We start from the raw sequence: 54229 nt of genomic DNA, 5'->3' as shown, positions 1-54229 counted from the left end.
AACCGCGAACTTATCGCCCTCGTTGATCAGGCCCATCGCGATTCCCGCGACAGGTGCCTTGATCGGGACACCGGCATCCATCAGCGCCAGGGTCGAGCCACAGGTCGAGGCCATCGACGTCGAGCCATTGGACTCCATGACATCGGAGGTCAGGAGCATGGTGTAGGGCCAGTCCTTCGCCTCGGGGAGGACGGGAACCAGGGCGCGCTCGGCGAGGGCGCCGTGGCCGATCTCACGCCGACCGGGGCCACGTAGGGAGCGGGCCTCACCCACGGAGTAGGGCGGGAAGTTGTAGAAGTGCATGTACTTCTTCTCGCCGTCTTCTTCGAGCGTATCCACCATCTGGGCATCGCCGGGCGAGCCAAGGGTCAGGGCGGTGAGCACCTGGGTCTGGCCGCGGGTGAAGAGGCCCGTTCCATGGACACGGGGCAGGAGACCCACTTCGCAGTCGATCTGGCGGATATCGGTGGTACCACGGCCATCGGGGCGCTTGCCCTCGGTGATGATCAGGTCGCGCAGCTGCTCCTTGACCACCTTATCGGCGAGCTCCTTCAGGTCGGCGATCTTGTCGGGGAACTCGGGGGTGAGCTTCTCGACCACGCCGTTGATCAGCAGGGTCAGACCCGCCTCACGGCTCGCCTTGTCGGGGTCCTGCAGGCCGGCACGCAGCTCGGCGGAGAAGCGCTCACGGATGACATCAAGGATCTCCTTGTTGTACTCGTGGAGCTTGATCTCGCGCTTGGGCTTGCCCGCAAGCTCGCGCAGCTTCTCAATGGCGGCACACTGGGTCTTGATGACCTCATGGGCCACATCGAAGGCCTCGAGCATCTTGGCCTCGGAGACCATGTTGGCACCGGCCTCGACCATCAGGATGGCCTGCGCGGTTCCGGCAACCACCAGGTCCAGATCACTGGTTGCAATGGCGTCCTGGCTCGGGTTGATCAGAAACCCACCGTCGGCGTCCATTCCCACGCGCACACAGCCAATCGGCCCGGCCCAGGGGATATCGGAGACATGGAGCGCTGCCGATGCGCCCAAAACGGCGTAGACATCGGGGAGGTTCTCCATCTCGACGGAGAGAGGCATGACGATCACCTGGGTCTCGTTGCGCATGTTCTTGTCGAACAGGGGGCGCAGGGGACGGTCGATCAGGCGGCAGGTGAGGATGGCTTTCTCGGAGGGGCGACCGCCGCGCTTGACAAAGCCACCGGGGATCTTACCGACTGCATACTTCCGTTCTTCGAAGTCGCAGGTGAGGGGGAAGAAGTCGATGCCACTCTTGGGATCGTTGCCCATGGTGGCGGTTGCGAGGACATAGGTATCGCCAATTTTGACGACGACGGAGCCATTGGCCTGCTTGGCCAGCTTTCCCGTCTCGATGGAGACCACGCGCCCGTCGGGGAGCGTGAACTCTACAGACTGCACTGACATAAATTTATTACTCTTTTCTTACAACGCAATAACGCTAGATTTGCCCGATGAGGGGCGGTAGGTGCCCAATAAGGGCAGGAATGCACAAAGGGCGCGCCGCATGTCTCTCGCGGTGCGCCCTCTATGCTCGGGTCGCTCTCGCGGCCCTTAAATTTTTGTGCGGATTCCGAGTCGCTGGCAGAGGCTGCGGTAGCGCTCGATATCGGTCTTGGCAAGATAGGCCAGCATTCGCTTGCGGCGGCCAATCAGCAGGAACATTCCACGGCGGGAGTGGTGGTCTTTCTTGTTGACCTTCAGGTGCTCGGTCAGCTGCGTGATACGCGCCGACATCAGGGCAATCTGAACCTCAGGAGAGCCGGTGTCGCTCTCGTGGACCTTGTACTCACCGATCACATCTGCTGTCTTGTTTAACGATAGGGGCATGGGGGTTACTGACTCCTCAACGGGTTTATTAAAATTTGCCTGCGCTTCCACCCCCCGGTGGAGAGCCGCACGCTTGCGTTCAGCGCGAAAGCTTCTGAACCTGAACAAGATACCACAGAGTTAAGACAGGTGCAAATTTTGCTACTCTCGCATTTAGCCTCCCCCCGTGCTTTTGCCTCCCCCCGCCGCTTAGACGGCGACCCCCTCCGGCTTCGCGAAGGGGGGGGAATATTTTTAAGAAAATCTCGACTTTTTATAAGAATCGGGGGTGCTCACCCGTTTTCAGGGTATGAATGAAAGCTACTTGGTGATGCGAAATCGTGCCCGCATCCTACGGTGTGAGATGACAGATGCAGAGAAGCGTGTTTGGGAGGCGCTACGGCGCGACCAGTGCGACGGCTTACGTTTTCGGCGGCAGGAGATACTGGATCAGTACATCGCGGATTTCTACTGTCCCACCCTGAAGTTAGTGGTGGAAATTGATGGCACGAGCCATGACTGCCCTGAGGCACAGCGCTACGACACAGAAAGAACGCAGTCGTTATTCGAGGCAAGGGGTCTACGGGTGATTCGCCTGCGCAACGAAGAGGTGCTCAAAGCCACGCCCCATCAGATACGGCAGGCAGTACGGCGCAAAATTGCCGAATTACCTCCCCTCGCCCCGTGATAGCCCGTACCCCGTTGCGAAGCGGGTTTATGGTGATAGGCTAGCGCAGTACTACACCCCCTTCGCGAAGCCGGAGGGGGTCGCCGTCTAAGCGGCGGGGGGAGGCAAAAGCACGGGGGGAGGCAAAAGCACGGGGGGAGGTTACCCCCGCACTGGCCCACGCAAGCAGCGCTCGTAGAGCTTGGCCCACTCGTCGGTGTGGTCTTCTTTCCAGACCGAGAGCCGTACACCGCGGGGCTCGATGGGCTGGTTGCCGAGCAGAAAGTCCTCCCAGCACTGCCGGTTGGTGTCTAAGTGATACGCATTGGCGGCGTGGGAGAAGGGAACGGCGGCGTGGTTGCCGAGGCGGTTCACGAGATAGGCGTAGTGCATCTGGCGCCCCGATGGCCAGGAGATGGTGACGATATGCCGGCGCTCGGGGAGGTGGTAGGGCGGCTCCATGGCGTATTTTTCGAGGACGCTCTCATCGAACTCCACCCCAAGGCCGGGTGTCATGGGCACTTGCACGAAGCCGTCTTTGATCTTTAGCGGCTCGACCAAGAGATCATCGGCGTAGTTGTTCATGCAGGTCACCGCGGGCCAGCGAGCGTGGGAGAGTACGGCCCCGAGGTGCGTCAGATACGCGGTCATCAGGCCCACCCCGACCCCCTGGAGCCAGTAGGGCTTCTCAAACGCCGCGCAGAGCGCATTGACCCGCTTGGCGTTGCTCAGGCCGCACTCGGATAAGACAAAACCGTCGCAGTTCTCCTCCCGGAGCGCGATGGGCAGCGGCGGGACATCGGCGTGGGTGGCGATGGGCTTGACAATCTTCTCGCGGAGCTTGCGGTAGCCCTCCAGATCGCGCTGGGGGATGGGCCCTTCGTAGAGCGCGACTTTCTCGTAGGTGTCCAGCTCCTGCAGGATCGGGGCGGCGATTCCGGCGTGGAGCAAGAGATCGTTGAAGTCCATGTCGAGGCGGAAGTGGCTTGGGGTGACCGCGGAGATGGCCTCGACCTGAGCGAAGGTGTCCAGAAATGGGCGGGCCTTGATCTTGTGGAAGGTGTAGCCCGCCGCCACGGCGTCTTGGGCCTCTTCGGCGAGCACCTCGGGGTTCATCTCGGTGTTCCACCAGGCGATCGGGGTCTCCTCGCGCAGGAGAGGCCCCCCTACCAGCGCCCAGACCGGGAGCCCCAGCGCCTTGCCCGCCACATCGAGGAGCGCGATCTGCAACCCCGCGCCTAGGCTGTCGTCGTGGATGAGGGAAAGCGCGTTCTGCCCGACGATGTTTTGCAGGGTCGCGTCGCTCGCCTTGGCCCAGGTGTAGTGCGGCAAGGACTCGCCCCAGCCCACCGTGCCGTCGGTGAGGGTGACCTTGATGATCTCGACAATGCGCCACTGGCGCACCATCAGGGCGTTCCACTCCTCGCAACGTGGGGTGTAGGGGACATTGAGCACAAAGCGCTCGGCGCGGGCAATCGTTAGCATGTGGTAAGATTCGCCACGCTACTCCTCACACTCCTCCCAGAGACGGGCCATGGCGAGCAGGGGATTGTGGCCCAGGTAGTCCGGCGAGGGCCGATTGAACGGTGTGTGCGGCTTGCGGGCGACCTCGCGCGGGTCGCCGCCCTCGCTGTCGTAGAACTCCCAGATGGTTCCCGTGCGCTCAAACCAGAGAGCCGAGTGATCCAGTGCGCCTTCGAGCAAGGGGCGCGCGGCCTCGGGGTGGCCCAGGCGGACACAGCCGCTTGCGGCCCAGAGGGTCATGGAGTTCCAGGCCGGCCCGCGCCACATCCGGCGCTCCCGTCCCGGCTGGCCCAGTGCGACCGTGCGGATCGGGTGGGCTCCGAAGAACCTCTCCGGATCACGGAGCGCGTTGAGCACACTCCAGGCTTGGTCGTCCGTGGCGGCCCCCGTCACGAGCGGCCACATTCCCTCAAACGAGAGCGGACGCCCCAGCCAGTCGTCGTGGAACCAGCCTGTCGTGGGATCGTAGAGGCGCGTCTGGATAAACGTTGCGAGCTGCTCGGCTTTTTGCTGGTAGAGCGCGTCCCCGGTCCAGCGCCACGCGGCATCGTAGCAGGCGTAGAGGTGGGAGCAGGCATCCACACAGGCGCGGCGCTCACGGGGCGCGTGGTCGTAGCGGATGCCCTCATCCACCCCGCTCTCCCACTTGCGCTCGGTCACATCTGCGTAGAAAAAGCCAATGCCGTCGTCGGCGCGGCGGTTGCGCTCAAACCAGGCAATCTGTGCCAGGAGCTTGGGTGCGAGCTCGGTCCTCAGTCCGGAGTCCCCAAGCATGTTGACCGCAAGTGGCCAGACCGGCGGATGCGTCCAGGTCTCTCCCCACCAGGGCTTGCCGTCTTTGAAGTAGATCGCGCCCGGGAGAAAGCCATCGTCTTGCTGGGCCGCGAGGAGGTTGCGGAGCTGGTTGGCGGCGTGCTCCGGGTGGGTGGTGAGCTGGTCGAGCACCTGGTGGACAATGTCCCAGTGTCCAAAGGCAGGGGCATAGCAGTAGCCCGGTCCGATCTCCTCCCAGGGGTGGGGCCAGTGGTGGGAGGCCGGGTGGACACTGCGGGCGTGGAGCGCTGTGACATAGGCAAGCATCCCGCGCCACTCCGGCTTTCCGGGGAGGTTCACTGCACTTCCTCGCGGAGCAGGTAGCAACGGCCCGCGTTGACGGGCTTGCCTGCCTCGATCAGGTCTAACAGGTTGCGGCGCAGGCGGGTGTCGCGGGGGGCGGTGGCGGGATCGACCTCGCGGTAGCCAAAGACAAAGTAGCAGGCGCTTCCGGGGCTATTGCCGCTGGGGAGTAAGTGAAAGAGCTGCTGGAACCGGTCCAGGCTCCCACCGACACCCGCTGCCTCGGGCACCCAGTCGCCGAGCATCCACGATGAGCAGACAATGGCCTTGGCGGGGGGAAAGTCCGGGAAGTAGGTGTCGAAGAAGGGAAACGCGGCGGCGATAGACTTCTTGCACTCGTCGATATCCAGCGGTGCCTCGGCGGGAATATGCATTCCCAGAACCGTATCGCCCTTTTCCAGGCCAGGCACATCGTCCCAGGTGTAGGTCTCGATCGCAAACTGGAGCCGACCCAGGCGGCAGAGCCTCCCCGATGCGTGGAGCTTGAACCAGCCCAGGTGCTGATCGGCGATTCCCTCGGTGCCGCGCGTGCGCTGGCAGTGCCGGCTCCAGATTCCCACGTCTTGAAGGGTTGCCTCGGTGATCTCGGGGGGGATTCCGCGGCGTGTCTGCTCGGCTCGCTCTAGGCGCGCGGCTTCCTCGACCACGCGCAGGGTCCAGGAGTCGTCCCAGGTCTCGGGGAGCTCTGGGCGCGGGTTCTCACTCGGAAGCCAGGCAAGGAGCGCCTGGAGGGTTTCGTCGTTGGTCATGGTTATCCTGGTTTCTTATATCGCCCGGACGGTGAACGTCGGGCTCACCCAGAGGGTACCCGGGCCTTCGGCCGCCTCCTCGTGCCTCGTCGGTAGAAATCCGCCGAAGGCGCGGCGGAGGAACGACGCCCCATAGCCCCATGATTTCCATGTGGGCGATATCATGGTTGTTTATCGTCGCGCATCAGGGGCTCCCAGCCGAGCATCGCCTTTGCCTTGCTCATGTTCATGCGCTTCTCTTGCCAGTCGCCGGAGATCATGAAGGCCTGGTAGCCCCCAAACGCGTACTCCAGCGCGGCGAGAATGGCGCGGGCGACATCGCTGGCCTCGGTGTGGATATCTTGACGGCCCTCTTGAGCCAGGCTCTGCCAGGTCTCCTCGGTCACGGGGAGGCAGAGACGAAGCGCATTGACACTAATTCCCCACTGGCGCCAGGCAGAGCGTGCCACTTCCTCCCCGAGGCGCTTGGTCAGGCCGTAGTGGTGGTGGGCGTCCGGCTCCGCGTCCTCGTCCCAGAAGAAGCGCTGGCCGAGCTGCTCATAGACCGACATCGAGCTGGTGAGGGCAGCGTGCGTGATCCCCGCGGCCTGGGCGGCCCGGAGCGCTAGGTAGAGCCCGGTGACATTGACATCGAACTGCGCGGTGGGGTGCGTGCTGCCATCGTGGTTGCCCATCGCCATGTAGAGCAGCTTCGCGCAGCCCTGCCCGGCGGCCTTGAGCGCGTCGAAGTCGCGCACATCGCCGGGAACCCAGTGGCCTAGGGTGGGCTCTTTGAGATCGAAGACCGTCAGCGTGTACTGCTCCGCGAGAAACGGCAGGATGAGCCCGCCGACATGGCCGGAGCCACCGATGACAAGAAGTTTGGGTTTCATAGGGTGCGCCAGCTCACTTTCGGTTGCCACCCGAGCAGCTCTTTTGCGACTCGGCAGTCGATCAGCCCGCAGTAGGGATTGTCTGCAAGCCACTCGCTCTGAGGGATGCGCCACGGGACATCGGGGAGCTGCCGGGCGACAATCTCCGCGGTCGGATGGACAGAGGTGGTGTCGTCGGCGGCGAGTAGGAAGGCATGGAAGCCGCTCAGAGTTTCCTTGGTGAGCGCCAGTCGGGTCGCCTCGGCCACATCGGTGACGTCCACGTAGCTGGAGAGATCGACCAGGTAGCCATCCCCGGTGTTCTCGCTCCACTTGGGGTAGTGCTCGGCGCTGCTCACAAAGACCGGGCGGGGGCAGAGGATGGTCATGCCATGGCGCTCGGCGAAGTAGTGGCAGGTCTCCTCATTGAGGTGCTTGGAGAGCTGGTAGATATTGAACGAGCCGTGCGGGTAGTCGTCGGCGCCGGGCAGGAAGGCAATGGCGCGGTCCATGCCAAAGGAGCCGAAGGCATTGACACTGGAGTAGGCCACCACCCGCTTGACCCCGTGCTTGACACAGGCGAGCAGGACATTGGTCGTGCCCTGCACATTGACCGACATCACGTCGTAGTCCTTGCCGGGAACCGCCCAGGGGATCGCTCCCAGGTGCGCGACTGCATCGACACCCTCAACTGCGGCATAGACCGCCTCGATATCGCGCAGGTCGCCCTGCTCCACGTCAAAGGGCCGGACGGCGTGCCCGTGCTCTTCCAGCAAGGCGCAGAGCACCTTTCCAATCCGTCCTGCGCTACCTGTCACCAGTATCTTCATCGGCGCTATTGTACCCGTCTGGTGAGCAGATCGGTCAGCCGCGCGGTCTGCTGGCAGGTGTCGTCGCTGAGGGGGCGGGGCTTATCGCCGACGCGGCAGGAGCGCAGGCGGCCTTGGTCGTAGTAGAGGCGGGTCTGGGTGGTGCGGTCGGTCGCGCCACGGGGACGAGGCGTACCGAGCGGGCTGGGGTAGCGGGTGGTGCGCTCGTAGGTGAAGAGTGGCTTGCGATCCGTCCAGTAGACCAAGAGCTCCCGCCGCCCGGTCTCGCCGTAGAGGTTGACATCGGCCTTGGTGGCTTGCTTGTCGCGCCAGACACGGGCCTCGCCCCCTTCGAGCGAGAGGCCATCGAGCGAGAGTTTCGTGCTGGGCAGGCGGCGCGCGCGGCGGTCGATCCCCTCCACTTGCCGCCGGATCGTGGTGAGCAAGCCCGGCCCCGCGAGCGCGGCGGCACTGGCCAGCACGGCGGCGAGTAAGGGAAGGATGGGTCTCATGCGGCGAGCACGGCCTCCAGCAGGCGCTCGCCGCCGAAGCGCACGACATCGCTGGTGGGCAGGCCGGTCTCCGCCTCGGTCTTCTCGCACGCCGCTTGGGCTTCGTCGGCGCTGAGGTGTCCGCAGTTGAGGGCGATCCCCACGACCCGTGCAGGCTGAATGGGAGCGCAGACCGCCTCGTAGAGCGCGGCGACCTCGCGCAGGGGGGGAACCCGGACCCAAGGCGCACGGAGCACCGACTCCTGGCCCGCGCGGTGGCAGAGGATCAGGTGGGTCGGGACAGAGCCGCGGATCAAGGGAAGCCAGGCGGTCGAGGCGGGATGGAGCACCGAGCCCTGGCCCTCGACCCAGATTAAGCCAGCCCCCCCCGCCCTTGCCGGGCGGGGGAGCTTGTGGGTGGCTTCCAGAACCGCCCACTCGACTCCGCCTGAGGCGAAGTCCACGCGCACGGCATCGAGGGCGATCCCCGCACCGCTGATACAGATGCCGATCTGGCCCGTGGCGACAAAGGCGCTGGGAAGGGCCTGGCGCTGCGCCGCTTTGTGCAGCTCCAGGCTCGCGGTCATCTTCCCGATCGCCATGTCGGTGCCGACCGTGAGAATGCGCTTTGCCGGAAGCTCGCGGGCGCGTCCCAGGCCATTGGGGAGGCCATCGGGCTCGACCCGGACATCCCAGATCCAGGCACTTGGGGTGAGGGCGGCGCGGAAGTCGGGGGCCTCGGCCATGCGCTCGTGCAGGCCATTGACCAGCGACATTCCGCCGCGCAGGCCCTCGCAGATCTCGCGCCGCCAGTCGTCGGGGAGGATGCCGCCGGCTGGGGCGATGGCGGGGACAAGCGTGTCGGCCCCCAGCGCAAGCGCCTCGGCGATGGTGGCGACAATGGGAACGGGGCGGGGAATGCCACAGAGGGCCACGAGGTCACGCCCTGCGGTCTCGCGGTCGATCACGCAGGCGATCTGGGAGTCGGAGTAGCGGAGCAGGCCAAAGCCCATCTTCCCCGCGTTTCCCAAGACCGCCTCGTGCATCAGAAGGGCCAGTCGTCGATCAGAGGAGAGCTGCATAGTGGGTAGCTTACCACAAGAGCCCCGTCGTTTAGAGGGTCTGTCCGGCGTAGTCCTGGGCGCGGAAGAGCTTGCCCGTCGTGCCGTCGTCGAGCAGGGCGGGGACGAGCGCACCGGGGAGGACCGACTCGACCGCGTTGGGGGCGTTGGGGCCACCCAGGTCGGTGCGGAGCCAGCCCGGATCGAGCAGGTTGAGAAGGACGCCGGCATCTTTGAGGTGCCCTGCGGTGTCGGTGACAAACTTATCCACGGCGGCCTTGGAGATCGAGTAGGCGATCAGCTCGGGTTGGTCCTGAATCCCCGAGGTCACGTTGATAATGCGTCCCCAGCCGCGCGCGACCATGCCGGGGATCAGCCCGTGGCAGATGCGCACCAGGGCCGTGACATTGACCTCAAAGCTGCGGCGGAAGTCATCGGCGGGGACTTGCTTCCAGTCGCTGCGGTAGGGGGTCATGACTGCGGCGTTGTTGTAGACAATATCGATCCCCGGTGTCGACGACAGCACGCTCGCCAGCATGGCATCGACTTGTGCTTGGTCGGAGAGCTCCGCGGCGACCTGTTGCACCTGGACGCCCTTGGCGGTCAGCTCCGCGGCGAGGGAGTCGGTGCCTGCGGTCTCACGGCTATGGAGCACGAGATTGCAGCCGTACTCTGCCAGCCCCAGGCTGACCTGTCGTCCAATCCCCCGGCTCGCACCGGTCACGAGGGCCCACTTGCCCCGAATGTCTGCTTTTTGCATAGAATCTCTATCCTTTACTTTCCAAACTTAGGAACCGTAGACACCCCCGTTGATGTCGAGTGTCGCGCCGGTGATAAAGCCATCGTACTCGCTGGCGAGGAAGGCGACCGCCCGTGCGACATCCTCGGGGGTGCCTGCACGGCCCAAGGGGAGTGTTGCGATTGTGGCGGCGGCGGACTCCGGGGTGGTGTGGGTGTTGTGGAACGCCGTGCCTAGGATCAGGCCCGGCGCGACCGCATTCACCCGAATCCCACGTCCTCCGAGCTCCTTGGCAAGCGAGCGTGTCCAGGTCAGGATCGCCCCCTTGGCCGCCGAGTAGGCCAGAGAGCCCGCGTGCCCGCCCATGCGCCCGGCCAGCGATGCCAGGTTGACGATACTGCTCTGCTCAGACTGGGCGAGGTGGGGGAGGGCGTGCTGGGTGACAAGCAGGGTGCTGGTGACATTGACATCCAGGGTCTGCTGCCAGAAGTCCGTGTCCAGCTCCTCCAGCCTGCGCCGCCCGAGCAGATCGCCGGCGTTGTTGACCAGGATATCCAGCCCTCCGAGAAACGCGACGGCATCCGCGACCAGCGCTTGTGCGTCTACCGTGCTCGTCAGATCGGCGGCAAAGCACTGGGCTCGGACACCGTGTGGGGCGGTCTGTGCGGCTTCCGCGGCACCGTCGGCGCTCTTGCGGTAGTGGATCGCGACGTCGCAGCCTTGGCGCAACAGCTCCTCGACAATCGCCCGGCCCAGGCCTTGCCCGCCGCCGGTGACCAGGGCGCGTTTTCCTTGAAGGCTTCCCATCTTTAGTTCTCTCCTTGGGTTTGGTTGTAGGGCGGCCCGCAGGAGCTGCGCACCACGAGCCGCGGCACGACAATCACGTGCTGGGGACTATCGGGCGCTGTCTTCTGAATCCGTCCGATCAAGAGGCGCACGAAGGCGTCGGCGAGCGGCCCGATATGCTCCCCAACTGTCGTGAGCGGAGGGAAGACATAGGTGGCTAGGTCCAGGTTGTCGTAGCCGACCACGGTCATCTGCTGGGGAAGGGCGAGCCCCGCCCGCGTGAGCTGCCCCATCACCAGCGCCGCGAGGGAGTCCTGGTAGGCAAAGATCGCGGTCGGGCGCTTGGGGAGTGCCAGGAGCTGCGCGACCCTATCCTCGACATCGGCGGCATCGGTGAGAGGCAGATGAAGCGCATCGGGGAGTGCCACTCCGGCTTCGTCGAGGGCTTGCTGGAAGCCGTGCAGGCGGTCGTAGCGGCCCCGGTGGGGAGGCTTGCCCAGCACCGCGATCCGCTGGTGCCCGAGTGCCAGCAGATGCCGCGCCAGCGCGTAGCCTCCAAGGGCATCGTCGCCGGTGACCAGATCAAAGCCGTCGGCCCCCTCGACCCAGCCCATCAGCACGACCGGGACCCCCGCCGCCCGGAGCGCGGTCACTTGCTCGCGGGCGACCAGGCCCTGCTCGGCGGTCACGAGGAGAATCCCATCGGCGCGCTGCTCCCGCAGCGATGCCACGCAAAGCGCCTCGTTCTCCTGCTGCGTGCCGCTGAGCTGGAGCTGGAGGTTGTAGCCCGCCTGCCGCGCGTGGTCGGCGACCAGCTGGACGAGGGTCGGGTAGTAGGGGTTGGAGACCTCGGGGACAATCAGACCAATCGTGCGGGTGGACTTCACCTTGAGGTTGCGCGCCACCTGGTTAACCTGGTAGCCCGCCGCGCTCGCCAGGAGCTGGATGCGCTTCTTGGTCTCGGGATTGACCAGCGGGCTGTCGGCCAGCGCCCGCGAGACCGTCGAGTGCGAGACCCCCGCTTGGCGTGCGATATCTTCAAGAGTGATCATTGTGGCTCCCCAAACAGTCTTTGCACACGATTGCAAAAGACTCTACCCGCTTAAATCCCCCTTGTCAATGCAACAAACTCCCCACCCTCAGAAGGGGCGAGGGGCGAGGGTGTTCTGTTTGCGATCTCTTTATCTCAAAGCCCGCTCGCACTAGCGCTTGCCCTCCTCTAAGCCTATAACCAATTGTTCCTGGAGTGTCACCGTGAGGAATCCCAGAGTCAGGCAGTTTTCCGTACATGCCAAATGTCTGTACGCGCGCCGACTGTATGTCCAGTGGGGCGACTGCTCCCAAGAAAATGTTCGTATGTAGCGCGTATAAAAGATTATGTTTGAGTGAGATCGACGACGGGCTTGTTCCTCATAGGGCAGCCAGGGGCGGGCGACCGCGACGATTGCCAGGACATTGAGGAGCCCGACCACTCCTAGAACCGCCAAGGTGCGTTGCCATTTCATAGGGGGGCCTCCGTTTACTCTGTGGGCTTCAGGTGGACATCGTCCACATAGTTGACAAGAAAACCATGGTACATCTCCATCTGCTTCTCTTCAAAGTGTGGGAGCAGCGCCTTGCGCACGTAGGCAGTGATGATTCAGACACCCCCGTGGTAGACATAGAGCTCCGCATCGGTTACTTGCCCCAGGTGCTCTTGGACAAACTTGTCACATAGCGCCAACCCAATCTGCGCGCCCTCGCCTTGGTAGACATTCCACTGGTCCAGATGGATCGTCTCCTGCTCATCCGGGGAGAGTGCGAGCCACTCGTCTAGTGTGTGCGGCTTCACCTACGGGGTCCCCGTCCTGGCACGGGAACGCTTTTCCTGGAGTGCTTTGATCTCCGCATCGTGTGCATTGTCTTCTATGTGTACCGCTTTATCAACCACGGCAAAGAAGCCAAGGAACTTGATCGAGGCGTCCGCACCGTGCTGGTGATCCGAGGTGGTGAAGAAGAAGGGAGCGGCTTCCGACTCCTCGACGCTGTAGTGTCGCTCCTTGCCAAACTTCCAGCGTGATAGGGGCAGAAGCTGGTAGTCCCGGCGGAAGGTCTTGTAGATGTAGGAGTCCGAGTCCTCCAGCTCTCTGACTTCGGGGGAGTGCGGCCACCCGACAAGGGCGACTACCGCAAGGTAGAGGGCAGCCAGAATCCCAAGACAGATCTTCAATAGCTTTTTCATCGGCAATTTGTCCTTTGTTTCCTCGGGACGCTTCGGGGATTGGAAATCCCCGACTCGCGGTAGGGAGCGCCCCGTGGGCGCAGAGAGCGCTGGTGTCTGCGCGTCCTCGGGACGCTCCTAAACCCGGAGGCGGGGGATTTCCAATCCCCGCCTTTAATCCCCGACCCTAAACCGGCGCTACACCGAGGCCAGGCGCGTCGGTGGGGACGACTTTCCCGCCCGTCCAGCTTGCCCCGATAAACGGGTCGTTCTTGAGGTTCAGGTGGCTATCGAGGTCCAGATGGTCGAAGGCCGCGCCGATCTGGGCACCGGCGGTGATGGCGAGGCTGGTCTCGCCCATGCAGCCGAGCATGGTCTTGAGGCCGTGTGCCTTGGCGACCGCGACAATCCGCAATGCCTCGCGCAGGCCGCCGCACTTCATGAGCTTGACATTGACCCCATCGACCACATGGGCAAAGCGCGGGACATCGCTCGCCACCCGGATGGTCTCGTCCACGAAGATCGGGATCGGGGCGGGGCGCAGGTGGGGGAGGCCGTCTTCGTTGTCTTGGGCGAGTGGCTGCTCGACATACTCCACCCCGCGCGCCGCCAGCCAGGGGATCATGGTCTGCGCCTCGGCGACACTCCAGCCGCCGTTGGCATCGACCCGGAAGATGGCATCGGGCCGGGCAGCAGCTTGGATCGCGGCAAACATCGCCTGGTCGGCGTCGATTCCCTCAGGGCTCCCCAGCTTGATCTTCAGGACCCGTGCCCCGGTGCGGGTGTGCCAGTCGCGGGTCTGGGTGGCGGCGTCCTCGGGCGACTGAATCCCCACGGTCACCGACGTCTCCACGGTCTTGCTCAGGTCCAGCCCGAGCAGCTTCCAGACCGGGACGCCTAGCTTCTTGCCGACCCAGTCGTGGCAGGCCATCTCGATCGCCGCCTTGATCGCCCCGCCGCTCCCGACTCCATCCAGGCCCACCGCCGCCGAGCGCAGCTCCGAGAGCACGCCCTCGACCCGCTCCAGCTCCCACGGGGCCAGCGCCGCGAGTGCAGGACGGAGCGCCTCGATATCGCGCTCACCCGTCTCTGCCTTGTCACCGCTGACCCCGTTGGGTGCCAGCTCCCCGAGGCCCGTGATGCCCTCGTGCTCAATCGTGACGATCAGGTTGACACTGTTGCCGCTCACCCCGCGGCTGATGCGCAGGGGCGTGATCTTCTCTAGCGTGATGTGGTTGGTGGTGATGGTCATGGTACGTTTACTCTCCCCCAGTCGTGGGGGTTGGGGGGCTCCAGGGCTCGGCGCCCAGGAGCTTCTTTCCTAGCTCGGTTAAGACAGCGGTCGTGCCGTGGAGCTGCTCCCAGCGGCGCGGGTCGCCGGGTGCCCAGAAGGCATCGGGGTTGAGACGCTCTTGCCAGCGCAGGACGCGGTCGGTGCGCTCGGCCTCGTTCTCGTAGCGCTCGGGCCACATCGTGATGTACTGCGCCAGGCGGGGCTGGTCGGAGAGATTGCGGCCGTTGCCGTGCAGGAGCCGCGTGTCCCAGATGACTAAATCGCCGGCCTCCGCGGGGATCGGGACAATCGTGATCTCGCTCTTATCCCGCGGCGTCCGCTTGCCTTCGTCGGGCGCACCGGGCACCGCCTCGCGGCTCTCGGCCCAGCGCGTGATGAGCTTGTGGTGGCCAGGGACACAGCAAAACCCGCCGCGCTCGACCGGGGTGTCTGAGAGGTAGAGCACGCCCTGGACCCGTAGGGGAGTGGTGTGCGCCTGCATGGGGTCGATATCCCAGTGGATCATGCCGGGGTGGTCGTACTCGGGGAACTGCGGATGAACCGGCGGGTTGAAGTTCACCCGGTCGATACTCACCCAGAGCCGCTCGGTGCCGTAGAGCTCGGTAAAGACTGCATGGACACTGGGGTGCTGGCGCGTGTCCCAGAGCGCCTGATGCTGGTAGAGCTCCAGCATCCCGCCGCGCTTGAGCGGCTCCTGGTACCAGCCGGCGGGGTTGGCGGGATCGAAGCCCAGAAAGTCGTACTCCGCCGCGATCACCGCAGCGCAGAGGGGCTTGGGGACGACACCCTTGGCGACAACATAGCCATGGGTGTCAAAAAACTCTCGGTCGATCCAGCTCATTGTCTCTTACTCCCAAAGCGTGTAGACGGCCTCAAAGAGCGCCAGGCTCTCCGTGCCCCCCTCCCAGCCGTAGCCTACCAAGAAATCATCCTGGCACTCGGGGGCACCGTTGCGGCGCAGGCTCCAGAGGGCGGTGGCGAGGTCAAAGCGCGGGTCGGCCCAGCCGCCGTCGCCCCAGTCCACGATCCCTGTGATAGTACCTCCGTCGGTGAGGAAATTGGGCAAGCAGGCATCGCCGTGACAAAAAGCAAGCGCGGGGGGAGTCTTGGCGCTCTCGGCCTCAACCCACGCCGCCAGTGCCCCATACTCGTGCCCGGAAAACGGCGAGAAGTTGTAGGCGATGCGCTCGCCCGCGTGGGCCAGTGCGGTCGCCCGCACCCGTGCCAGAGCCGCTTCCCGCCAGGAGGTCGTTTGCTTTTCGAGGGGCGGCTCCCAGGCGTGGATCTGTCGCAGTGCCTCGCCTAGCGCGTGGGCGAGCCGTGCGTGGTGCCGCGACGGCTGCGCGAACACCTCTGCCAGATTTTGGCCGGGCAGCTCCGAGAAGAGAAGGCCCTGGGCGCTCTCCCCAAAAAACGCCGGAACCAACGGCTGGTGGGCTGCCAGTGCCGCGACAACCTCGCCCTCGCGCACCGTGCCTCCCGCCTTGAGAATCCAAATCTCACCGCCTGCCGTAACCACACGGCTCACGCGTGCGTTCTCTCCTTGGAAGGCAAGCGGCCCCAATGATAGGATGCGATCTAGGTGCATGGCCCCAGGTTCGGTCTCGGGGGCAGTGCTTCCTGCCAAGAATAACGCTCAGGAGCAACGACGATGTGTTGTTTTGTGGGAGATGTCGAGGTTTTTGACACCAATCTCTTTGCCCGCCTCTCGGGGCACGGCACCCAGTTTCTGGTCTATCAGATGCGCTACCAGGCCGCCCAGCCGACCGCGATGATCCTGCCGCTACCCGTGGCCTTGCCCGCGCGGGAGGAGAGTATCCGCTGGCTGGACCTGAAGGGCTATCCCGAGTTCTTCACCCACCTGTCCGCACGGTTCCCCACCCCCCAAACCTTCTCGATTGGCTGTAGCAAGGTACAAGAGGCAGAAGTCAAGAGTGCCTTGGCTGTCCATGAGGTCGGGGACTTTGTGGCGAGCTTTGTACCGAGCCTGGCGGACTTCGACCGGCTCGATCCACGCTTCACGCTGCCCAAGAGTGTCTGGGCGCAGTTTCCCCAGTGCCACGACTACGGGTTTGCGGTCTTTCAGCTCGCCAAGCTGGGGGGCACGCCGCACCCGATCGCCTTTGAGTTTCCCACCCGCTGGCCCGACAAGCTCTTCTACCCGACCATCCATATCCACGATGGCCAGGTGCACCGTGAAGAGCACTTCGACCACGCGCTCTACTCCCAGGGAATGGGCGCACACGGGGCGCGCAGTGAGGGGCGTACGAGTGAGGGAGTCGCGCTGGAGCGTGCGCTTGGGATCGTGCTCGACGAGCCCCTCTGGCGGATTCAGCTGCGAGGACCCCACGAGAACAAAGACGTGATCCTAGAGCGCAAGAGCGACCTTCCCGCGATTCTCTTAGGGGTGGGAGGGGCGATGCTGATCGCGGCGGGGGCTGCCGGAATAGGAAAGACCCGAAGGCGTGCCGTACAATAGCGAGTATGGACATTAAACCTGAAGACCTCCCCGTGAAGGTCGAGAAACCCTGGGGCTACGAGATCTGGTATGCCTGGACGGATATCTATGTCGGCAAGATCATTCATGTCAATGCCGGGCAGAAGCTCAGCCTGCAGTACCACAACCACAAGGACGAGACAAGCTACTTGCTAAAAGGGCGCATGAAGCTCACCAAGGGCGCGACCGTCGATACCCTCACCATCACCGAGATCGGGGAGGGGCACCAGTGGCGCAACCGTCCGCTGGAGATTCACACGATCGAGGCGATCGAGGACTCCGATGTGCTGGAGGTCTCCACCCCCCAGCTCGACGATGTGGTGCGGCTACAGGATGCCTATGGGCGTGAGGGGACGAGCGCGCCTTAGTGGTTCTTGTGGAGCAGGCCTAGGATGCGCTGGCGTAGCCCATCCGGGGCCTGCACCTGCCCAACCGCGTCCCGAAGCCGACGCAGCAGCGTCTCTTCAAAGTGAAACTTCTCAAAGCAGCCATTGCACTCCTGGAGGTGCCGCTGAACCTGCACCTCTTCGTCGGGAGCGAGCTCTCTGCTCAAAAAATCGTTGAGCCGCTTGACTGCCTCTTCACACTGATTGTATTCCAAAGACTCGACCGGAGTCGTCTTCATAGTTTCCTTATTCCTAGCGTGGGTTTTCTTCTGTAAAGGCCCACAGGGCGCGCTGCACCAGCCGCCGCCCACGAGAGAGCCGGGAGCGTACCGTCCCAATGGGGACCTCCAGAATCTCACTGATCTCCAGATACGAGAGCTCATTCACATCCGCCAAGATCACGGTCTCCCGGTACTCATCGGGAAGATTTCCGATCGCTTCGTGAATCGCCTCAGCCTGTACCTTGTTGAGCACCGCTGCCTCCGGAGTGTCGGACTTACCCGATACATAGGCATCTTGAAGCCGATTGTAGAGGAAAAAATCCTCCATCTCATCGTAGGATGTCTTCTCCGGCTCCCGCTTGGCGCGGCGGTAGCGATTGATAAACAGGTTGGTTAGTATGCGAAACAGCCATGCCCGCGCATTGGTTCCCACTTGAAATTTGTCAATAAACTGGAAGGCGCGCAGGAAGGTGTCTTGCACCAGATCGTCGGCATCCTGTGGGTTGCGCGTCATGGAGAGAGCCGCACGGTAGAGCGCATCCAGGTGGGGAAGAAACTGTGTCTCAAAGAGCTCGTCGGGTGTTTGCTTAGCCAAGTCGTGCACCTGTGAGCGCGGTTCGCGCGGGGCTGGCACTGGTGTCGGGCAGGGACTGCACCAGCTCGACGAGCAGCCCGCGGAGGTTCTCGATATTGGCCGCAAAGACCTCCAAGACCGCCTCATGGGTCACTGCCGCGCCATCGTCACTGACCAGGCCCGCATCGTAGTCCGTGACCATCGAGAGGTTGACGTAGGGAAGCTCCAGCTCACGCGCCAGATAGGCCTCGGGGTACTGGGTCATGCCGATAATGTCCCAGCCCATGCTCGTGAACCAGCGCGACTCCGCCTTGGTGGAGAAGCGCGGCCCATTGATCACCACCATGGTCCCACTCTCGTGCACCGCGACACCGCGCCTCTGGCAGACCGCGAGCGCGTGGGCGCGCAGGATCGGGCAGTAGGGCTCCGCCGCGGAGACATGGGTGACAATAGGGCCCTCAAAAAACGTATCGGCCCGGCCGGTCGTGCGGTCCACAAACTGGTCACAGAGAACAATATGGCCAGGCTCGATGTGTTTCTGGAGCGAGCCCACTGCGCACGGCCCGATCACCGCCTCCACCCCGAGCGCCTTCATCGCCCAGAGATTCGCGCGGTAGTTGATCTTATGGGGAGGGATCGTGTGCCCTCGCCCGTGCCGCGGCAGAAACGCCACCTCCCGGCCTCCCAGCTCCCCTAAAACGACTTTATCCGAGGGGGGGCCGTAGGGAGTTTCGATCCAGCGCTCCTCGACCGTACCCGTGAGGAGCTGATAGAGACCCGACCCGCCAAAGATACCTACCTGTGCCATGCTTCTTTTATACCCGAGTTCTTAGCGCTTTTTGAATGCCTTATTCACCTCTTGATATTTCCTGCCAAGCGCTTGACATTCCAGAGGGCAGGGGTTATACTTTCACGACAGGATGCCTGGCATCCCGGTGCAGACAGGAGAAACGAACGAGACGATGGATGCGGAAAACAGGGAACTTCTGACAGTGGAACAGGCGGCAAACTACCTGCAGCTGTCGCAATCCAGTATCCGTTCGTACATCCGACAGGGCAAGCTCAAGGCCTTCCGGGTTGCAGGCAAGCGAAAAGTGCTCATCCATCGCGAAGATCTCCTCAAGCTCTTGGAACCCGCTCGCGACGAAGAAGAGTAAAGAAGGGGCATGAGCCTCTTTCAAGAAGCCCGCGAAGCATGGCGCTACCGGGAGCTGTTTCACAACCTCGTCCAGCGCGAGCTCGATGTTCGCTACAAAAACTCCAAGCTAGGAATCGCTTGGTCGCTGGCAAACCCCATTGTCCGTGCCTTGATCCTCTGGGCCGTTTTTTACTTCGTCTTTAACAGCAAAGTCGATAACTACGCTGCCTATGTCCTCGCGGCGTTTTTTCCCTGGACTTACTTTCTCACGGGGGTCTTGGATGCCGGCGATGCGGTCTCCAAGCAACTCGGTCTCGTGCGCAAGGTCTACTTTCCCCGTGAGCTCCTTCCGCTGGCGACCACCGTGGCGAACCTGCGGCACTTCTTGCTCTCGCTGGGAGTCGTGCTGTTCCCGCTGCTCGCCTTTCTCTATATCCGCGACTCTCTCACCCACCACAGCCTGACCCTGCCGCCCCGCGAGCTTCTCCTCCTCCCGCTCTTGGTGGTGATGCAGACCCTGCTGATCGGGGGGATCGCGCTGTTTCTCTCAGCACTGAATGTGTTTTTCGAGGATGTTAAGTTCCTGACTGCGGTGGCGCTAGACCTGCTGTTCTACGCCGTGCCGATCATGTACTTCCTGGAGCAGGTGCGCTTCTCCGAGAAAGTACCGTCGTTTGTCTACACGCTCTACCTGCTCAACCCCATGACGGTGATCCTGACCAGCTACCGGGCGTTCCTGCTTCCCATCCCGCCCAAGGCCGAGGTCCCGGGGATTAAAGACCCTATCTACATTAACCTTGGGGTCCCGTGGCCGTACTTCTGGCTTGCGTTCGTGGTCTGTGTCGCGACTTTTATTGGGGGCTATGCCTTCTTCAATAGCCGCAAGTGGCGCTTTGTGGAGCAGCTATGAGCCTGCCCGCGATCCAGCTAGAGCACGTCCACAAGCGCTTTGTCCTCCAGTCCAGCGGCTATGCCGGTCTAAAAGGGATGCTGGGGGCGCTCTTTGACGGAAAAGCACCCGAAAAAAAGGTCATCACCGCACTCGATGATGTCTCGCTGACTATTCAGAAAGGGGAGACGGTGGCGCTTCTGGGGCGCAATGGCTCAGGGAAATCGACGCTGCTCTCGCTGATTGCCAATGTGATGAAGCCCGACTCGGGGGCAGTGACCTTTCCCGCCTCGGCTGACCCGACCCACCCGCGCTTGGCTCCGCTTCTGGAGGTTGGGGCGGGCTTCCACCCCGACCTGACGGGCCTGCAGAATATCACCTTCAATGGCTCGATCCTGGGGCTCACACGGGCGCAGATGGAGGTACGGCGCGACGATATCCTGGCGTTTGCGGACTTTGACAAGCCGGAGTACTACACCATGCCCGTGCGCTCATACTCGTCGGGGATGTTCGTGCGGCTTGGGTTTGCGGTCGCGGTCCACACCGACCCGGAGATCGTCTTGGTGGATGAGACACTGGCGGTGGGGGACGCGCTCTTTCAGGAGAAGTGCCTCGCCAAGATCGCCGAGTTCCAGCGTGAGGGCCGAACCATCGTCGTGGTGAGCCACGACATGGAGGCGGTGAAAAAAGTCGCGACCCGGGCCGTGTGGCTTGCACAGGCCCGGGTCGCTGCAGATAGTCAGGATGTTGCCGGGGTTATCCAGCAGTACCTAAGCTCCCTGACTAAAGACCACGGTACGTAATCACCGAGAGGTCCATGCGGTCTGCCTGGCCCTGCGTGAACCGGTACATGTAGGCATCGTCGGTGTAGTCCATGAAGTTCTCGACCGGGTCGCGGCCCGGGTACTTGTTGCCCGTGCAGGTGTCGGGGATAGTGGTCGTGGTCCAGGTGCCAAAGAACGACGTACGCTCGGCGTTGGTATCGCTGACACTGTCATTGGTGGCAGAACAGCCACCCTGGAAGGTGTGGTAGAGGCCGAGCCAGTGGCCCACCTCGTGGGTGGCGGTGTCGCCCAGGTTGTAGGGAGCTGCGGAGCCGCCCGGCAGCGACGAGGTCAAGAGCACGACACCGTCGTTCTTGGGATTGGAGGAGTAGCTAGAGGGGAAGGTTGCCCAGCCCAGGAGCCCCCCGCCGATATTGGCGGAGTAGAGGTTGAGGTCCCCGGCACCGCCCCGTCGGAGTGCGGTCTTCATCTGGGTCTCGGCTGTCGTACCGTAGCCAACCGTGTACCAGGTGTTGTTTGCAGTGCGGTCGATCCCACCGGTGGCCAGCACGAACCGGAAGGGGGTGTTTACCGTCGCACCGTTGGGGGTCGTGCCATTGGGGAGCTTATCCAGCCCGGAGTAGGCCTTGTTGAGAACATCGATCTGGGCCTGGATCTGGGCATCGGTGAGGTTGCCCGCGCCGGAGGTGTTGGTGATCACGTGGAAGTAGACCGGGATGGTCACCGTGCCCGCGCCACGGGAGAAGGCAGAGAACTGCCCCAACCGCGCGGCATCACGGACCGTGCGGGTCAGGGCGAGATCGGACTCAATCATCTGGAGGGTGAGGGCATCGGGGGTGGGAACCGGGCACCGTGCGCCGCTGGCAACAAAGGCCGCCTTGTTCTGCCAGCTCCCCGAGCCAATGATCACCGCCGGAGAGTTTTGTGGCGCACTCTTGGCACTGTTGAGGCCGACAAACCCTGTGAGGGCGACGACGCCCAGTAGAGAGAGGCTAGAAGCGATGAGAGTTTTGTTCATGAGAGTTCCTTGTTGGTGATAGGTGTACACAACCTGCGGAGATTATAAAGCAAATCGCGCCGGCTCCCACAGCGAAATAATTCATAGTGAGAGCGGCGCGATTTTAGGGAAGTTGAGCGCGGTTAGGCCCCAGCAGCCTCGGGTTCCTCGGCGGCACCTCGCTTGCCGATTCGCGAGGCGACACTGGTGGCGGACTCTTTGACGGTCGAGGCGAGGGTCGTGGTCTTATCCTTGAGCTGCCCCCCGACCTCGGTGGCCTTGGTGCGGGCTTTCTCGTAGGTCTCGCTGGTCTTGTCCTTGAGCTCGCCGCTCTTCTCCTTGAGCTTTCCGCGGGTCTCATCGCCGCTCTGCGGGGCATAGAGCAGCGCGACAGCGGCGCCTAGAGCACCACCGATCAGAAAGCCGACGAGAAAATCACTCTTATTGTTTGCCATGGTTAGGTTCCTCTTGAAGGGGTGTTTGGGGTTTAGGGGATTGTAGCACACGCGCTGTGGAGCCCGCACGAAGTGCCTTCGCGCCGGCTGCCACACCGGCCAGGAGCGCGTTGGCGCTCACAAAAGGAGCGTGGATGGTCTTTTGAACCAGCCGCGAGGTTGTCTCGGTCTTGGCCTCAACCGTGGTGGCGACCGCCTCGGTGTGGGCCAGGAGGCTCTCGGTGGCGCTTCCAATCGACTCTAGCTTCTCATTGGCCAGGGCGAGGGCGAGGTCCGCTTTTTGCAGCACAGGCTCGACCTGGCTGGTGAGAGCCTCAAGGCGCGCATTGAGCTTGTGGAGGGCCAGGGTCAGCCCGATCACCACGCCGGTGAGCACCAGAGAGAGGCTCAGGTACCAGACAACGACCAGGTTACTCGCAAAGGGGTTGAGGTTCATAAAATAGTCCGCGGATTTTTGGTGCCGGTGCTAAAGATTTTACCGCTCGGCTCCAAGAATAAGTATATCTCCTTTCTACCACCTAACTTGACAGCGGCCCGCGGAACCTCCGCAGGCCGTTTTTTTTGCGTCTAGGGCAAGGGAGCAGAAAAGAAAAACACCCAGCGGGAGCCGCTGGGTGTCGGGGTGGGGCTAGGCAACCATCTTGAGGCGGGTCGCCTGCGTGTCGAACTTGGGCTTGTACATGGGGCAGCGGTAGCTCTTGGAGTGCTCCTTGGGGTTCTCCGCCTCGGCCACAAAGATCTTGGCACCGGTGATGCCACACTTCTCAAAGTTGCGGTCGTAGTTGCCGCAGTCGTAGCAGCGCCGCAGGATGGTCCAGCACACCGAGCAGCGCACGGAGCCAATCAGCTCGACGCGGCCACAGAGCGGGCAGTGGATATAGACCTCGCGGAAGCCAAAGTCCTTGGTGGCCAGCGAGTCGCGGATCTTGGTATTGAAGTTCTCCAGATCGCGCTGGAGCTCCGCCGTGGTGGCCAGGAGCTGGTTCATCTGCTCCGCGGAGAGGAACTCCCCAATGCGGTCGTCCATCATGTCCGCGAGGGTGGAGGCCTGCTTCTCGATACTCTTGAGGTGCTGCTCGGCGGTCTGGGACTTGTAGGGCTTCTTGCGCTCTTCGCGGGCACCCAGACTCCGTAGCATCTGCTCGGTCACGCCCACCGAGACACGCAGAAACGCCTCTTTCTTGTTGGGGAACTGCTTGATCGCGGTCAGAATCTTCTCAAGGTCCGAGATATTGAGCTTCTCGTTCTTGACCTTCTCGACCAAGCGCAGCTGGCTCGCGGTATCGTCGTTGATCCCCAGCAGCACGCGCGCGTGGCCCTCTTGGAACAGCGCGCCCTTGGCGGGGTTCTGGATCAGCTCTTGCTGGATGGGAATCGGCAGCTCTAGAAGCTCCAGGGTCCGCCGGACAGTCGCCTCTGAGACTCCGAGTGTCTTGGCGATCTTCTCGTAGCTCATGTGCTGGAGAAGGCCCTGGATCGCCCGTGCCTTCTCGATGACATTCATGTCCTCGCGCTGGTAGTTCTCCAGGAGAGCATCGGTGGCGGCATCTTCATCGCTGAGGTCACGGATAATCGCGGGGATGGTCGCCATGCCCAGCATCTTGCTGGCACGGTAGCGGCGCTCGCCCATGACAATCTGGTAGAAGCCCTTGTCCTTTCCTGTCAAGGGACGAACCACGATTGGCTGCAGGACACCACGCTCTTTGATCGACGCGGCTAACTCTTCCAGAGATTCCTGATAAAATGTTCGACGCGGTTGATTTTCGTTGGGACGAATCTTGTCAAGGGAAAGGTTTTCTGATGCCATATGACTCTCTCTATGTCATTGTAGGTTGAGAGGCACAGAAACTGGAGGATTGCTATGGAGGGCCTGAACGGGGCAATGGGCGGGCTGGTTCAGTGGGTACAGCAGCAGCCTGGGCTTGCTCTACTGGTCTTGCTCGGGGGAAACGGGGTAATTCTGGTACTTGCGCTTGTCGCGCTCGTGCGGCTCCGTGGGCTTGCACGGCGTCAGGCACGGATGCTACGGGGCGTGAGCGGGGACTCGCTGGAGGAGCTGTTGCTCGACTATGCCAAAAATGTCACACAGTTTCGCGCCGAGATGGACCGTGCCCTGACCACATCGAGCGCCAACACGGACTCCCTGCGTCAGACCCTGCGGCGTGTGGGCCTCCACCGCTACGATGCCTTTGCCAATGTGGGTGGGCAGCAGAGCTTCTCGCTGGCGCTGCTCGATGATGCCAATAACGGTCTCGTGCTCAGCGGGCTCTACTCGCGCCAGGAGATGCGGGTCTACGCCAAGCCGATAGTCCGGGGCCGCTCCGAGGTGACCTTGACCCCCGAGGAGCAGCGCGCCATCTCCGAGGCCACCCTCCCCGGAGAGCGTGCATGATCTTGACCCCGCTAGAAGAGAAGCAGCTCATTGAGCGGAGCCGGCGCGGTGATGTGGCGGCCTTCGACAAGCTGGTCCGCCGCTACGAGCGGACGGTCTACAATGTCGCCTACCGGCTCAGCGGCTCCCACGACGATGCCTCCGATATCGCGCAGGAGGCCTTTGTCCGCGCCTGGAACAACCTCAAGTCGTTTCGCGGGGAGGCGCAGTTCTCCACCTGGATCCACCGGATTGTGACGAATGTCTTCCTCGATGACCGCAAGAAAAAGCGCTCCCGCCCGACCACGTCGCTGGATGAGTCGATGGAGCTCGACGAAAACACGGTCACGCGGCAGTTTGAAGACGCCTCCCCCGGCCCCGAGGCGCTGATGGAAGGGGAGGAGCGGCGCATGATCCTGGAGAAGGCGATCCACACCCTCCCGGAGGCCCAGCGGGTGATGATTGTCATGTACCACAACCAGGGCCTCGCCTACGAAGAGATCGCGGACCTGACCCAGCTCCCGATTGGCACGGTCAAGTCGCGCCTGAACCGCGCCCGCCTGGCGCTGCGGGATCGGCTGGGCAAAGTGGCGGAACTTTTCGGAATCTACGAAAGTCCTACACTCCAGTAAGGTAAATATCATGGACTTGAAGCAGTGGCGCGAGCTCGCGTCGGATTATATCGAAGGTACTCTTCCTGCGGAAAAGATGAAGCAAGTGCAAGCATTTCTGGCCACGAGCCCGGAAGCGCGCACAGACGAAGCCCTGCTTCGTGGGATCACACGGCACTTAAACGACTTGCCGGAGGTAGACCCTCCTCTTTTCTTTGCAGACAATGTGATCGCTCGGATCGAGCGTGAGAACGAGGCCGCCCAGAAGCGTAGCTGGCGCGGCTGGCTTCCCAACCTAGGACGGGTCGCCCTCGGCTCTGCGCTTGCGGGCGGTGCTCTCGCCTCCGTGCTGTGGAATTTCTTCTACCCAAAGCCCACGACCGTCCAGTCGGCAGGCGTGGTTTCTGGAGTGTCCAAGACGAGTGCCAGCCCCACGGTTGCCGGTCCGGCTCCGGCGCTGAAGCTCTCCAAGCTCCAGCCGAGCGACACGGTAGTCTCGTTCTCACTGGCTCTGGAGAATGCAAAGAGCGGTACGGTGCGGGTGCTAGTGCCCGGTGCGTCCCAGCCAACCAGTGTGACCCTCCCGACAAACCGCTCTCTGGAAGTTCCCGTTGCGGCGGGGATGGATGTCTGCACGTTCAAGCTCTCCTGGGTCGCGGAGGCGGTGCGTGGGGAGCAGTGGGTGATCACGCCCCTGGAGCAAGAGCTGCCCGCGACCACCCGCCTCTCCTTTGGGGGCGGTGAGCTCCCCTTGACGCCCCAAGGCCTTGAGGACCTAGCCCGGCGCTATGGCCAAGGGATCACGGTGATCGATATCCCACAGTCCGACCGCAAGGTGCAGTTCGATGCCCGCAACGAGACCCTGGAGGAGCTGCTCACCCGCCACCTCGGGCCTCTCGGGATGGCTGTCACCCGCGTGGAGAACCGTGTCGTCGTTATCGCCAAGCCCTGACGACCACGCACTCGCCCGCTCCCTGGCAGATTTTGTCACGGAGCGGGCTTTGCTGTTTCCGGGCGAGCGGCCTCTGGTCGCGCTCTCCGGCGGCACCGACTCCTGCGCCCTGCTCCTCTTGCTCTGTGAGGCCGCCGCGCTGGGGCTCTTACCGCAGCCCGCTGGCGTGGCGCACTTTCACCATGGAATGCGCGGCCAAGACGCCGATGCCGATGCGGGGTTCTGTGCCGCTCTCGCTACCCGCGGTGGTCTGTCCTGTGTCATCGGGCTGGGCGCACTCGCCAATGCGAACGAGGCCGAGGCGCGTGAGGCGCGCTATGCTTTCCTCCAAGAGGCCGCCCAGGAGCTCGGTGCCGATGTGATCGCCACCGCGCACCACGCCGACGACCAGGCGGAGACCGTGCTGATGCGGGTCTTTCGGGGCACGAGCGTGAGCGGGCTGGCGGGAATCCCGGTGCGACGGGGCAATATCATCCGGCCCTTGCTCTTCGCCCGCCGCGCCCAGCTCGAAGCGTACTGCGCCCACCACGGAGTCGCGGTGCGCCACGATCCCACCAACGACAACCCCCGCTTCCCCCGCCGCAAGGTCCGCACACTCCTCCCCGAGCTCGCCGAGAGCTTCAACCCACGCCTCACCGAAGCCCTCTGTCGCCTCTCCGAGCACGCGGCGGAGGACAGTGCCTATCTGGATATGCTGGCCGTAGAGCACCGGGGCACGACCGATCTGCGCACTCTGGAGCGCCCCCTCCGCCGTCGCGTCATTCTCCAGCGGCTCTGGGAGCTCACAGAAGGGGATGCGGCGCTGAGAGAGCAGCTTGTCACGGCGACCTGGGTGGCACGTCTGGAGGGACTGCTCGTGCGGGGAGGGACCCTCAATCTCCCCGGCGACGGGTGGGCTCGGGTGCGACAGGGCAGCCTTGTCTTTGCACCACAGAGGCAAGGCCCGCTCCTCACCGACTGGCGGGGAGAGTTGCCCGTTCCGGGTAGCGTCGCCCTTCTGGACCAGCGCTCCCTCTCTGCCGTGATTGCCGCGCCCTTGCCCTCCCCGGAGCGCCAGCGCCGCTCTCTTCGTGTAGACTGTGGTACAATCCCCGCATCCCTAACAGTACGCACCGTCCGTGACGGTGACCGGATCGCGCCGCTGGGAATGGCCGGCAAGACCCGCTTGGTGCGCGATCTGCTCCGCGAGGCCAAGGTTCCCGCCGAGCTGCGGGCGTCCCAGCTTGTTGTGGAGGCTGAGGGGGAGATCCTTTGGGTGGTGGGGGTGGCGCAAGCCGAGTCCACACGTGTTCCCGAAGACGCGACGGAGGTACTCTTGCTGGAGATTCACCACGAGGGACCTTGAAGACACAGATCATGAGCTTGCAAGAACAAGAGCCAAAAGACGACGTCCAGCCCTTTGGGGTGACCCTGATCGCCGCACTAACCGCGATGATCCCGCTGGTGATCCTGCTACGGGGAGCGGCCAATACGCTGAGCATTGTTGGGGCGCTCGTGGGGGTCACCGCGGGGGTAGGGATGTTTTTGCAGCGGGCCTGGGGGCGCTGGCTGACTATTGCGTACTACCTCACGAGTATCGTCATGGCGATCGCCCAGGCTCAGGGCTCGCCGGTTGTCTTCCCGATCGTGATCCTGCCGATTGCCATTATTGGCTATCTCTTCTTGCCCGGTGTCGCCCGCTCGTTCTCTGCGAAAAAACAAAGTTGAAAACCTAGGGGCCTTGCGTCATACTAGAGGCATGCAAGGACGACTGGAAGAGCTGTTCATGACCCGGCGGCAGCTGCTTGGGCAGATGGGCGCAGGGTTTGCGGGTCTCGGGCTGGCAGGGGTGCTAGCGGGCGAGGCGCAGGCGGGCGAGGGGGACAACCCCATGCTTCCGCGCAAGCCACACTTTCCGGTGAAGGCCAAGCGGGTGATCTTTCTCTTCATGAACGGCGGCCCCAGCCATGTCGATACCTGGGACAACAAGCCCAAGCTCACCGAGTACCACGGCAAGGCCCTGCCGATGAGCAACTACGGCACCGAGCGCAAGACCGGCGCAGGGCTCGGCTCTCCCTTCAAGTTCCAGAAGTACGGCCAGAGCGGAATCGAGGTCAGTGAGCTCTTTTCCAAGACCGCTGCTTTTGTCGATGACATGTGCGTCATCAACTCCATGCACGCCGATGTTCCCAACCACGAGCCCTCGCTCCTGCTGATGAACTGCGGCGATGCCCGCCAGATTCGGCCGTCGTTTGGCTCGTGGACGTGCTACGGGCTCGGGACCATGAACCAGAACCTGCCGGGGTATATCGCCATGTGTCCGGGCGGCTTCCCGATCCAGGAGACCCAGAACTGGCAGGCGGGCTTTCTGCCGGGAGTCTTGGCGGGGACCTATATCGACCCCAGCAAGCGCGATGTCGAGCAGCTAGTCGAGCACATTCGGAGCCACTATGCCTCCAAGGAGCAGCAGCGCGAGCAGCTCGATCTGATCCAGGCACTCAATAAAAAGCACCAGGCGGCCCACGCAAAAGACGCCCAGCTAGAGTCCCGTATCCAGAGCCTGGAGCTGGCGTACCGGATGCAGAGCGAGGCCACCGATGCCTTCGATATCAACCTGGAGTCCGAGAGCACGCGGGAGCGCTACGGCGACGGTAACTTTGCCCGCGGTGTCTTGATGGCACGGCGTCTCGCCGAGCGCGGGGTGCGCTTTATCCAGGTCTACTCCGGAGCGGGCCAGCCCTGGGACCTCCACGACGATCTCGCGGATGGGATGCGGCGGCTCTGTGGCGAGGCGGACAAGGCGATCTCCGCGCTCCTGACCGATCTCAAGCAGAGCGGGATGCTCGAAGAAACTCTCGTCATCTGGGGCGGGGAGTTTGGGCGGACGCCGGTGGTGGAGCTACCGACTCCGGGAGCCAACGCGGGCAAGATGAACGGCCGTGACCACAACCACTGGGGCTTTACCTACTGGATGGCGGGCGGCGGTGTGAAAAAAGGCACGGTCTACGGCGCGACCGACGAGTTTGGCTTCAAGGCCGAGCGCAACCCCGTGCACATCCACGACTTCCACGCCACGGTGCTCCACCTCCTCGGCTTCGACCACACCAAGCTCACCTACCGCTACGCCGGCCGAGACTTCCGCCTCACCGATGTCCACGGGAATGTGATTAAAGAGCTGATCGCCTAGCCGCCGATTGAAGTCGACGCTAAATTTTGGGTGTCAGAAAATAATTGTCACATTCTTGTCGTGGCTGTCGTCTGAAGAGATACAAGAGGAGAAAATCTCAATGAAAGCGTTTCTAGCGACTGTACTTTTGATGGCGGCACCGGCAGCCTTTGCCCAGAACTTTGTCGTGGCGGCCCCACCGGTCACCCAGGCCCGCGCCGATGTCTTTGACTGGCGTGAGGTTCCGCAGGGGCAGACGATTCCCATTAGCCGCGCGGTCTTCGACTCCAGTGGCTACATTCTCTACGATGACAATGGGCAGATGATCTCCGTACCGTTCTCCGGAAACCTCTACGCCATGCAGTTTGGCAAGACCAGTGGGGGAATGTACTTTGTCAACGACGGCAATAGTGTTCCTACCCTCTATGTTCCGGACAATGGCTTTCTGGAGAACGCCGTGGTCTCTGGGGCACGCTGGTACCCGTTCCCGCAGCGCTACTTCTACTCCCGGCCTGTCTTCCTTGGCCCCGCACCGAGCTGGGACGCCTACTACGACATGCGCTGGTACCCAAATATGGTGGTCTACGGCGGCTACTGGGGCTACACGCCGTGGCGCACCGGGATTGTCTACTCCCCGATGTCGTGCTTGACGATCTCGATTGGCACACGCATCTGCCGCGACTGGGACGACTTCTGCATCTTTGGGCGCAACTACACGACGGTCCGCCCGATCATTATCCGCGAGACCCGCCCGATCTATATCGACCAGCGCGATCGCTGGGACCGCTCACGGGGTGGCAACGATAAGTCCTGGGACCGCCCGGTCTTCCGTGAGTCGTCGCGGCCTGGCTTCGATGCACCGGCACGTCGCAGTGAGGAGCGGGCACAGGGCCGCGGCCAGAACGGCTCGACTTTTAACTTCGGCACCCCGCCCACAGCCCCCGGCCGCTCCGAGGAGACAAGCCGGGAGCGCACCTACCGAGTCGCTACCCCCAGTATGCCGTCGCGTCCAACCGGGCAGCCCAATTTTGGAGGCACCGTTACCCCCAGCGGAGGCCGCGAGCGTGAGTTCAATCGGTCTTCATCGGGGCCGGCTGTGCCCAACATGACCCCCGTGCGACCGTCGGGCGGCTACACCCCCCCCACAGGTTCGCCGTCGGGTAGCCGTGAGCGGGAGTACGGCCGAATCTCGCCTCCGAGCGGTGGCCAAGAGCGTGGCGGGTACTCCGTGCCAAACATGACCCCGGTTCGCCCCGGGGGAGGTGGCACCTCGTTCCCATCGGGCGGAAGCCGCGAGCGTGAGATGGGACGAGGCCCGGAGCTGGGCCGCGGTTCTGAGCCCGCCCGTACTCGCACCTTCGAGCCCTCCCGCGAGTCGCGTGGTTCGTCGAGCCCGGCGCGTGAAAGCCAGCCCAGCCGCGCCCGTGAGACCAAGAAGTAGGGCCTAGCCCCAAGCCGCCGCAGAGACCTGCGGCGGCTTTTTTCTTTTTCGGGTCGGGTACAATTGCACCGTGAGTGACGAACTTCCCGCCCCCGACGGTTTTCCTGAGCTGCCTCCCGCTCCTCCTGAGCTTCCTGATACCCTCTACACCATCCGCTACGACTACGGAACGCCGTTTTCCTACGGCCCCATTGGGCAGGAAGTCGCCTGGGTCTTTGCCTCCGAGGAGCTGGCCCAGAGCTCGATTGCTGAGGCGCTTGAGGCCGAGCCCGATGCCGGTGAGCTCAGCGCTTCGGAGGTCACGCTTGAGGAGCTTGCGGATCGCTTCCCCATGGTGCTCTTTGTCGATACGACGGGCAACCTCTGGCCGCTGGTCTTGCAGCAGGCCGAGCCACTGGAGTCCCCCGACGACACGCCGCTCCCCGATGAGCCCTACGCGCTCTTTGTGCATGGGGGAGGGATCGACCGCTACCTAGAGGAGCCCCGTGAGGGCGACTGGGTGGTGCACCGCGACGACGACGAGGAGATCGACTACGTGCTCTTCTTTGAGGACCTCGATACCGCCGAGCAGATCCTCGCTGACTTTATCGAGGCCACCGGGGAGAGCGCCGAGGTGCGCCGCACCCGCGCCGACACCCTCACCGAGGACCAAGGCGTGCGCTACTACCACGCCAGCGGCCACATCGAAGACCTCCCCCGCAAAGAGTACCTCCGCCGCTGCCGGTGACAAGAGCCAAGCCGATGGCCCTCAAGTACCACCACGCCCTCTTTGCACTTCTCGAACAAGAGCCGCGACTCTCCGAGGTCGCCCTGAGGAAGCTTGAGGAGCAGGAACAAGCACAAGGGATGCGCTTTCCTGAGTCCGTGCGGGAGTGGTTCTCGCTGGAAGGTGTCGGGGAGCTCTTTGCTGGGCTGACCAACTCAGATGAGCTGGTTGGCCCCGAAGAACTCAAGATCATCGCCCACGACGGACGGTTGTTGCTCCATGTCGCGACGGAAAACCAAGGTGTCTACTACTGGTTTGTCGATTGCAACGGCACCGACGATCCCCCTGTTCTGGATGACGACAGCCGGATTGACTGGGATGACCAGGAGAATTTTGACTTTTCCCATGTGATGTGGCGTGTTAGCTCTTACAGCTTCAGCAGCTTTATCTTCGCGATGCTGACCGGAACGCGCTTCGGCCAGGGGTTTCGCCTCTCGGCAACCGACTCGTCTCCCGCGCCCGTTGTGCTTGCGTCTCTCAGAACGGACTTTCTCGAAGGGCCGCGGACGAGTGTTCCTGAGAAGCACGTGTACCGATTCGCCCAGCCCGAGGCCGATCTCATCATCCGAAGTAACACCGCTGAGGAGATTGCGCGAGGAATCGCTCACTGGCATCTGATCGCACCCACCCCGGATGCACTCGCCAAGCTTGCCAAGCGAGTCTGGCCGTTTGGCACGCTCGCAAAGACTCTCCAGTCCGTTGGAGTGGCCCATAATGCCGATGCAGAGCGTCGGATTCTGGCCCAGCTGACCCAAGAAGGTAGTTCCTAGTCGGTGCCGCTCTCCAAGATTTTCCAGCGCGTTGCTTGGTTTTGCGCCTGCCTGCCATGGCTGGCTGGAATCGCTTGGGGTGGACTCGCCGCGCATGTTCGTCTTGGACTGGGGCACTGGCCGGAGCCGATGGTGGAGCAGTACGCCACAACTCTCTACCAGTGGCATGAGGTGGTGGTGATGGTGCTCCAGGCCGCGCTAGTGCTCACCCTTCCGGTGGCCCCGTTCGTGCTCCTGCGTCGCTCCACGTGGGAGGCATCATCGCGGCGAACCATGGCGCTGGTCTATCTCCTGGGGGCTTGGTCGGTGATCGCATTGGGGATTGGATTGGAACGAACCAGGCTCTGGGCTTGGTGGATGGACTAACAGTGGAAACAAGCGACTCGAATCATGAAAATATCCTTTAAACGGACAAGCATCGTCGCGCTCGTTCTCTTTTTGGTAGTTAGTGCTGTGGCAAGTTGGCCCATGACGTCGAGTTACTACAGGCGATTTCAGTACTATCAAATGGGGCGACTTTATGGCGAGAGGTATAAGGAAAATGAGTCGATTGTTGCTGGGATTGAGCGGCGAGAAGAAGACCCCGGCATGCTGTTCCTTATTCTGCAAGTGCCCGATGACGAAAATAAAAGCTGGCTTCGCGAGAGATTTGATGCCTTTCTCTTTTTGGATCGGCCAACCCAAAACGAACTCATCACTGACTTTGTACACGGCTTTCGTGCCACCAGACCCAAATAGAACCCTGGAAATATCCCCAGCTTCATAGGCCCATTTATGTGCCCGTCTCCCGCCCGAACCGACGCCCATAAAGATCGGCGAAGCGGGTACAATAGCCACCATGCAGAACACGATCCCTCCCGTGGCGACCATCGTCCCAACAACCCACACGATCCATGGCGACACGCGCACGGATAACTACCGCTGGCTGCAAGACAAGACCAGCGCCGATGTCATTGCCTACCTCGATGCCGAGAACGCGTATACCAAGTCCGTGATGGAACCCACCGAGGCGCTCCAGAAGACACTCTACGACGAGCTGCTGGGGCGCATCCAGGAGACCGATCTCTCCGTTCCCTACCCGTACGGGGGCTGGCTCTACTACACCCGCACCGAAGAGGGCAAGCAGTACCCGATCTACTGCCGCAAGAAGGGGGAGGAGGGCGACGAGCAGGTCACGCTGGATGTCAACGCGCTGGCCGAGGGCGAGAAGTTCATGGCAGTGGGGGCCTACGCAATCTCCGACGACGGCAACTTGCTGGCCTACACAACCGACAACACGGGCTTTCGGGAGTACACGCTTCGCATCAAGAATCTCGTGACCGGCGAGCTGCTCCCCGATGTGATCGAGAAAGTGGACGGCGTCAGCTGGGCGGCGGACAACAAAACCCTGTTCTATGTCACCGAGGACGAGACCAAGCGCCCCCATGAGATCTACCGCTACGAGCTTGCCCCCTCCGCCCCCACGAGTGAGGGAACCCGAGTGGGCACCCTGATCTACGAGGAGCCGGATGCGCTCTACCGCTGCTATGCCTACCGCTCCCGCGATAAGAAGCTCTTGTTTGTGATCTCTGCGTCATCGACGACCACGGAGCTGCACTACCTGGAGCTCGACAGCCCGACCGACGCGCTGACCGTGATCCTGCCGCGGGAAGAGGGGCACGAGTACTACGCCGAGCACCGCGACGGGCTCTTCTACCTGCGCACCAACAAAGACGCCCCCACGTTTAAGCTAATCGCAACCCCCGTGAGTGCGCCCGAGCCCCTGCACTGGAGCGATGTGCTGCCCTACCGCCCCGAGGTCGGGCTGGAGGACTTCGATCTCTTTGCCGGGCACCTAGTCGCGTCCGAGCAGGCCGATGGGCTCCCGCAGCTTCGGGTCCTGGACTTTGCCACGGGCACCGAGCACACCATCGCCTTCCCCGAGCCCACCTACGCGCTCTCCGGCGAGGCCAACCGGGAGTTTGAGACCACGACCTTCCGTTTCCGGTACTCATCGCTGGTGACGCCACCGTCGGTGTTTGACTACGACCTCAACACCCGTGAGCGCTTACTGCTGAAAGAGACCCCGGTCTTGGGGGGCTGGGACCGGAGCAGCTATGTCACCGAGCGCCTCTTTGCCACGGCCAGCGATGGAACCCGCATTCCGATCTCGCTGGTGCGCCACAAGGACACGCCGGTTGATGGGAGCGCGGCGGGTGTGCTCTACGGCTACGGCTCGTACGGGATCATCATGCCCGCATCGTTTCGGTCGAGTGTCTTCTCGCTCCTGGACCGGGGCATGGTCTACGCCATCGCCCATATCCGGGGCGGCGGCGAGTACGGCAAGCCCTGGCACGATGCCGCCAAGCTCATGACCAAGATGAACACCTTCACGGACTTTATCGCCTGCGCCGACTTCCTGGTGGAGCAGAAGCAGGTGGATCGGGAGCGGCTCGCCATCATGGGCGGGAGTGCGGGCGGCCTGCTCATGGGTGCGGTCGTGAACCTGCGCCCCGATCTCGCCAAGGCCTGCGTGAGCTATGTCCCCTTTGTCGATGTGATCAACACCATGCTCGACGATACCCTGCCGCTCACCGTGGGGGAGTACCTGGAGTGGGGGAACCCCAACGAGCCTGAGGCCTATGCCTACATGCTGTCCTACAGCCCCTACGACCAGCTCGAAGCCAAGGACTACCCGACCATGCTCGTCAAGACCAGCCTCAACGACTCGCAGGTGATGTACTGGGAGCCGGCCAAGTATGTCGCCAAGCTACGCACTCTCAAGACCGATAGCAACCCACTGCTCCTGCACTGCAACATGGACGCGGGCCACGGGGGTGCTTCGGGCCGCTACGACGCTCTCCACGAGGCCGCCTTCGACTACGCGTTCCTCATCACCCAGCTCGGAGCGGGGGGCTAGGGGATAATCATGGCCGATCTGTTTATTCTGAAGACATCGCTGCTGGAGGCGCTCAAGCCCAAGCGCCTCTTCACCGCGATCCTGATGATGCTCCTCCCTGCCCTGGCCGCTGTGCTCTGGCGGATGGTGGTGCCCACGGATCGGTTCGACCCCGCAGAGGCCTACAACACACTCGCGGCCTACTTTGTCTTTGGCTTCACCCTCACCATCCTCTCCGTGATCTACGGGACCGGTGCGCTCTCGGCGGAGATCGAGGGGCGCACCATTGTCTACCTCCTGACCCGCCCGGTTCCGCGCTGGCGGCTCTTGCTCATGAAGCTCATCGGGGCCTGGGTGGGGATCACCGTGACCGTGAGCCTCTCCGTGCTACTACTGGGGCTGGCGGTCTATGGCCTCAAGCCCGAGTGGCCCCGAATGCTCTCCGACCTACGGATCATCCCCGTGGGAGCCCTAGCGTACTCGTCGCTGTTTCTCTTCTTTGCAACCGTCATGGCCCGCCCACTAATCTGGGCGCTTCTCTACGGCTTTGGCTGGGAGAATATCGCGTCGCTGATTCCCAGCGGCTTTGCCAAGCTCTCGATTCTCTCGTACCTGCGCACCCTCGCGCCGCACCTGAAGGAGATTATCGGTGCCCAGGACAGCGCCGAGGATGTCTCCAACCTCTTGTTGCGCTCCAATCCCTTTACGGTCACCCAGCCGGTCGCCTGGTTTACCGTGAGCCTGGTAATCGTGCTCTGCACCGGCATGGCGCTCTATTTTTTCACGACCCGCGAGTTTGTCCCACGGGAAGAAGGCGGCTAAGGAATGCTACGAAAAGGGTTTGTCCAGCAGCAGATCGAAGGGCTCTCGCAGGCGCTGGCTGCGATCTTTGGGATTGAGCTGACCAAAGAGGATGTCGTGCAGCGGCTAGGGACCTCGTGTAAGAACCTAACGGGCCTAGACCTCGACACGCTCCTCAAGCTCGACGATGCCACTCTCTTGGGGATGTTCTCGGGCGGAGACCGGACGCGTACGGCGGGCAATGCCTTTGTGGCGGCGCAGTTTCTCCTCCAGCGCGCCAAGGCCGAGCCCAACCAGGCGCGGGTTGCACGACGCAAGGCGCTCCTGCTCTACTCCGAAGCCCTCGCCCTGGAGTCATCGCTGCGCTCGTCGGAGTTCCTCGCCGAGTACGAGAGCCTGCTCGCCGAGGTGGAGGTAACCGACCGGACGGCTCATATCCTGCGCCAAGCCGCCCGCGCCATGGAGTCCCTGGGCTACTACGACCGTGCGGAGAACTACCACTTTCATCTTCAGGACAGCCACGTGGACAGCGCCGCCGAGGGTGCCCGGGCGTTCTACCTGCGCCTGCTGGAGCTCCCCGACCATGAGCTGGAGGCGGGCGGCCTGCCGCGCGACGAGATCAAGACCGCGCTCGCCGAGCTCGCTGACTCCGGGTAGCTAGCCAAGAGAGCAGGTAGCGAAACTAGCCTTCCGGGTACAATTCCGCCATGGTGAATCGTTCTCGTACTTTCTTAACTGCTGTCGCTCTCGTGGGCAGCGCCTACGCACTCGCACAGCAATCCTCGACTCTGACCGGAAAGGCGGCGTTTGGTGACTTTAGCACCGATGCCCCCGGTGTCCGCCGTAAGATCACGGTGGCCGACCTCCCCAAGCCCTTTGATACGCCATCGGTGGACCGCGGCCCAGGGTGGGCTCCGCGCCCCGCGGGAGCGCTTCCCAAGGCTCCCGCGGGCTTTACCGTGACCCAGTACGCCAGTGGCTTCCAGGGGCCGCGCGTGATCCAGACCGCCCCTAACGGCGATCTCTTCGTGGTTGAGTCCGACCGGGGCCGCGTCCAGCTGATCCGCGATACCGACGGCGATGGCAAGCCCGACCTGACCCTGGCCTTCGCCACCCGGCTCAAGCAGCCCTTTGGTCTCGCGTTCTACCCCGCCAAGAACCCCCAGTGGGTCTATGTCGCCAACACGGACTCGGTCGTGCGCTTTCCCTACCGCGTGGGCGATCTCGCCCCCCGCGGCGATGCCGAGGTCGTGGTGAGCGATCTCTCCGGCGGGGGACGGCTCCGCGGCGGCGGGCACTGGACCCGCGATATCGCCTTCTCGAAGGACGAAAAGCGGATGTTTGTCTCCATTGGCTCGCTGACCAACGTGAACACGGAGAACCTGGAAGAGGAGGAGCGCCGTGCCCGCATCTTCTCCTACACCCCCGAGGGCAAGGATCGCAAGGTCTATGCATGGGGGATTCGTAACGCGGTGGGGCTGGCGACAAACCCGAAAGACGGCAAGCTCTGGATGAGTGTCAATGAGCGCGATGGCCTCGGGGACATGCTGCCGTCAGACTATATCTCCAGTGTGAAGGAAGACGCGTTCTACGGCTGGCCCTGGTACTACCTCGGCGACAACGAGGACCCGCGCCATGCTGGCAAGCGCCCCGATCTCAAGGGGAAGGTGACCGTCCCTGATGTGCTCCTCCAGTCCCACAGCGCCTCGCTCGACCTGGCGTTCTACACGGGTAAGAGTTTCCCCAAGAGCTACCAGGGCGATATCTTCGCCTGTGAGCACGGCTCCTGGAACCGCGCACGGCGTACGGGCTATAAAGTGGTGCGGGTTCCGCTCAAAGAAGGTAAGCAAGCCACCGGCGAGTACGAGGACTTCCTGACCGGCTTTGTGGTCGATGAAAACCGTGTCTGGGGACGGCCGGTTGGCGTGACCGTGGGAATCGACGATGCCCTCTACATCACCGACGACTTCTCGGGCTCGGTGTGGCGGGTGGCATACGGAAAATAAGTAGTATGGGACAATAGGCACGTAGCATGAAGTTCTTCCGGCAGTGGGGTGGGGTGATCGCGTCGCTGATCCTAGCGGGCTGTGGCTGGCTCTTTAGTATCGGGGACTGGCATCTCTTTGGCCTGATGTTGATGGGAGTCGGGCTGGCGTTCGCGGCCTGGCAAGCGTGGCAGGTCAAGAAAGACATCGGTGATCCCTACGACCTCAATAAGCTCTGGGACTCCCCCCTGCCGGAAGACATTCAGCCCGAGGCCGCCGACTATGAGCCGGACCAGGCCTACTGCCACCGCTGCAACCATATCGTCCCCGCCGAGTTCGCCCGCTGCCCCGACTGCGGCGAGCGGGTGCGCTAACCGGGGATTGCCCCGGGGATTGGAAATCCCCGGCACCAGAAAAAGAGCGTCCCGAGGACGCAGAGATCTAAACTTCTGCGCGTCCTCGGGACGCTCCCTTCCCCGAGACGGGTATTTCAATGCCCGGCTTATTGCCCGGCCTAATGCCCCGATTCCGGTCGCATGAGCGGGAAGTAGATAATATCCCGGATGCTCGGCGCGCCCGTGAAGAGCATCGCCACACGGTCGAGGCCCATTCCGAAGCCGCCCGTGGGAGGCATGCCGTACTCTAGGGCGCGGATGTAGTCGGCATCGTAGGGGTGCGCTTCCTCATCGCCTGCCGCCGCTTGGCCCGCCTGGAACTCAAAGCGCTCTTTCTGGTCGAGCGGGTCGTTGATCTCCGAGAAGGCATTTCCCGTCTCCCGGCCCGCGATATAGCACTCAAAGCGCCGTGTCAGGTGCGGCTCGCCGGGCTTCTTGCGGGCCAGCGGGCTGGTCTCGTAGGGGAAGTCCGTGATGAAGGTCGGCTGGATCAGGGTCGGCTCGGTGAGGAGCTCGTTGAGCTTCTCGATAATCCCCCCGACTGTCGTCTCTTTCTCTGGATCACCGCCAACACGAGCGAGCGCGGCCTTGGCGCTCTCCAGATCAAGGAGCTGGTCGCGCGTGATGCGGCCGCCGGAGTTCTCCTCGATTCCCTGGAGCATCGGCAGGCGCCGCCAGGGCTTGGAGAAGTCCAGCTCCGTGCCATCGGGGAGGGTGAGGATATCGCCGCCGATCACCGTGTTGCAGATATGGCGGAACATGCGCTCGACAATATCCATCATGCCCTCAAGATTCGTGTAGGCCTCGTAGAGCTCTAGGAGAGTGAACTCCGGGTTGTGGTCCTTATCGACCCCCTCATTGCGGAACACCCGCCCGATCTCGTAGACCTTCTCGATCCCCCCGACAATCAGCCGCTTCAGGGGCAGCTCCAGCGAGATGCGCAGGTGCATGTCCAGCTTCTCGGCGTTGTGGCGCGTGTTGAAGGGCCGTGCCGCCGCTCCGGTCGCCTCGGTGACGAGAACCGGGGTCTCGACCTCAAGGTAGTCCACGCTGTCGAGAAACTCCCGGACGGCGCGGGTGACCTGCATGCGCTTTTTGAGGGTCTCGCGGGCGTCTTGGTTCACAAACAGATCGACATAGCGCTGGCGGTAGCGGATCTCGACATCCTTGAGGCCGCCTTGGACACGCTTCTCGCCGTTCTTGTAGTAGACCTTGGGGAACGGCGGCTGACGGAGCGCCTTGGAGATCAGCTCTAGGCTCGTCACCCGCACGGCCCAGTCGCCCTTTTGGGTCTGGAATACCTCGCCCTCAGCGCCGACAAAGTCGCCCAGGTCCACGAACTCCTTGATGTACTCCTGAATCTCCGTGGCATCGTCCTTGGAGACAAACACCTGGCCGTCGCCAGACTCGTCTTGCAGGCCCAGAAACGGCAGGCGCAGGCTACTCACGCGCCCGGCGACACTCACCATGGTTCCGGCAAGTGTCTCGTGATTGGCGCGAATCTGTGCTAGGGGGCAGGAGCGCTTCCAGACCTCGTGGGCAAACGGGTCGCGGCCCGCCGCCCGCAGGGCTTCCAGCTTGCGCAGGCGGTCGGGGTGGATGGCGCTCATGGCGCGCTCTTCGTCGGTAAGCTCGATCTCGTCGGGTGTGTCAGACATAATGACGACTATTGTACCGTGCCGGGTTTACTCCCAGTGGCCGCGGGTGAAGTCGGGGAAGGTGACCGGCAGGCTGCCCTGGCGCACGGAGTCCTCGGAGAGCGGGCCGGGGGCGCTCCAGGCGGCGGCATCGTAGACATCCATATCGGGAGCGAGGCCCTCACGGAGGCACTGGACCAGCCGGAAGTTCATCATGAAGTCCATGCCATCGTGGCCGCCCGTCTCCCGTGCCTTAGCGCCCCACTCCCGCCAGAGCGGCGGCTCGAACTCGTCCTTGAGCGTCTCCAGCGCGGCCCAGTCGCCGTGGTGCGGGTTCTTCGGATCGGCCTCCAGAAAGACCCCGGCGGGCCAGTCTCGAAACGTCCCCTTGCTGCCCTGAAGGAGCGTCCCCCGGCTGTAGGGCCGCGGCGTCACCACATCGTGCTGGAGCATGATCGTCCGGCCCTTCGCCGTCTGGATCAGGCTGGTGTTCATGTCGCCCGCTTTGTAGGTCTCAAGGCGCTTTGCATTGCCTTCGTCAATAATGGCATCGCGCGTCTCGCTCATGCTGGCCTCGCAGCTGCTCATCGAGACCAGCCGGACGAACCGATCGCCGCGGTGGATTCCCATGGCCTGCGCGACCGGGCCGAGACCGTGGGTTGGGTAGAAGTTGCCATCGCTGGTCTTGTGCGGCTCACGGCGCCAGAGGCCCTCGCTGTGGTCGGAGAGGAGCAGGTGGCGCAGGTCATGGATGTAGGCCGCCTCGCCGTGGGTGAGAGTTCCAAGCTTGCCGGTATGGGCGAGGTGGATCATCATCAGCTCGTTGTAGCCGTAGCAGCAGTTCTCCAGCTGGACACAGTGCCGGCGGGTGCGCTCGCTGGTCTCCACCAGCTCCCAGCACTCGTCGAGGGTCACCGCCGCGGGCACCTCGACCGCGGCATGGACCCCGGCTTCCATCGCCGCGACCGCGTAGGGGACATGCTGGAGCCAAGGCGTAGCGATATAGGCCAAGTCGATGGCATCCGGGTCGAGCACTTGGCGCACATCCCCGCCCACGACCATCCGGGGTGCGGGGCGCTCCTTCTTGACCACCGCCGCGACCGCTTTCTGGGCCGATTCCTCGCTGACATCGAAGACCGAGACGATCTCCACGCCCTGCACCGCAAGGAGCTCACCCAGCATCCCCCGGCCACGGCCCCCACAGCCAATCAGCGCAACGCGCACGGTCTCACGCGGGGCAAACGCCACACCGCGCATGGTTTGAATCGAAGACATGGGGGGATTTTACCAGAGCCCCCCCCCTAACCCCCGCCCGGCGGGGGGACAAAATTGATTTTTCCTTATTGTTCCCCCGTTTCACGGGGGTTAGAGGGTAAGCTAGTTCGCATGAGTGATTTTGCCTTTCCCCAGCGTGTCGCAGGGCTGCGTGCGCGCTTTGAGCTAGAAGCTGATAAGTTCCGGCGCATCGATGCGTTTGTGGTCTCCAATATTGAAAACGTGCGGTACTTGACAGGCTTCTCGGGGTCGAGTGGGCTGGTGGTGGTGACAAAGACCGATGCGCGATTCTTCACGGATGGCCGCTATGCCCAGCAGGCGGAGCGCGAGGTTCCGGGCTTTGAGCAGGTGATCCTGCCGCCCAGTAGTGTCTTGCTGGTCGCGGCGGGGGAGTGGCTCCGAGATACTGCGCCCGTTTTCTGTATCGGGTTTGAGGCGGACCACATTCCCTACAGTGCGTTCCTGACCCTGGACAAGACCCTCGACCCCGATGACCGGGCGCAGCAAGCGCTCTTTCCGCGCTCCGGCGATGTGGAGGCGCTTCGGGCGATCAAGGATGAGAGCGAGATCGCCAAGATTCGGGCGGCCTGCAAGCTTGCTGATGCGTGTTTTGAGCACCTGTGCGGCTTCATCAAGCCTGGCATGACCGAGGCGCGGGTGGCGTGGGAGCTGGAGTCGTTCTTCCGGCTGAATGGGGCGCAGAAGCTGAGCTTTGACCCAATTGTGGGCAGCGGTCCCAACGCGGCACTGATCCACGGGCGGGCGTCGGAGCGGGTGATTGGCTCGTCGGGCGGGCCGGAGTTCGTGCTGATGGACTTTGGCTGCGTGCTGGATGGCTACTGCTCGGATATCACCCGCACGGTCGTCGTGGGGGGGGAGCCGACGGAAAAAATGCGCCATATCTACGACTCGGTTCTGGCGGCGCAGCTCGCGGCACTGGCGGCGATCAAGCCCGGTGTCGAGGGCAAGAGTGTGGACACGCTGGCGCGCGAGCAGCTCAAGGCGGCGGGCTACGGCGAGATGCCGCACGGGCTGGGGCACGGGCTCGGACGCGTGGTCCACGACCTGCCATTGCCGACATTCTCGCCCAAGGCCACCGTGACTCTCTCCGAGGGGATGGTCGCGACAGTCGAGCCAGGGGTCTACATCGAGGGCTTTGGGGGCGTCCGGATCGAGGACGACGTGCTGGTGACCGCAGCGGGCTGTGAGCGCCTCACGGTCTCGTCCAAGGAGCTCCGAGTTCTTGGGAACTAATTACAAAGCTCAGTTGTAACGTGATTGGAAGATTTTCTAAAGACTGTTTGGAGGAAAGTAAGATGAGTGCAGCAGCAGCGGTTTCGTCCGCCGATTTTGAGGCCACGGTTCTAAAGTCCGAGGTCCCCGTCCTGGTTGATTTCTGGGCACCTTGGTGTGGTCCCTGTCGCCGGATCGCCCCGGAGCTCGATGCCGTGGCCGAGCAGCTGGGCGAGAAGGTCAAGATCGTTAAGCTCAATGTCGATGAGGAGCCGGAGCTTGCGGGCCAGTACGGGATCCAGAGCATCCCCGCGCTGCTGATCTTCAAGGGCGGCAAGCAGGTCGATGGCATGGTGGGCCTTGCCCCCCGCCAGGTGATCGCCGAGAAGCTCTCCGCGCACATCTAAACACAGACAGTGCCGACAAAAAGCCCGAGCGGTTCGTCCGCTTGGGCTTTTTGCGTTAAAAATCCATGAATGCACGCACGGTCTGGCGGCGATATAACAGAGCGTGCGAATCTTGATGGTAGAAGACGAAGCCCCGATCGCTTCCGTGGTGAAGCGGGGGCTGGAGCGTGCGGGCTACCAGATCGAGCTGGCCGAGGATGGCCTGAGCGGCTGGGAGCTTGCCAAAGAGGGGGGCTACGCGCTGATCCTCCTCGACCTGATGCTGCCGGGGCTCGATGGCCTGGAGCTCTGCCGTCGCCTACGGGCTCGCCGAGACCGAACGCCGATTCTCATGCTCACCGCGCGGGATGCCGTCCCGGAGCGGGTCAAGGGGCTGGAGTCCGGTGCCGATGACTACCTGCCCAAGCCGTTTGCCTTTGAGGAGCTCCTCGCGCGGGTGCGGGCGCTCCTGCGGCGTGAGGGGGTCAATAAGAGTAGCGTGATCTCCATCCGTGATCTTGAGATCGACACCACGACCCGGCGGGTACTACGGGCTGGGGAGGAGCTCTCGCTGACCCCGCGGGAGTACAGCCTCCTAGAGGCGCTTGCCAAGAACGAGGGGCGCGCCTTGACCCGTGAGATCGTGCTGGAGCGCATCTGGGGCGATGAAGGCAGAACCGGCTCGAATACGGTGGATGTCTACATCACCATGCTCCGCCGTAAGATCGACTCCGATGCCGAGATAAAGCTGATCCATACCGTCCATGGGGTGGGCTATGTCCTCCGCCGACCGGTGGAAGGCGAGGGAGAATCGTCATGAGTGTTCGTGTCCGCCTCGCGGTCTTAAATGTGCTGGTTTTTGCGATTGTGTTGGGAGCGCTTGGCGTGATGCTACGGGTTCAGGTCGCACAAACCCTCCGGGAAGGTGTCGACTGGCAGCTAAAACGTCGGGCACAGCGTTATGTTCCCCGTGACGGTAAGTACAGTCTGGTTGCCTTTGAGCGCTGGCGTCCGGGCCTCGCCAAGCATATTGGGGAGCGACGTGATGGAGAGCTCTTTCGCTATCCCTTCTATGACAGCCGTGGCAAAAACTACCTTCAGCCGGAGCTAAGTGCCTTCGACCCCGTTGCACTGGCACAGGCTCAGGCAACCCAGAAACCGGTCTATAGCTCGATCCCGGGGAGCCGGTGTTTCACCGTCGCGCTCCTCACCGACGAGACCAATGAAGCCGTCTACTATCAAGTTGCGGAGTCCGTGGCACCCATGAACGAGGAGCTGAACCGCCTGACACGGACGCTACTCACCCTGATTCCTCTGGCACTGCTGTTGGCGGGAACCTGCGGCGTGTTCTTGACGGGGCGTGCGCTCGCACCCGTTCGTCAGATAACGGATGCCGCGGCACGCATCGGTGTGGAGGACCTGTCGGAGCGGATGCGAGTGCCGGGGCCAGGTAAGGATGAGTTCGCACGACTGGCCCAGACCTTCAATGGGATGCTGGAGCGGCTGGAGGCGGCCTTTGAGCGACAGAAGCGCTTTGTCGCCGATGCCTCGCACGAGCTCAAGACCCCTCTGACCGTGATCAAGGCCAACTCCAGCCTGGCGCTGGCCGATCCCGATCTCCCCTCCGACTACCGTGAGACCCTGGTCGAGATCGACCGGGCCGCGGACCGGACAAGCCGCTTGGTGCAGGACCTCTTGCTCCTTGCCCGAACGGACCATGCCCAGCTACCGCTGAAGGAAAATGAGATCAGTGCGGCGATGCTCTTCTCTGCGGCGATCTCGGAGGCGCACAAGCTCTACCCCGACGGGGCGACCTTGCGCCAGGAAGTGAGCCAGGAGTGCTTCTGGGGCGACTCGCACCTGCTGCACCGCCTTCTCCTGAACCTACTAGACAATGCCCTCCGCCATACGTCGAAAGAGGGCACGGTCACCCTGTCTGCTCAGCCGAGTGGCTTCACGGTCACGGATACCGGCGAGGGAATTCCCGCCGAGCATCTAGCCCACCTTGGGGAGCGTTTCTACCGGGTCGATAGTGCCCGCGCCCGCACCGGCGGCGGCACGGGCCTTGGGCTTGCGATCAGCCGCGCGATTGTCGAGGCACACGGCGGGACTCTGGAGATTCAGAGCGAGGTCGGTAAGGGAACCACGGTTCGGGTCACCCTAGCCCCGCACGAGTAGGCGCTCCCCCGAGAGCTCCGTGCTGTCGGCGAGGCGCAGGCGAATCTCTAGTCGCGCGGTGTCCGTGATCTCTTCGGTTGGCTCTCCGGTCTCGGGGTCGGAGATGGCGATTAGGAGTGGTGTCGCATCGGGGGCCGTGGACTCCAGCAAGCCCGCCAGCCAGTGGACGATCACGGCCGCCTTGTGTGTCTGGCTTTCGTAGGTCGCGGTCGAGAGCAGGTCTTGGGCGGTGTCTAAGAGGTAGGGGAGAAGCTTTTCAGGGGGCATGGTGTTCTACAGAAAGAATACCTTGCTTTCCTGAAAGTTCAAGAACAGCTCGTGTCCGATCAGCACGTCTTGCCCAAGCAGGGCAGTGACCGAGGGCTCGCCTTGCAGGATCTCATCCCCGAGGCTACAGAGCACTCCTTGACCGATGGGTTTGCCCGACGGTAAGCAGACAGGTTCTTTCTTGAAATAGTAGCCAGCTTGCGCGAGGTCTGTACCTGTAATGCGCTTGATCTCCCACTGACTACTACGTTTTTCTATAAGCTCTTTGCGGACAAGTGATTTTGCAAGCACCGTATAGACCGATCCTGTATCAAAGACGACATTTGTTAAGTGGGCATCTAATCCTGGAATCTGGAGAGAGACACGCATGAAACTATCCTTGGAGCTATCTAACTTAAAGGGGAGTTCCACAGTAGACTCAAGAACCGGATAAGGAGTCTCTTTGGGAAAGAAGGAAATCGTCTTTTTCTTCCAAGAGATAAAGACATTGAACAGATGAAGACACCCCAGTCCGAGAATTCCACCGAGGCGATTTTCTTCCATATGTGAGCTAATAGCACTTTGGGAAAGGATCAATGCCATTGGTATGTCGTACCTGATCGCATCCGCATCCCGCTGAGCGATCGGCTCCGCGAAGGTGAGCTTTAAAGGTTGTGAGAGCGTGCCGTGCTTGAGAGACGCTTTCTCAGGGGCGGCGGGCTCTATTCCAACACGCTTGGCGAGCTGGCTGGTGACCACAAGCGTATAAGGGCATCCTGTATCGACGATAAAATTTAAGGCAGGACTGTCATTAATCCTGAGCTTTACCAGAATATGCTTGGTCTTCTTGTCGAGAGTGAAGGGAATCGTGAAAAATGGTACGGGATCACGAGTGAACATGGGGGTGCCTCACGTATCAAGGTGTCTGATACTGTACCCGAATTCACTTGGGATTCTGGTAAACTGGGAGGCATGGCAACTGTTACGACGGCCTCTGGCCTGCAATACGAAGATATCGTCGTTGGTGAGGGCGCATCGCCCGTGACGGGACGTGGCGTCTCGGTGCACTACACCGGCACCCTGCTCGATGGCAGCAAGTTCGACTCCTCGCGCGATCGGGGACAGCCGTTTACCTTCACGATTGGGGTGGGACAGGTGATCAAGGGCTGGGACGAAGGCGTGGCGGGCATGAAGGTCGGGGGGCGGCGGACGCTGACCATCCCGAGCGACCTGGCCTACGGCTCCCGTGGCGCCGGTGGGGTGATTCCGCCCAACGCGACCCTGATTTTCGATGTTGAACTGCTCGCGGTAAAATAGGCCTACATGCGACGACCCGTTTTTCTGGCTGCCCTTCTCTCGGCAGTGCCTTTTGTTGTTCTGAGTGGCTGTGGCGGCGGGGATAGCACCTCCGCCACGGTCGCGACCACCGCGCTCAAGCTGGATATTGGCTGGACGGCCCGTAGCCGCGGCGTGAGTGCACCGTCTTCGGCGCTCTCTGCGGTTGTCTCGCTGCGCCAGGGTGCGTTTGCGGCGATCAACCGCAACGACGATCCCGCGGCCTACACGCAGAGCTATGTCTCTCCCACCAAGGTCATCCCGGGGCCGAACCTGCTCACGGTGACCTTCTATTCGGGCAAGAATGGCTCGGGGGCGGTTGTGGGTACGGCGAGCAAGGCGATCAACCTCGCCGATGATGGCACGGGGGCGGGAGAGGTGCTGCTTGTCGGGAAGATCCAGAAAGTGGCCGTCACCAGCCCGACACGCCTCTTGGTCGGTCAGAGCGCGGATCTTGGGCTCTCGGCCACCGATGGCAATGGAGCAACCGTCGCGGTCTCCCCGGGCTCGACAACCTTCTCGCTTCTGAGCGGCGGCGAGAATGTCACCCTCACGCCCGATGGTAAGCTCACCGCAAAGGCCGTGGGCTTTGCCCGCGTTCAGGCAGCCCTGGATGGCAAGACAAGCGAGCCCTTCGAGATCGAGGTGCGCGCTCCGGGCACGGCGACTGCGGTGATCGCGGCGGGGCAGAGTGTCAAGCTGGGGCAGAGCAAGAAGCTGGAGTACAGCTTCACCGATGCCGACGGCAATCCGATCAGCTACGACCCCACCCAGCTGAGCTTTGAGGTAACCAGTGGGAGCGATGTGGCCAGTGTCAGCAGTAATGGCACGGTCACGGCGGCGAAACTCGGGCTCCTCAAGCTCAAAGCAAAGATTCCCGGCCTGGAGAGCGCGGTGACCACCGTGACCATCAGCCCGGCGGGGAGCTTTACGGTGACGATTCCTGAGCAACAAAATGTCAAGATTGGGGAAACTAAAAACCTCACGATCGACGTAAAAGATACGGCGGGGGCGGCGATCCCTGTGGGCACCGATGGTTTGAGTGTGACGGTGACCCGTGGCGGCGAGACGCTCACCGTGACCTCGGCGGGGGCAGCGACCGGAGTGGCGGCGGGCTATGCGGTGGTTCAGGCGAGTGTCGCCGGCACCACGAGCGCGTCGCAGGTCGTGCTGGTCGGGGATATCGTCACCAACCCCAGTGGCCTGAAGTACATCGAGAAGGTGGTGGGTACGGGAGTCACGCCGCAGAATGGTCAGACCGTCACGGTAAACTACACGGGCGCTCTGCTCAACGGCACGATCTTTGACTCGTCGCTTAACCCGGGGCGGACGCCATTTAGCTTTGGGATCGGTGCGGGCCAGGTGATCAAGGGCTTTGAAGAAGGTGCCTCTACGATGAAGGTCGGGGGGAAGCGCCTCCTGATCATTCCGTCGGACCTAGGCTATGGGGAGCGCGGCTCGGGCAGTAGCATCCCGCCCAATAGCACGCTTCTCTTTGATCTTGAATTACTTGAGGTGAGTTCGTAAAACTATGAATAGTCATCCTATTGTCAAACCTATCGTCATTGCACTCGGTGTCCTCGTGGCACTGTTTATCGTCGGTAAGTTCCTTGCTCCCAAGGATCCCCCGCCCGCCCCGGAGGCCACTCCGATTGCGCAGGCGTCGCCGGGGGCAGCCGGAGCCAAGGCAAGCGATGCAGACGGACCCAAGGCAAAGCTCGGCCCGAAAGCCGTCACCACGGCATCGGGCTTGAAGTACGAGGACCTGAAAGTCGGGACGGGAAAAGAGGCAAAGGACGGTCTGAGTGTCGAGGTTCACTACACCGGCTGGCTGACCAACGGCACCAAGTTCGATTCGTCGAAGGACCATGGCGACTCCTACAAGCTGACCCTGCCCGGGCAGGTGATCACGGGCTGGAACGAGGGCATCCCCGGCATGAAGGAAGGTGGCACCCGCAAGCTTGTCATCCCGGCCGCGCTGGGCTATGGCGATCAGGGCCAGGGGGAGATCCCGCCTGGTGCCACTCTCGTGTTTGAGATCGAGCTCCTCAAGGTGAACTAAGGCTATGCCCACGAGCACGAAGACTCCAGGACGGAAAAAGCGCGGCGGTGGTGGCTGTTGTGGCTGCCTGATTGTCCTGATTCTCTTGCTCGTGGGCCTGCTCTGGCTCGCACGGAAGTGGGCTCCCAATCATCTGAATCGCGGGCTGGCTTGGGGACGTAGCCAGGCGGTGACGCGCTACCCTGTTCTCAACCGCTGGCTCCCTGAGCCCCCGGGGAGCCGGCCTGTCTCGGTCTTTGAGCCGCCGGTTGCGCCGAGCGCGAGTCCGGCCCCGGAGGCAACGGCCGCCTCCCCTGTCCCTCCCTCACCCGCACCAACTCCGTCGCCCACCCCGACCGCAACCCTGGACGCGGGAGCGCCCACGGAACTCGTCGTGGGCACCGGGGCCGAGGCAAAGCTGGGCCAGACCGTGCAGGTCCGCTACGGTGCCGGCAAGCCCGCCGATGCGCCGGAGATGTTCATGATCGGGGCGAGCGAGGTCGATTCTGCTCTGGAGGCGGGGGTCAAGGGAATGAAGGTGGGCGGGAAGCGCCGCCTGGGTACGCTCGAAGTCGAGCTCGTTAAAGTGCTCTAAGCGCGCTGTCGATACGCCCGAGGATCGTTCCGACGTTTTTTTCGCAGTCGAAGCGCTGCTCGGCATCGCGGCGTGCGGCCGTGCCCATGGTCTGCACGTGCGCAGGGGCACTCATCAGAAACTCCATCCGCTCGATCAGGGCATCGCTGTCGTTGGGCGGGAGGAGATAGCCGGTCTCACCATCCCGGACAATATCGCCGATCCCTCCGACATTGCCCAGAAGCACGGGAAGCCCCGCTGCCATCGCCTCGATTCCTGCCAGCGAGTAGCAGTCGGCACGGGTGGGGAGCACAAACAGGTGGGCCTTCTGGTAGAGCGCGACCAGGGCGGGATCGTTGGGGCTGAGGTGGTTGTAGACATGCACGTTGGGATGCTGGGTGGGAACCTGGTCGCGTGTGACCAGATGGAGGTGCCAGTTCTTCTTGCGTGTCTTGTGGGCCCAGTCGAGGAGGAGATCGCCGCCTTTACGGACAAAGTCTCCACCCACAAAGAGGATATGCAGCGCACCGTCGAGGGTGCGCTCCGGCATGGCCCAGCGATTCAGATCAACTCCGGGTGGCACGACCTCCACCCGCGACGCATCCGCGCCGTAGTCCTCGATCATGCTCTGGGCGGCCCAGTGGGACCAGGGAAAGAGAAGACGTGCTTTTTGGTAGAAGTCGCAGCGGGCCTGCTCCTTCCAGCGCTCATAGGCTCCAATGCGGCTTTGGTGCTTGTTATAGAAGTCTCCCATGCCCGTGAGCTGGGAGGGAGTGCAGTCGATCGCAACAAAGTAGGGCTGGCGTGCGAGCAGGCTGCGGTGGTTGTACGTGACCGCAGGGGCACCGATTAACAGGCCGTCGAAGTGCTGGTGGCGGAGCCCGGCGCTGAGCGTGAGCTGGGAGCGTAGGCGTGCCTTGAGCCCACTCGGAAGAAAGGGGAGACGCTCGAGGAGCCCATCTTCACGGTACCAGTCAATGACAATCCACTCAGGGGTGAGGGGAGGAGCAAGCCGGGTGAGGCTCTCCCGCCAGTTTTGGTACTGTGTCTTGAGCCCAACTTCTGTTGAGAACACAAATCCGACCCTTGGGTGAGGAAGCATTGTTTGCACGAAAGACATCTTCAGGACAAGAATGGGCAAGAATCATGCCGGATATCGTTTCTCCGGTGATTCAGGAATGGTACAATGACCATCAAGTACGCTCTCACGAAGAGAGTTAGAGGTTAGAAAACTTGGCTGCGAACTTTATGTTGGATATTGTCACCCCTGAGAAAACCGTGCTCTCGGGGGAGGTCTCGTCTTTGCAGGTCCCCTCTGTTGAGGGAAGCCTGGGAATTCTGGCAGGACACGCGCCGCTTTTGGCTGAGCTGGGAGTCGGGGAGTGCGTCGTGCGCCTAGCCGATGGTACCACACGTCAGCTCGTTGTTGCGGGTGGGTTTCTGGATGTCTCCAAGACCAAGGTCTCCGTCTTGGCCAGCACGGCAGAGTTCGATGACGAGATCGATGTGAATCGCGCCGAGGCAGCACTGGTACGTGCTCGTGAGCTGATGAACTCCTCAGAGAATATCGACCGAAACGAGCTCATGGCAAGCATGCGCCGCGCTCAGGCAAGAATCCGCTTGGCTAAGGGCGGCAACGGTTAGGGCCAAATCGACGCAGAGTTTAGTACATAGAGTCTAGTATAGAGGAGTCACACACATGAACAATAAGATTTGGCGTCTGGTTTTTACGGCCCTCCTCGTTGGTCTTGCGGTTGGGGTGGGGTTGTATGCGTCCAATATCGTCTTCGACTTCCTCCTAGAGAAGAAGCTATTGTCCGAGGGCCAGCGCTGGGTCTACTGGCTGGTCTTTGGGCTCTCCAGCATCGTCTTTGGGTTTGCCCTGGGGCGGTTTGTCTTTCGCAAGATCGAGAGCCTGGGAGACCAGGTTCGTAAGATGTCGGCGCGGGATAAGATCGCCATTGGTGCCGGCCTCAGCATCGGGATCTTCATCTCCGCAGCGATCTCCGTGGTGATCTTCAGCGCGGTGAAGAATCCGCTGGTGGCGGTCGCGATCGTGCTGCTGGCGGGGGTGATCATCAGCTACCTCACGACCGCGGCGGCCTTCTCGATGAAAGAGGAGCTCCACTTCTACATGCCCCAGCCGGCCAAGGAAGAGGAGGACGATGCCATCCCGACTGCGGCGGCCTTTAAGATCCTCGACACCAATGTCATCATCGACGGTCGGGTGGCCGATATCGCGCGGGCGGGGTTTGTCGAAGGGACGATGTACATTCCCGGCTTTGTCCTCGATGAGCTTCAGCATATCGCCGACTCCGCCGATGGCCTCAAGCGGGCACGCGGCCGCCGTGGGCTGGACATCCTCAACCAGATGCAAAAAGAGCTCACGCTGGTGGTACGTACCTACGACCGCCTGGTTCCTGAGAAGGAAGAAGTGGACTCTCGGCTCGTCAAGCTCGCCAAGGTGCTCAATGGCTCGCTCATCACCAACGACTTCAACCTCAATAAAGTCGCGGAGCTCCAAGGGGTTCCGGTGATGAACATCAACGAGCTGGCCAATGCGCTCAAGCCCGTTGTCCTACCCGGTGAGGAGATGCGAGTCGCGGTGGTTCGTGAGGGCCGTGAGCAGAACCAGGGAATCGGCTACCTCGACGATGGCACAATGATCGTGATCGAGGGCGGTCGGCGCGTGGTCGGCGAGACCGTCGAGGTCGTGGTGTCGTCGCTGTTACAGACCACTGCGGGCAAGATGATCTTCGCGCACATCAAGGACGAAGACGCGAGCTCGGACTTCGACCGCAACGTGCGCTCGTACACCCGCGGGCCGCGCACTCCGACTCGAACACACCGCTCGTAGAGGCGTTGTGAGGACTTCAGAGCCATGCGCAAACAGCCTCCTCTCACGGCCCTGATCCCCGCGGCGGGAAGAGGGGAGCGCTTTGGCAGTGAGCAAAACAAAGTTCTGAGCGAGCTCTTGGGACGCCCCATTCTCGGCTGGACCCTGGAGGCGTTTGCCCAGTGCGACGAGATCGGGCGGATTGTCTTGGTGGGCTCCGAGAGCGATACCGATGTGCTTTGGGCGCTGGGCGATCAGTACGGGGGAGGGAAGCTCCAAGCGGTCGTGCTCGGGGGCAGTACGCGCCAAGAGAGTGTTCGGCGCGGCCTGGATGCGGTCGGGACGGAGTTTGTCCTGATCCATGATGCGGCCCGCTGCTGTATCACCCCCGCTCTGCTCACCGAGGCGGCGGGGCTCACCCGGATCCACCAGGCCATGACCCTCGTTCGGCCCGTCACCGACACGCTCATGCGCCGGAGCGGCGAGCTCGTGGACCGTAGCGCCCTGGTTGCAGTAGAGACCCCACAAGGCTTCCAGACCGAGCTCCTCCGGCGGGCCCACCTTGCGGCACGCTCCGAGGGGTTTGTCGCTACCGACGATGCCAGCCTGCTACGGCGGATCGGGCGGACCGTGCATCTCATGGAGAGCACACTTCCCAACCCCAAGCTCACCTACCCGCAGGATGCCTTTGTTGCCGCTGCCCTGCTCCGTGAGCGCGGCGTGGTCCCCGACTAGCGGCGCTCCAGGCAGTAGAGGTGGCTACTGGTCCGCACATAGAACGCCCGCCCACAGGCCGCCGGTGAGGCGTGGGGGCCGGTCTCCAGCTCGTTTTGCGCCACCACGGTCAGCGCCCGTCCCGGCTTGATCACACGTGTCTTGCCACTCTCCCCAAAGAGATAAATCAGTCCTTCGGAAGAGACCGGGGACGCATAGAACCGCCCTCCGATCCGCTCCTTGTAGACCTCCTTGCCCGTTGTCGCCTCCAGACAGGTCAGGACCTCACTATCCGCGACAAAGTAGAGAAGGTCGTCGATTAGGAGGGGAGAGCTCAGGTTGGGGACGCCCTTGGTATAGCGCCAGAGCACGTCACGCTCGGTCGGGCCGCTGCCATCGTCGGGGAGGCGCACAGCCCAGAGCTCAGGGCGGTTGAAGCCCGTGTTGAGGAAGAGGAGACCCTTACCCGCGACCGGCCGGGAGGCATTGGAGAAGCCGGGATGGGGGATGCGCCAGAGCTCCTTCCCCGTCTGCGGCGCGTAGGCACAGAACGCGCGTGCCCCCACGCTCACCAGCTCCGTGTTACCCTTGCGACGAAGCAGATAGGGGGTCGAGAATGCCTTCTTCAGGTCGCCGTCGATCTCCCCAAATGGCGTGTTGCGGTCGGTCTTCCAGAGTGTCTTGCCTGTCTTGGTGTCTAGAGCGACTAGATACTGGATGTCCATGCCATCGTAGGTCAGGATGAGCTTATTCTCCAGCAGGAACGGGGACGAGCCAGGGCCTTGTCCGTGCTGGCAGTTTAGGTCGCGGCGGCTCCAGAGAACCGTGAAGCGACTGGTGTCGATACAGGCGGTGCCAAAGGTCCCAAAGTGGACGTAGACTCGGCCCTTCTCGATCACGGGCGAGGGCGAGGCGTAGGTGTTGTTCCCTCGCGGAAAACCCTGTGGTGCCGGGTTGCGAAAGATCAGCAGCTTTTGAAGGAGCTTGCCGGTCGCGCGGTCTAGACAGAGGGCAAACTGCTCTTTGCCATCGTCGGTGGCCGCGGTAAGCCAGACTTGGTTGTCCCAGACCACGGGCGACGACCAGCCTGTATCGGGGAGGGGAGTCTTCCAGCGGACGTTCTTTGTCTCGCTCCACTCGGTGGGCAGGCCGCGGGCAGTGCTAGAGCCATCGCCGTTTGGGCCGCGGAAATCGGGCCAGTTCTCGCCTTGGAGGTGCATGGTGCAGTATAACAGAAACATGGATCGTCGTAGTTTTACTCTTGGGCTCCTGGGGCTTGGCTTTTATAAACAGGAGCTTCCCCCGCTTCATGCGGCAGTTATCGCCGGACAGCTGGACGAGGTACGGCGCCTCTTGGCCCTGGATGGTGCACTGGTGGCGAGCCGCGACGAGAAGGGCAATACGGCGCTGCATCATGCTGCCTGGCACAACCAGCTGGAGATTGCCCAGGAGCTGATCGCACGAGGGGCGACGGTCGATGCCAAGCGCACGGAGGGGCGGGTGACTCCGCTCGAGTCCGCCAGCTACTTTGGGCACTTGGATATGGTTCGGCTTCTGGTGACGGCGGGCGCGGATGTCAATGCCAAGGTCTACGAGG

The 54229-nt window shown here is 62.6% G+C and carries 62 protein-coding genes and 2 pseudogenes (2 of these 64 cut by a window edge); 34 read left to right on the top strand and 30 right to left on the bottom strand.

Annotated features, from left to right (window positions below; translation table 11 throughout):
• Both HNQ39_RS21345 and rpsO read right to left on the bottom strand, forming a co-directional pair.
• Window positions 1-1431: the 5' portion of a polyribonucleotide nucleotidyltransferase gene (locus HNQ39_RS21345; RefSeq protein WP_184201630.1), read on the bottom strand. 936 nt of this gene lie to the left of the window's left edge; 1431 of the gene's 2367 nt are visible here — the first part of the coding sequence; the start codon lies at window positions 1429-1431; its stop codon lies beyond the left edge, outside the window.
• A 147-nt stretch (window positions 1432-1578) separates the two neighbouring features.
• A complete protein-coding gene (rpsO, locus tag HNQ39_RS21340) occupies window positions 1579-1854 on the bottom strand; it encodes a 30S ribosomal protein S15 (RefSeq protein ID WP_184201627.1) in 276 nt (91 codons plus the stop codon).
• A gap of 289 nt (window positions 1855-2143) precedes the next feature.
• On the opposite strand from rpsO, the gene HNQ39_RS21335 reads away from it, so the two are divergent.
• Window positions 2144-2521 (top strand): DUF559 domain-containing protein, encoded by a 378-nt coding sequence (locus HNQ39_RS21335; protein ID WP_184202658.1) that lies wholly within the window; start codon window positions 2144-2146, stop codon window positions 2519-2521.
• Window positions 2522-2662: 141 nt separating this feature from the next.
• Here HNQ39_RS21335 and HNQ39_RS21330 read toward each other — a convergent pair whose 3' ends face one another.
• The 15 genes from HNQ39_RS21330 to HNQ39_RS21260 all read right to left on the bottom strand — a co-directional run bounded on the left by HNQ39_RS21330 (window position 2663) and on the right by HNQ39_RS21260 (window position 15708).
• Entirely contained in the window at window positions 2663-3985 is a 1323-nt protein-coding gene (locus HNQ39_RS21330) for a mandelate racemase/muconate lactonizing enzyme family protein (protein WP_184201624.1), read from the bottom strand.
• Between the two features lie 18 nt (window positions 3986-4003).
• Complete coding sequence (locus tag HNQ39_RS21325; protein WP_221290207.1) at window positions 4004-5137, bottom strand: MGH1-like glycoside hydrolase domain-containing protein; 1134 nt, start codon at window positions 5135-5137, stop codon at window positions 4004-4006.
• Entirely contained in the window at window positions 5134-5889 is a 756-nt protein-coding gene (locus HNQ39_RS21320) for an acyltransferase domain-containing protein (protein ID WP_184201618.1), read from the bottom strand. The genes HNQ39_RS21325 and HNQ39_RS21320 overlap by 4 nt, the downstream gene beginning before the upstream one ends.
• Before the next feature lie 161 nt (window positions 5890-6050).
• A complete protein-coding gene (locus tag HNQ39_RS21315; RefSeq protein ID WP_184201615.1) occupies window positions 6051-6761 on the bottom strand; it encodes an NAD-dependent epimerase/dehydratase family protein in 711 nt (236 codons plus the stop codon).
• A complete protein-coding gene (locus tag HNQ39_RS21310) occupies window positions 6758-7570 on the bottom strand; it encodes an NAD-dependent epimerase/dehydratase family protein (protein ID WP_184201612.1) in 813 nt (270 codons plus the stop codon). Before HNQ39_RS21310 ends, HNQ39_RS21315 begins: the two co-directional genes overlap by 4 nt.
• A gap of 5 nt (window positions 7571-7575) precedes the next feature.
• The gene (locus HNQ39_RS21305; RefSeq protein ID WP_184201609.1) at window positions 7576-8061 is read right to left on the bottom strand and encodes a hypothetical protein; all 486 of its coding nucleotides are present in this window, start codon (window positions 8059-8061) and stop codon (window positions 7576-7578) included.
• Window positions 8058-9122, bottom strand: a complete 1065-nt coding sequence (locus tag HNQ39_RS21300; protein WP_184201606.1) for an N-acetyltransferase DgcN family protein — start codon at window positions 9120-9122, stop codon at window positions 8058-8060. Before HNQ39_RS21300 ends, HNQ39_RS21305 begins: the two co-directional genes overlap by 4 nt.
• 31 nt (window positions 9123-9153) lie before the next feature.
• Window positions 9154-9861, bottom strand: coding sequence for an SDR family NAD(P)-dependent oxidoreductase (locus HNQ39_RS21295; protein WP_184201604.1), 708 nt, complete (start codon window positions 9859-9861; stop codon window positions 9154-9156).
• 27 nt (window positions 9862-9888) lie between these two features.
• Window positions 9889-10647 carry an SDR family NAD(P)-dependent oxidoreductase gene (locus HNQ39_RS21290; protein WP_184201601.1) on the bottom strand — a complete coding sequence of 253 codons (759 nt, stop codon included), beginning with the start codon at window positions 10645-10647 and terminating at the stop codon, window positions 9889-9891.
• A 2-nt stretch (window positions 10648-10649) separates the two neighbouring features.
• Window positions 10650-11615: a LacI family DNA-binding transcriptional regulator gene (locus tag HNQ39_RS21285; RefSeq protein WP_425503596.1), complete on the bottom strand. Its 966-nt coding sequence runs from the start codon at window positions 11613-11615 to the stop codon at window positions 10650-10652.
• 650 nt (window positions 11616-12265) lie between these two features.
• A complete protein-coding gene (locus HNQ39_RS21280; protein WP_184201595.1) occupies window positions 12266-12457 on the bottom strand; it encodes a hypothetical protein in 192 nt (63 codons plus the stop codon).
• Window positions 12458-12847, bottom strand: coding sequence for a hypothetical protein (locus tag HNQ39_RS21275; protein ID WP_184201592.1), 390 nt, complete (start codon window positions 12845-12847; stop codon window positions 12458-12460).
• A 166-nt stretch (window positions 12848-13013) separates the two neighbouring features.
• Window positions 13014-14078 (bottom strand): dipeptide epimerase, encoded by a 1065-nt coding sequence (locus HNQ39_RS21270; protein ID WP_184201588.1) that lies wholly within the window; start codon window positions 14076-14078, stop codon window positions 13014-13016.
• Between the two features lie 7 nt (window positions 14079-14085).
• Window positions 14086-14961, bottom strand: coding sequence for a phytanoyl-CoA dioxygenase family protein (locus HNQ39_RS21265; RefSeq protein ID WP_184201586.1), 876 nt, complete (start codon window positions 14959-14961; stop codon window positions 14086-14088).
• A 6-nt stretch (window positions 14962-14967) separates the two neighbouring features.
• The gene (locus HNQ39_RS21260) at window positions 14968-15708 is read right to left on the bottom strand and encodes a phosphotransferase (RefSeq protein WP_184201583.1); all 741 of its coding nucleotides are present in this window, start codon (window positions 15706-15708) and stop codon (window positions 14968-14970) included.
• Window positions 15709-15783: 75 nt separating this feature from the next.
• Between HNQ39_RS21260 and HNQ39_RS21255 the strand changes: the two genes are divergently transcribed.
• Window positions 15784-16599 (top strand): hypothetical protein, encoded by an 816-nt coding sequence (locus HNQ39_RS21255; RefSeq protein WP_184201581.1) that lies wholly within the window; start codon window positions 15784-15786, stop codon window positions 16597-16599.
• Window positions 16600-16604: 5 nt separating this feature from the next.
• Window positions 16605-16985: a cupin domain-containing protein gene (locus tag HNQ39_RS21250; protein WP_184201578.1), complete on the top strand. Its 381-nt coding sequence runs from the start codon at window positions 16605-16607 to the stop codon at window positions 16983-16985.
• On the opposite strand, the gene HNQ39_RS21245 is transcribed toward HNQ39_RS21250, so the two are convergent.
• From HNQ39_RS21245 to HNQ39_RS21235, 3 genes are read right to left on the bottom strand one after another with little or no spacing between them, the layout of a single operon-like run.
• Window positions 16982-17242, bottom strand: coding sequence for a zf-HC2 domain-containing protein (locus HNQ39_RS21245; RefSeq protein WP_184201575.1), 261 nt, complete (start codon window positions 17240-17242; stop codon window positions 16982-16984). The two genes, HNQ39_RS21250 and HNQ39_RS21245, sit on opposite strands and share 4 nt — an antisense overlap.
• Before the next feature lie 13 nt (window positions 17243-17255).
• A complete protein-coding gene (locus HNQ39_RS21240; RefSeq protein ID WP_425503582.1) occupies window positions 17256-17828 on the bottom strand; it encodes a sigma-70 family RNA polymerase sigma factor in 573 nt (190 codons plus the stop codon).
• Entirely contained in the window at window positions 17812-18606 is a 795-nt protein-coding gene (locus HNQ39_RS21235) for an S-methyl-5'-thioadenosine phosphorylase (protein ID WP_184201572.1), read from the bottom strand. The genes HNQ39_RS21240 and HNQ39_RS21235 overlap by 17 nt, the downstream gene beginning before the upstream one ends.
• 112 nt (window positions 18607-18718) lie before the next feature.
• Between HNQ39_RS21235 and HNQ39_RS21230 the strand changes: the two genes are divergently transcribed.
• From HNQ39_RS21230 to HNQ39_RS21220, 3 genes are read left to right on the top strand one after another with little or no spacing between them, the layout of a single operon-like run.
• Window positions 18719-18955 carry a helix-turn-helix domain-containing protein gene (locus tag HNQ39_RS21230; RefSeq protein ID WP_184201569.1) on the top strand — a complete coding sequence of 79 codons (237 nt, stop codon included), beginning with the start codon at window positions 18719-18721 and terminating at the stop codon, window positions 18953-18955.
• Window positions 18956-18964: 9 nt separating this feature from the next.
• Window positions 18965-19846: an ABC transporter permease gene (locus tag HNQ39_RS21225; RefSeq protein WP_184201566.1), complete on the top strand. Its 882-nt coding sequence runs from the start codon at window positions 18965-18967 to the stop codon at window positions 19844-19846.
• Window positions 19843-20628, top strand: coding sequence for an ABC transporter ATP-binding protein (locus HNQ39_RS21220; RefSeq protein ID WP_184201563.1), 786 nt, complete (start codon window positions 19843-19845; stop codon window positions 20626-20628). The genes HNQ39_RS21225 and HNQ39_RS21220 overlap by 4 nt, the downstream gene beginning before the upstream one ends.
• Here the strand turns inward: HNQ39_RS21220 and HNQ39_RS21215 are convergent.
• The 4 genes from HNQ39_RS21215 to HNQ39_RS21200 all read right to left on the bottom strand — a co-directional run bounded on the left by HNQ39_RS21215 (window position 20609) and on the right by HNQ39_RS21200 (window position 23869).
• Window positions 20609-21628 carry a zinc metalloprotease gene (locus tag HNQ39_RS21215; protein ID WP_184201560.1) on the bottom strand — a complete coding sequence of 340 codons (1020 nt, stop codon included), beginning with the start codon at window positions 21626-21628 and terminating at the stop codon, window positions 20609-20611. The two genes, HNQ39_RS21220 and HNQ39_RS21215, sit on opposite strands and share 20 nt — an antisense overlap.
• 122 nt (window positions 21629-21750) lie before the next feature.
• Window positions 21751-22062 (bottom strand): YtxH domain-containing protein, encoded by a 312-nt coding sequence (locus tag HNQ39_RS21210; RefSeq protein WP_184201557.1) that lies wholly within the window; start codon window positions 22060-22062, stop codon window positions 21751-21753.
• Complete coding sequence (locus tag HNQ39_RS21205; protein WP_184201554.1) at window positions 22049-22498, bottom strand: hypothetical protein; 450 nt, start codon at window positions 22496-22498, stop codon at window positions 22049-22051. The genes HNQ39_RS21210 and HNQ39_RS21205 overlap by 14 nt, the downstream gene beginning before the upstream one ends.
• Before the next feature lie 192 nt (window positions 22499-22690).
• Window positions 22691-23869, bottom strand: a complete 1179-nt coding sequence (locus HNQ39_RS21200; RefSeq protein WP_184201551.1) for a ParB/RepB/Spo0J family partition protein — start codon at window positions 23867-23869, stop codon at window positions 22691-22693.
• 54 nt (window positions 23870-23923) lie between these two features.
• Here HNQ39_RS21200 and HNQ39_RS21195 point away from each other — a divergent pair, with 54 nt between their 5' ends.
• The 16 genes from HNQ39_RS21195 to HNQ39_RS21120 all read left to right on the top strand — a co-directional run bounded on the left by HNQ39_RS21195 (window position 23924) and on the right by HNQ39_RS21120 (window position 38156).
• Window positions 23924-24454 (top strand): DUF4446 family protein, encoded by a 531-nt coding sequence (locus tag HNQ39_RS21195; RefSeq protein ID WP_184201548.1) that lies wholly within the window; start codon window positions 23924-23926, stop codon window positions 24452-24454.
• Window positions 24451-25065 carry a sigma-70 family RNA polymerase sigma factor gene (locus HNQ39_RS21190; RefSeq protein ID WP_221290205.1) on the top strand — a complete coding sequence of 205 codons (615 nt, stop codon included), beginning with the start codon at window positions 24451-24453 and terminating at the stop codon, window positions 25063-25065. The genes HNQ39_RS21195 and HNQ39_RS21190 overlap by 4 nt, the downstream gene beginning before the upstream one ends.
• Before the next feature lie 10 nt (window positions 25066-25075).
• Entirely contained in the window at window positions 25076-25996 is a 921-nt protein-coding gene (locus tag HNQ39_RS21185; protein WP_184201545.1) for an anti-sigma factor family protein, read from the top strand.
• Window positions 25971-27341 carry a tRNA lysidine(34) synthetase TilS gene (gene tilS / locus HNQ39_RS21180; protein ID WP_184201543.1) on the top strand — a complete coding sequence of 457 codons (1371 nt, stop codon included), beginning with the start codon at window positions 25971-25973 and terminating at the stop codon, window positions 27339-27341. The genes HNQ39_RS21185 and tilS overlap by 26 nt, the downstream gene beginning before the upstream one ends.
• Window positions 27342-27352: 11 nt before the next feature.
• On the top strand, window positions 27353-27703 hold the full coding sequence (locus HNQ39_RS21175; protein ID WP_184201540.1) for a hypothetical protein: 351 nt from the start codon (window positions 27353-27355) through the stop codon (window positions 27701-27703).
• A 31-nt stretch (window positions 27704-27734) separates the two neighbouring features.
• Complete coding sequence (locus HNQ39_RS21170; RefSeq protein ID WP_184201537.1) at window positions 27735-29162, top strand: DUF1501 domain-containing protein; 1428 nt, start codon at window positions 27735-27737, stop codon at window positions 29160-29162.
• 100 nt (window positions 29163-29262) lie between these two features.
• Window positions 29263-30582, top strand: a complete 1320-nt coding sequence (locus HNQ39_RS21165) for a hypothetical protein (protein WP_184201534.1) — start codon at window positions 29263-29265, stop codon at window positions 30580-30582.
• A gap of 70 nt (window positions 30583-30652) precedes the next feature.
• A complete protein-coding gene (locus HNQ39_RS21160; RefSeq protein WP_184201531.1) occupies window positions 30653-31309 on the top strand; it encodes a hypothetical protein in 657 nt (218 codons plus the stop codon).
• Window positions 31306-32118, top strand: a complete 813-nt coding sequence (locus HNQ39_RS21155) for a hypothetical protein (RefSeq protein WP_184201528.1) — start codon at window positions 31306-31308, stop codon at window positions 32116-32118. Before HNQ39_RS21160 ends, HNQ39_RS21155 begins: the two co-directional genes overlap by 4 nt.
• Window positions 32119-32121: 3 nt before the next feature.
• Window positions 32122-32484 (top strand): hypothetical protein, encoded by a 363-nt coding sequence (locus tag HNQ39_RS21150; RefSeq protein ID WP_184201525.1) that lies wholly within the window; start codon window positions 32122-32124, stop codon window positions 32482-32484.
• A 24-nt stretch (window positions 32485-32508) separates the two neighbouring features.
• Complete coding sequence (locus tag HNQ39_RS21145) at window positions 32509-32856, top strand: hypothetical protein (RefSeq protein ID WP_184201521.1); 348 nt, start codon at window positions 32509-32511, stop codon at window positions 32854-32856.
• A 100-nt stretch (window positions 32857-32956) separates the two neighbouring features.
• A complete protein-coding gene (locus HNQ39_RS21140; protein ID WP_184201518.1) occupies window positions 32957-35017 on the top strand; it encodes a S9 family peptidase in 2061 nt (686 codons plus the stop codon).
• A 9-nt stretch (window positions 35018-35026) separates the two neighbouring features.
• On the top strand, window positions 35027-35818 hold the full coding sequence (locus tag HNQ39_RS21135; RefSeq protein ID WP_184201515.1) for an ABC transporter permease: 792 nt from the start codon (window positions 35027-35029) through the stop codon (window positions 35816-35818).
• 3 nt (window positions 35819-35821) lie between these two features.
• Window positions 35822-36454 (top strand): DUF6483 family protein, encoded by a 633-nt coding sequence (locus HNQ39_RS21130; RefSeq protein WP_184201512.1) that lies wholly within the window; start codon window positions 35822-35824, stop codon window positions 36452-36454.
• A 50-nt stretch (window positions 36455-36504) separates the two neighbouring features.
• Window positions 36505-37803, top strand: coding sequence for a PQQ-dependent sugar dehydrogenase (locus HNQ39_RS21125; RefSeq protein WP_184201509.1), 1299 nt, complete (start codon window positions 36505-36507; stop codon window positions 37801-37803).
• Window positions 37804-37829: 26 nt separating this feature from the next.
• Window positions 37830-38156: a hypothetical protein gene (locus tag HNQ39_RS21120; protein WP_184201506.1), complete on the top strand. Its 327-nt coding sequence runs from the start codon at window positions 37830-37832 to the stop codon at window positions 38154-38156.
• A gap of 140 nt (window positions 38157-38296) precedes the next feature.
• On the opposite strand, the gene lysS is transcribed toward HNQ39_RS21120, so the two are convergent.
• Window positions 38297-39835 (bottom strand): lysine--tRNA ligase, encoded by a 1539-nt coding sequence (gene lysS / locus HNQ39_RS21115; RefSeq protein ID WP_184201503.1) that lies wholly within the window; start codon window positions 39833-39835, stop codon window positions 38297-38299.
• A 27-nt stretch (window positions 39836-39862) separates the two neighbouring features.
• Window positions 39863-41089: a Gfo/Idh/MocA family protein gene (locus HNQ39_RS21110; RefSeq protein ID WP_184201500.1), complete on the bottom strand. Its 1227-nt coding sequence runs from the start codon at window positions 41087-41089 to the stop codon at window positions 39863-39865.
• 111 nt (window positions 41090-41200) lie between these two features.
• On the opposite strand from HNQ39_RS21110, the gene HNQ39_RS21105 reads away from it, so the two are divergent.
• From HNQ39_RS21105 to HNQ39_RS21090, 4 genes are all read left to right on the top strand, one after another.
• Entirely contained in the window at window positions 41201-42343 is a 1143-nt protein-coding gene (locus HNQ39_RS21105; RefSeq protein ID WP_184201497.1) for a M24 family metallopeptidase, read from the top strand.
• A 62-nt stretch (window positions 42344-42405) separates the two neighbouring features.
• Window positions 42406-42729, top strand: coding sequence for a thioredoxin (gene trxA / locus HNQ39_RS21100; RefSeq protein WP_184201494.1), 324 nt, complete (start codon window positions 42406-42408; stop codon window positions 42727-42729).
• 103 nt (window positions 42730-42832) lie between these two features.
• Window positions 42833-43528 (top strand): response regulator transcription factor, encoded by a 696-nt coding sequence (locus HNQ39_RS21095; RefSeq protein ID WP_343075980.1) that lies wholly within the window; start codon window positions 42833-42835, stop codon window positions 43526-43528.
• Window positions 43525-44886: a sensor histidine kinase gene (locus tag HNQ39_RS21090; RefSeq protein ID WP_184201491.1), complete on the top strand. Its 1362-nt coding sequence runs from the start codon at window positions 43525-43527 to the stop codon at window positions 44884-44886. The genes HNQ39_RS21095 and HNQ39_RS21090 overlap by 4 nt, the downstream gene beginning before the upstream one ends.
• Here the strand turns inward: HNQ39_RS21090 and HNQ39_RS21085 are convergent.
• Complete coding sequence (locus HNQ39_RS21085) at window positions 44869-45153, bottom strand: hypothetical protein (protein ID WP_184201489.1); 285 nt, start codon at window positions 45151-45153, stop codon at window positions 44869-44871. The genes HNQ39_RS21090 and HNQ39_RS21085 overlap by 18 nt on opposite strands.
• Window positions 45154-45159: 6 nt before the next feature.
• Window positions 45160-46032, bottom strand: a complete 873-nt coding sequence (locus tag HNQ39_RS21080; RefSeq protein ID WP_184201486.1) for an aspartyl protease family protein — start codon at window positions 46030-46032, stop codon at window positions 45160-45162.
• A gap of 81 nt (window positions 46033-46113) precedes the next feature.
• On the opposite strand from HNQ39_RS21080, the pseudogene HNQ39_RS21075 reads away from it, so the two are divergent.
• The 4 genes and pseudogenes from HNQ39_RS21075 to HNQ39_RS21060 form a co-directional block, all read left to right on the top strand.
• A pseudogene (locus tag HNQ39_RS21075) lies at window positions 46114-46449 on the top strand (FKBP-type peptidyl-prolyl cis-trans isomerase); the annotation flags it as partial.
• A gap of 1203 nt (window positions 46450-47652) precedes the next feature.
• A pseudogene (locus HNQ39_RS30675) lies at window positions 47653-47994 on the top strand (FKBP-type peptidyl-prolyl cis-trans isomerase); the annotation flags it as partial.
• Window positions 47995-47998: 4 nt separating this feature from the next.
• Window positions 47999-48529 carry an FKBP-type peptidyl-prolyl cis-trans isomerase gene (locus HNQ39_RS21065; protein ID WP_184201476.1) on the top strand — a complete coding sequence of 177 codons (531 nt, stop codon included), beginning with the start codon at window positions 47999-48001 and terminating at the stop codon, window positions 48527-48529.
• 4 nt (window positions 48530-48533) lie between these two features.
• Complete coding sequence (locus tag HNQ39_RS21060; RefSeq protein WP_184201473.1) at window positions 48534-49103, top strand: FKBP-type peptidyl-prolyl cis-trans isomerase; 570 nt, start codon at window positions 48534-48536, stop codon at window positions 49101-49103.
• On the opposite strand, the gene HNQ39_RS21055 is transcribed toward HNQ39_RS21060, so the two are convergent.
• Window positions 49090-50157 carry a glycosyltransferase gene (locus HNQ39_RS21055; protein WP_184201470.1) on the bottom strand — a complete coding sequence of 356 codons (1068 nt, stop codon included), beginning with the start codon at window positions 50155-50157 and terminating at the stop codon, window positions 49090-49092. The genes HNQ39_RS21060 and HNQ39_RS21055 overlap by 14 nt on opposite strands.
• A gap of 173 nt (window positions 50158-50330) precedes the next feature.
• On the opposite strand from HNQ39_RS21055, the gene atpC reads away from it, so the two are divergent.
• From atpC to ispD, 3 genes are read left to right on the top strand one after another with little or no spacing between them, the layout of a single operon-like run.
• Complete coding sequence (gene atpC / locus HNQ39_RS21050; RefSeq protein ID WP_184201467.1) at window positions 50331-50726, top strand: ATP synthase F1 subunit epsilon; 396 nt, start codon at window positions 50331-50333, stop codon at window positions 50724-50726.
• 55 nt (window positions 50727-50781) lie between these two features.
• Window positions 50782-51939 (top strand): PIN/TRAM domain-containing protein, encoded by a 1158-nt coding sequence (locus tag HNQ39_RS21045; RefSeq protein ID WP_184201463.1) that lies wholly within the window; start codon window positions 50782-50784, stop codon window positions 51937-51939.
• A gap of 24 nt (window positions 51940-51963) precedes the next feature.
• A complete protein-coding gene (ispD, locus tag HNQ39_RS21040; RefSeq protein WP_184201460.1) occupies window positions 51964-52653 on the top strand; it encodes a 2-C-methyl-D-erythritol 4-phosphate cytidylyltransferase in 690 nt (229 codons plus the stop codon).
• Here ispD and HNQ39_RS21035 read toward each other — a convergent pair.
• Window positions 52650-53852 carry an outer membrane protein assembly factor BamB family protein gene (locus HNQ39_RS21035; RefSeq protein ID WP_184201457.1) on the bottom strand — a complete coding sequence of 401 codons (1203 nt, stop codon included), beginning with the start codon at window positions 53850-53852 and terminating at the stop codon, window positions 52650-52652. The genes ispD and HNQ39_RS21035 overlap by 4 nt on opposite strands.
• 19 nt (window positions 53853-53871) lie before the next feature.
• Here HNQ39_RS21035 and HNQ39_RS21030 point away from each other — a divergent pair, with 19 nt between their 5' ends.
• Window positions 53872-54229: the start of an ankyrin repeat domain-containing protein gene (locus HNQ39_RS21030; protein WP_184201454.1), read on the top strand. It continues 980 nt past the right edge of the window; 358 of the gene's 1338 nt are visible here — the first part of the coding sequence; the start codon lies at window positions 53872-53874; the stop codon falls past the right edge of the window.

Source organism: Armatimonas rosea (assembly GCF_014202505.1).
GTDB lineage: Bacteria > Armatimonadota > Armatimonadia > Armatimonadales > Armatimonadaceae > Armatimonas > Armatimonas rosea.
Note: the sequence above shows the minus strand (reverse complement) of the source record. Positions and strands in the feature narration are given on the sequence as shown.

Excerpts from the sequence above, each read along its gene's own strand:
- HNQ39_RS21125 (WP_184201509.1), top strand. The coding sequence starts at position 36,505 with ATGGTGAATCGTTCTCGTACTTTCTTAACTGCTGTCGCTCTCGTGGGC.
- HNQ39_RS21250 (WP_184201578.1), top strand. The coding sequence starts at position 16,605 with ATGGACATTAAACCTGAAGACCTCCCCGTGAAGGTCGAGAAACCCTGG.
- HNQ39_RS21210 (WP_184201557.1), bottom strand. The coding sequence starts at position 22,062 with ATGGCAAACAATAAGAGTGATTTTCTCGTCGGCTTTCTGATCGGTGGT.
- HNQ39_RS21105 (WP_184201497.1), top strand. The coding sequence starts at position 41,201 with ATGAGTGATTTTGCCTTTCCCCAGCGTGTCGCAGGGCTGCGTGCGCGC.
- HNQ39_RS21265 (WP_184201586.1), bottom strand. The coding sequence starts at position 14,961 with ATGAGCTGGATCGACCGAGAGTTTTTTGACACCCATGGCTATGTTGTC.
- HNQ39_RS21320 (WP_184201618.1), bottom strand. The coding sequence starts at position 5,889 with ATGACCAACGACGAAACCCTCCAGGCGCTCCTTGCCTGGCTTCCGAGT.
- HNQ39_RS21275 (WP_184201592.1), bottom strand. The coding sequence starts at position 12,847 with ATGAAAAAGCTATTGAAGATCTGTCTTGGGATTCTGGCTGCCCTCTAC.
- HNQ39_RS21060 (WP_184201473.1), top strand. The coding sequence starts at position 48,534 with ATGCCCACGAGCACGAAGACTCCAGGACGGAAAAAGCGCGGCGGTGGT.
- HNQ39_RS21170 (WP_184201537.1), top strand. The coding sequence starts at position 27,735 with ATGCAAGGACGACTGGAAGAGCTGTTCATGACCCGGCGGCAGCTGCTT.
- HNQ39_RS21080 (WP_184201486.1), bottom strand. The coding sequence starts at position 46,032 with ATGTTCACTCGTGATCCCGTACCATTTTTCACGATTCCCTTCACTCTC.
- HNQ39_RS21185 (WP_184201545.1), top strand. The coding sequence starts at position 25,076 with ATGGACTTGAAGCAGTGGCGCGAGCTCGCGTCGGATTATATCGAAGGT.
- HNQ39_RS21310 (WP_184201612.1), bottom strand. The coding sequence starts at position 7,570 with ATGAAGATACTGGTGACAGGTAGCGCAGGACGGATTGGAAAGGTGCTC.
- atpC (WP_184201467.1), top strand. The coding sequence starts at position 50,331 with ATGTTGGATATTGTCACCCCTGAGAAAACCGTGCTCTCGGGGGAGGTC.
- HNQ39_RS21230 (WP_184201569.1), top strand. The coding sequence starts at position 18,719 with ATGCCTGGCATCCCGGTGCAGACAGGAGAAACGAACGAGACGATGGAT.
- HNQ39_RS21045 (WP_184201463.1), top strand. The coding sequence starts at position 50,782 with ATGAACAATAAGATTTGGCGTCTGGTTTTTACGGCCCTCCTCGTTGGT.
- HNQ39_RS21120 (WP_184201506.1), top strand. The coding sequence starts at position 37,830 with ATGAAGTTCTTCCGGCAGTGGGGTGGGGTGATCGCGTCGCTGATCCTA.
- HNQ39_RS21175 (WP_184201540.1), top strand. The coding sequence starts at position 27,353 with ATGAGCTTGCAAGAACAAGAGCCAAAAGACGACGTCCAGCCCTTTGGG.
- HNQ39_RS21130 (WP_184201512.1), top strand. The coding sequence starts at position 35,822 with ATGCTACGAAAAGGGTTTGTCCAGCAGCAGATCGAAGGGCTCTCGCAG.
- HNQ39_RS21220 (WP_184201563.1), top strand. The coding sequence starts at position 19,843 with ATGAGCCTGCCCGCGATCCAGCTAGAGCACGTCCACAAGCGCTTTGTC.
- HNQ39_RS21065 (WP_184201476.1), top strand. The coding sequence starts at position 47,999 with ATGAATAGTCATCCTATTGTCAAACCTATCGTCATTGCACTCGGTGTC.
- HNQ39_RS21260 (WP_184201583.1), bottom strand. The coding sequence starts at position 15,708 with ATGCACCTAGATCGCATCCTATCATTGGGGCCGCTTGCCTTCCAAGGA.
- HNQ39_RS21305 (WP_184201609.1), bottom strand. The coding sequence starts at position 8,061 with ATGAGACCCATCCTTCCCTTACTCGCCGCCGTGCTGGCCAGTGCCGCC.
- rpsO (WP_184201627.1), bottom strand. The coding sequence starts at position 1,854 with ATGCCCCTATCGTTAAACAAGACAGCAGATGTGATCGGTGAGTACAAG.
- HNQ39_RS21145 (WP_184201521.1), top strand. The coding sequence starts at position 32,509 with ATGAAAATATCCTTTAAACGGACAAGCATCGTCGCGCTCGTTCTCTTT.
- HNQ39_RS21315 (WP_184201615.1), bottom strand. The coding sequence starts at position 6,761 with ATGAAACCCAAACTTCTTGTCATCGGTGGCTCCGGCCATGTCGGCGGG.
- HNQ39_RS21035 (WP_184201457.1), bottom strand. The coding sequence starts at position 53,852 with ATGCACCTCCAAGGCGAGAACTGGCCCGATTTCCGCGGCCCAAACGGC.
- HNQ39_RS21245 (WP_184201575.1), bottom strand. The coding sequence starts at position 17,242 with ATGAAGACGACTCCGGTCGAGTCTTTGGAATACAATCAGTGTGAAGAG.
- HNQ39_RS21330 (WP_184201624.1), bottom strand. The coding sequence starts at position 3,985 with ATGCTAACGATTGCCCGCGCCGAGCGCTTTGTGCTCAATGTCCCCTAC.
- HNQ39_RS21235 (WP_184201572.1), bottom strand. The coding sequence starts at position 18,606 with ATGGCACAGGTAGGTATCTTTGGCGGGTCGGGTCTCTATCAGCTCCTC.
- HNQ39_RS21085 (WP_184201489.1), bottom strand. The coding sequence starts at position 45,153 with ATGCCCCCTGAAAAGCTTCTCCCCTACCTCTTAGACACCGCCCAAGAC.
- lysS (WP_184201503.1), bottom strand. The coding sequence starts at position 39,835 with ATGTCTGACACACCCGACGAGATCGAGCTTACCGACGAAGAGCGCGCC.
- ispD (WP_184201460.1), top strand. The coding sequence starts at position 51,964 with ATGCGCAAACAGCCTCCTCTCACGGCCCTGATCCCCGCGGCGGGAAGA.
- HNQ39_RS21295 (WP_184201604.1), bottom strand. The coding sequence starts at position 9,861 with ATGCAAAAAGCAGACATTCGGGGCAAGTGGGCCCTCGTGACCGGTGCG.
- HNQ39_RS21270 (WP_184201588.1), bottom strand. The coding sequence starts at position 14,078 with ATGACCATCACCACCAACCACATCACGCTAGAGAAGATCACGCCCCTG.
- HNQ39_RS21335 (WP_184202658.1), top strand. The coding sequence starts at position 2,144 with ATGAATGAAAGCTACTTGGTGATGCGAAATCGTGCCCGCATCCTACGG.
- HNQ39_RS21135 (WP_184201515.1), top strand. The coding sequence starts at position 35,027 with ATGGCCGATCTGTTTATTCTGAAGACATCGCTGCTGGAGGCGCTCAAG.
- HNQ39_RS21300 (WP_184201606.1), bottom strand. The coding sequence starts at position 9,122 with ATGCAGCTCTCCTCTGATCGACGACTGGCCCTTCTGATGCACGAGGCG.
- HNQ39_RS21090 (WP_184201491.1), top strand. The coding sequence starts at position 43,525 with ATGAGTGTTCGTGTCCGCCTCGCGGTCTTAAATGTGCTGGTTTTTGCG.
- HNQ39_RS21215 (WP_184201560.1), bottom strand. The coding sequence starts at position 21,628 with ATGAACAAAACTCTCATCGCTTCTAGCCTCTCTCTACTGGGCGTCGTC.
- HNQ39_RS21140 (WP_184201518.1), top strand. The coding sequence starts at position 32,957 with ATGCAGAACACGATCCCTCCCGTGGCGACCATCGTCCCAACAACCCAC.
- HNQ39_RS21205 (WP_184201554.1), bottom strand. The coding sequence starts at position 22,498 with ATGAACCTCAACCCCTTTGCGAGTAACCTGGTCGTTGTCTGGTACCTG.
- HNQ39_RS21200 (WP_184201551.1), bottom strand. The coding sequence starts at position 23,869 with ATGGCATCAGAAAACCTTTCCCTTGACAAGATTCGTCCCAACGAAAAT.
- HNQ39_RS21110 (WP_184201500.1), bottom strand. The coding sequence starts at position 41,089 with ATGTCTTCGATTCAAACCATGCGCGGTGTGGCGTTTGCCCCGCGTGAG.
- HNQ39_RS21290 (WP_184201601.1), bottom strand. The coding sequence starts at position 10,647 with ATGGGAAGCCTTCAAGGAAAACGCGCCCTGGTCACCGGCGGCGGGCAA.
- trxA (WP_184201494.1), top strand. The coding sequence starts at position 42,406 with ATGAGTGCAGCAGCAGCGGTTTCGTCCGCCGATTTTGAGGCCACGGTT.
- HNQ39_RS21165 (WP_184201534.1), top strand. The coding sequence starts at position 29,263 with ATGAAAGCGTTTCTAGCGACTGTACTTTTGATGGCGGCACCGGCAGCC.
- HNQ39_RS21225 (WP_184201566.1), top strand. The coding sequence starts at position 18,965 with ATGAGCCTCTTTCAAGAAGCCCGCGAAGCATGGCGCTACCGGGAGCTG.
- HNQ39_RS21195 (WP_184201548.1), top strand. The coding sequence starts at position 23,924 with ATGGAGGGCCTGAACGGGGCAATGGGCGGGCTGGTTCAGTGGGTACAG.
- HNQ39_RS21190 (WP_221290205.1), top strand. The coding sequence starts at position 24,451 with ATGATCTTGACCCCGCTAGAAGAGAAGCAGCTCATTGAGCGGAGCCGG.